A 55004-nucleotide genomic window follows, 5' to 3' on the forward strand; every position below is an offset into this window, starting at 1 on the left:
CGTGGGCGCCTGGGTGCCGCACGGCCGCTTTCTGCGCCCCGGCCAGGCCAGCGGCCCACTGTCGGGCCTGCGTTTCGCCGCCAAGGATGTGTTCGATGTGGCCGGCCACCCCACCGGCGCGGGCAACCCCGCGTGGCTGGCCAGCCACGCGGTGCCCACGGCCAGCAGCCCGCTGATCGACACCTTGCTGGAAGCCGGCGCCACACTGGCCGGCAAGGTGCTCACCGACGAACTGGCCTACAGCATCCATGGCGACAACATCCACTACGGCACGCCGATCAACAGCGCCGCCCCCGACCGCGTGACCGGTGGTTCGTCCAGCGGCTCGGCCGCCGCCGTGGCGGCCCGCCTGGTGGACTTCGCGCTCGGCACCGACACCGGTGGCTCCACCCGCGTGCCCGCCAGCTACTGCGGCCTGTGGGGCCTGCGCACCACCCACGGCCTGCTCTGTCGCGAAGGCCTGGTGCCCCTGAACCCGCTGTTCGACACGCCCACCTGGCTGGCCCACGACGCGGGCACGTTCGAGCGCGTGGCGCGCGTGCTGCTGCCCGCATCGGCCTTTGCACCCACACGGGTGATCGTGCCCACCGATGCATGGGCCGAAGCCGAAGCGGTGTTCCAGCCCGCGCTGCACCTGGCCCGCGACACGCTCACCGCTCTGCTCGGAGCGCCCGCCTCCACGATCCAGGCATCGCCGGAGGGGCTCGAAGCCTGGCGCCAGGACTACGTGACCGCTTCCGCCTTCAACGGCTGGGAAACGCATGGCGCCTGGATCAGCAGCCACACCCCCGCGTTCGCCCCCCCGATCGCCTCGCGCTGGGCCTTCGCCAGCACGGTGCAGGCAGACGACGCGGCCGCCGCGCGCGAACGCATCGCGCGCGTTCGCGACCACGTGCGTGGCTGGCTCGGTCAGGACGGCGTGGCCGTGCTGCCGTCCGCCGCCAGCCTCGCGCCGCTGCGCGAAGCCGACCCCGCCGCCGTGGATGCGGTACGCATGCGCACGCTGCGCATCACCAGCATCGCCGGCCTGGCCGGCCTGCCGCAGGTGAGCCTGCCGTTGCGCAGCCCGGAAGGTCTGCCCATCGGCATCTCCCTGCTCGGCCCCGCCGGCAGCGACCGCGCACTGATCGCCCTGGCGGTGCGGCTGTGGCAAGCTATGCCGCACTGATCTCCAGGCTCAGCCCATGCCGCGAACCCCGAAAAAGCCCGCCGCCCCTGTGAACCGCGCCCCGTCCCGGGGCAAAGCCGCCGCGAGTGCCGAAGCGCCGCTGCCGAGCGGTGCACTGACGCCAGGCGCGTCCGGCGACACACCCGAGGACCGCATCTACCTGGCGGTGTTCGAGAGCGTGATGGGCCAGCGCCTCGCGCCTGGCACCAAGCTGCCCGAAGCCGCGCTGTGCGAACTGTTCGATGCCAGCCGATCCACCGTGCGCCAGGCCTTGCAGCGGCTGGCGCACGACCACATCGTGCAGCTGCGCCCCAACCGGGGCGCCATCGTGGCCATGCCCACGCCCGAGGAAACGCGGCAGATCTTCGAGGCGCGGCGCGGGCTGGAAGCCGCACTGGTGCGCCTGGCCGTGGCCCACGCCACCGCCGCCGACCTCAAGGCCTTGCGCGCGCAATTGCGTGCCGAGCACGAGGCCATGCACCGCTTCGACCAGCCCGCGTGGGCGCGGCTGGCCAGCAGCTTCCACCTCAAGATCGGCGAGCTCGGGCGCAACCCCATCCTGCACCGCTATCTGGTGGAGATGGTCTCGCGCTGTTCGCTCATCGTCGCGCTGTACGAACCGCCGGGCAACGCCTGCTGCGAGCACGACGAACACGAGGCCATCGTGAAGTGCATCGAGCGCGGCGATGCCGATGGCGCGGCGCGCCTGATGGAGGAGCATCTGCAGGTGCTGGAGCGCAACGTGAGGTTGCAGACCGAGGCCCGCGCGCCCGGTCTGAGGGAGCTTCTCGGGCTGTAACAGGCGTGGGCCAGCGCACGGTACCACCTTCGTTTACACCGCTACAATTTTGGACTGTCCACAGCCGAACACCACGGTGCACATCCGCACCGACGGTGTTGAGTCCATATGAACACTGACCAACCGGGACCCGAGCGCCACACCTGTGACGTTCTCGTGATCGGAGGGGGCCCCGCCGGCTCCACCGTGTCGCCATTGCTGGCTCGCCACGGGCACCGCGTCGTGCTGCTGGAAAAAGACCACCACCCGCGCTTCCACATCGGCGAATCCCTTTTGCCGGCCAACCTGCCCCTGCTGGAGCGACTGGGCGTGGCGGAACAGGTGAAGGCCATTGGCATGCACAAGCCAGGCGCCGAATTCGTCTCGCCCCAGCACGAGCAGTCTCAGTCGTTCTGGTTCGCCGAGGCTTGGGACAAGTCCATGCCCTATGCCTACCAGGTCAAGCGCGCAGACTTCGACGAGATCCTCATCCGCAACGCCACGCGCGAGGGGGTCGACGTGCACGAGGGCTGCAAGGCCACGGCGGTCGAGTTCCTGGCCGACCGCTCCGTGCGCGTGCACGCGCAGCACGACGACGGCCGCGAATCGGTGTGGGACGCGAAATTCCTGGTCGACGCCTCGGGCCGCGACACGTTTCTTGCATCCCGTTTCAAGATCAAGGACCGCAACCCGGCGCACAACAGCGCCTCGGTGTACGGCCACTTCACCAACGCGCTGCGCAACGAGGGCGAGGCCGCGGGCAACATCACCATTTTCTGGTTCGACCACGGCTGGTTCTGGTTCATCCCCCTGTCCGACGGCGCCACCAGCGTTGGCATGGTGACCTGGCCGTACCACATGAAGACGCGCCAGCAGCGCAGCCTGCAGCAGTTCCTGCTGGACAACATCGCCACCTGCAAGGCACTGGCCGCACGACTGGGCGACGCCACGCTGGTGACCGAGGTCGAGGCCACCGGCAACTTCTCGTATTCGGCCCAGCGCAACCACGGCGAGAACTACCTGATGCTGGGCGATGCCTTTACCTTCATCGACCCGGTGTTCTCCTCGGGCGTGTGGCTGGCCATGAACGGCGGCGAAATGGGCGCACAGACCATTCACACCTGCCTGACCGAACCCGCACGCGCCAGGGCCGCGCTCCGGCGCTTCGACCGCCAGATGCGCCACGGACCGAAGGAGTTCTCTTGGTTCATCTACCGCGTGACCAACCCCGTCATGCGCGACTTCTTCATGGGCCCGAGCAACGTCTTCCGCGTCAAGGAGGCCCTGCTGTCCATGCTGGCCGGCGACATCTTCGGCCGCACGCCGATCTGGCGTTCGCTGCTGCTGTTCAAGGCGCTCTATTACGGCTTCAACCTGGCGCAGCCACGCCGCGCGCTGGCCGCTTGGCGCCGGCGGCGCGCCAACATCCGCCCGGGTGACGAATCGGCGCTGGTGCGTCCATCGTGAGTCTGCAGCACACCCTCGCCGTGCAGACGGGCGTGCCGCCCAAGGCGCGTGGCAACGAACTCGGTGGTGTGGCCCTGGGCGACACCAAAGATCTGGCGGCCGCGGCCTGGCCCCGACAGCACCTGCGCACACGCCTGCTGGACACGGCCGGCCCGCTGCTGCAGGAATGCTGGCTCGCCGAAGGCCCGCTGGCGCAGGGCCACAGCGAAGGCATTCACTGGAGGCGCGGCGATGGCATGCTGTACGGCGTGATCGAACTGCACGAGACCGACACACCGACCACGCGCGACGACTCGCCGCTGCGCGCCACCAGCCGCCTGGCCTACGAGCGGCTGTTCCGCCTGCTGCGCGAGCAGGGCACGCCGCACCTGTGGCGCGTGTGGAACTACATGGGCCGCATCAATGACGCGTCGCACGGGCTGGAGCGCTACCGGCAGTTCAACCTCGGCCGGTACGATGCCTTCGTGCAGGCGCAGCGCGACACGGGCGGTCAGGTGCCGGCGGCCTGCGCCCTCGGCCTGCAAGAGGGTCCACTGTCGATCGCCTTCCTGGCGGGCACCACGCCCCTGGTGCCGCTGGAGAACCCGCGCCAGGTGAGCGCATGGCGCTACCCGTCGCAATATGGCCCGCAGGCACCCACCTTCTCTCGCGCCGCACTGGCGCATCCGCGCGGGCAGGAAGCCCTGTTCATCTCGGGCACCGCCAGCATCGTGGGGCATGAAACCGTGCACCCTGGCGACGTGGCCGCGCAATGCCGCGAGACGGTGCGCAACCTGGAGTGCCTGGTGCAGGAAGCCAACCGCGTGGCGCGCTCGCGGCCGTTCTCGCTGGCGGGGCTGAGCCACCGCGCCTATGTGCGGCATGCGGACGACGCGGTCACCGTGCGGCACACGCTGGAGCCCCTGCTGGGTGGCGCGCCGCTGGTGTGTGTGCAGGCCGACGTGTGCCGCAGCGATCTGCTGGTGGAGATCGAATGCCACGCCATCCATTCCACGGAGCCGGCATGAGCACCGCACCCGGTCGTTCCCAGACCCGCCAACAGGGCGAAGAGGCTCCGGTGAGCGCGATGGCCAGCCAGCCGGCCTCGCTGTTGTGGAGCGTGTACGAGCACATCGCGATGGTGCTCGGGCTGAGTTCGCTGGCCGTGATCTGCCTCACCTGGACACCGCTGGCGCTCGCGCTGTACCCGGTGCTGCCCACGCCACTGGGCCGCTGGCTGGGCCGCCAGGCCATCATGCGCGGCTTCCGCCTCTATGTGACCATCCTGCGCACGCTGTGCGCCTGCCGGTTCGACCTCTCCGAGATTGACACCCTGCGCGACCAGGGGCCCATGGTCATCGCCGCCAACCATCCGTCACTGCTCGACGCGGTGCTGATCACCTCGCGCCTGCCCGACGCCGTCTGCTTCATGAAAGCCGAGCTGATGGACAACCCCCTGTTCGGTGCGGGCGCGCGCATGGCGCGCTATGTGCGCAACGACCACCTGCTCAGCGCCGTGCAGATCTGCCGGCGTGAACTGGAACAGGGCGCGCAACTCGTGATCTTTCCGGAAGGCACGCGCACCGTCGGTTACCCGGAGAACCCGCTCAACCCGCTGTCGCGTTCCACCGCCCTGATCGCCTCGCGCGCCGGCGTGCCGGTGCAGACGCTGATCATCGAGTTCTCCAGCCCGTACCTGGGCAAGGGCTGGCCGCTGTGGCGCCGGCCCAGCCTGCCGCTGACCTGCCGCGTGCGGCTGGGCAAGCGCTTCGACGTGCCGCGCGACGCGCGCGCGTTCACCGCCGAACTGGACGCCCACTTCCGCTCCGAACTCGACACCCCCTCCACCGCCCACGCCACGTCCGCCGCGGCCTGACCCATGCCCCTTCCCAGCAGCACGCACCTGGTCCTCATTCCCAGCTACAACCCGGGCCGCAAGGTGCTGGCCACCGTGCGCGCCGCGCGCGCGCAGTGGACCCCGGTGTGGGTGGTGATCGATGGCAGCACCGACGGTTCGGCCGGGTGGCTGGCCGAAGAGGCCGAGCGCGATCCGGGCCTGCGCGTGATCACCATGCCGCGGAACCAGGGCAAGGGTGCGGCCGTGCTGCACGGCATCACCCTGGCGGCACAGGCCGGCTTCACGCATGCGCTCACCATGGATTCCGATGGCCAGCACCCCGAGGGCCTGATCCCGTCGTTCATGGCCACCTCGCAGGCCCACCCGGACGCGATGGTGCTGGGCAAACCCGTGTTCGGACCCGAAGCGCCCGCGCTGCGCGTGAACGGGCGCAAGGTGTCCAACGCCTGGGCAAACCTTGAAACCCTGGGCATGGGCATCGGCGATTCGCTGTACGGTTTTCGCGTCTACCCCATCCCGCCACTGATGCGCGTGATGCAGGGCACGCGCTTCATGCGGCGTTTCGACTTCGACCCCGAGGCGGTGGTGCGACTGTGCTGGGCGGGCGTGCGCCCCATCAACATCGACGCGCCGGTCCGCTACTTCACACCCGAAGAAGGCGGCGTCTCGCACTTCAAGTACCTGCGCGACAACGCGCTGCTCAGCTGGATGCACACCCGCCTGTTCACCGGCTTCGTGCTGCGCCTGCCCCTGCTGCTGTGGCGCCGCCTGGGCAGCCGCTGAACACGCATGAACACCACCGAAGTTTTCCTGATCGCCATGGCGATCATCTTCACCGTGCCCTGGCTGATCTGGCGCCTGGGACGCACCGACTACTGGGCCCCGCTGGTGGTGGTGCAGATCATCACCGGCATCCTGCTTGGCCCGGGCGTGCTGGGCAAGGCCTTTCCGGAATTCCACCAGTTCGTGTTCAACCCCGCGGTGATCCAGTCGCTCAACGGCGTGGCCTGGTGGGCCGTCATGCTGTTCGTGATGGTCGCCGGCATCGAGCTCGACCTGGGCCAGGCCTGGAAGCACCGGCGTGAAAGCGGCATCACCGCCGGCCTCGCCCTGGGCATGCCCCTGCTGCTGGGCAGCCTGGCAGCGCTGGTGTTGCTGGGCCGCCCGGGCTGGGTCGGCAGCGCCGCACTGCCCTGGCAGTTCGTGGCCGGCGTGGGCATGGCCTGTGCGGTCACTGCACTGCCGATCCTGATCCTGCTGATGGAGAAGATGCACGTGCTGCGCCAGCCGCTGGGCCAGCGCATCCTGCGCTACGCCAGCCTGGACGACATCGCCATCTGGGGCGTGCTGGCGCTGATCCTCATGGACTGGCAGCGCGTGGGCAAGCAGGTCTTCTTCCTGTTCGCCTTCGCCCTGTTGGCCTGGGGTTTCCGGCACCTGATGCACCGCCTGCGCGAGGCCGACCGCTGGGCACTCGCCCTCATCTGGCTCGCGGTGTGTGCCTTCGGTGCCGACTGGTCGGGCCTGCACTACATGGTGGGCGCGTTCCTCGCCGGCGTGGTGATGGACGCCGGGTGGTTCGACCAGGACCGGCTCGACCAGCTGCGCCACCACGTGCTGCTGGTGATCATGCCGGTGTTCTTCCTCTCCACCGGCCTGCGCACCAACTGGGACGTCGGCGGGGCAGCCGTCGTCGGCGCCGCAGCTCTGCTGCTGGCGGTCTCGGTCAGCGGCAAGCTGCTGGGCGTTCACATCGCCGGTCGCGTGCTACGCTGGCCACCCGGTGAAGCCTCCATCATCGGCTGGCTGCTGCAGACCAAGGCGTTGATCATGATCATCTTCGCCAACGTGCTGCTGGACAAACACATCATCACCAGCGAGACCTTCACCGCGCTGCTGCTGATGGCCGTGGCCAGCACGATGATGACGGTGCCGATGGTGGAACCGAAGCTGCGCCGCGTGCGCGCCAGCGGAAAGGCCAGCGCCATCGCGGGCTAGCGTTTCGGCGGCTTCCCGCTGAGCATGCGGCAGAAGGCGTCGATGGTGTGGTCGCTGCAGCGGCGCTCGGGCACCGTGTGCGCGTACATGATGTAGCCGTCCGTGGTCATCACGATCATGTGGGCCATGTCCGTGCCGCGCACCAGGCTGTGGCGCTCGGGCGGCAGGGCATCGAGCAGCATGCGCTCGATCTGCGCCTCCATCCACGCGATCAGGTTCGGCCGGTACTCGCCATCGGGCGTGGCCGTCGAGATGGCCTGGATCACGTTGTTGGCGAAACCGTGCTCCAGCTCGGGCAGCTCCTGCCAGAGCATGGCGAGCAGGCGCTTGAGCCGCCGTTCGGGCGATTTCAGCGCCGCGAGCTGTTCATCGAGCGTGGCGAATTGCGCGCGGATCCAGGGGTCGAAGATCGCGTACAGGATGGAGAGCTTGGACGAGAAATACGAGTAGATGTTCGGCGTCGATATCTGCGCGGTCTTGCCGATCATCGGCAACGTGGTGCCGGCGTAACCGTGGGCGGTGAACAGCTGGAAGGCGGCGTCCAGGATGGCGGTGCGTACATGTTCTTTCTTGACCTGTGCCATGGTGTTCAGTCTGCTTGCAGGGGACGGTAAGCCACCGCCTCGACCTCGATTCTCCATGCCGGATCTAGCAATCCCTGGACCAGCACCAGCGTCGATGCGGGTCGGCTCTCGCCCAGGTGCCGCAGGCGGATGGCGCGCATGGGTGCGATGTCGGCGCGGTCCACCAGGTAGGTGGTGGTCTTCACCACATGCTCCATGCCCAGGCCGGCGGCGCGCAGGGCGCGCACGACATGGCCCCAGGTCAGCTCGGCCTGCTCCTCGATGCCCTCGGGTGTGTGGCCTTGCGCATCGATACCGACCTGGCCGGAGATGTGCAGCCACTCGCCCGGGCCCTGTACCCGGGTGATTTGTGAGTACGGGCCTGCAGGTGCGGGCAGATCGGCGGGGTTCAGGTATTGCATGGCGTGGCCTGTCGGGTTGGAAGGTGGGCGAGCGCCAGAGCGAGCACATCGTCGGTGCGCTCCAGCATCGGGTTGTGACCGCAGCGCGAGAGCAGCATGAGCCGCGCGTCCTGCAGATGGTCCAGCAGGTGCAGCGCACTTTCGCGGTAGGGAACCGGCCTGTCGTCGCGACCGTGGATGAGCAGCACGCGGGCACGCACCCGCTGGAGCACATCGGGAGACAGCCAGCAGCTCTGCAGGTGGGCCTGCTTGCCGCTCGCCATCATCGCGTCGAAGTATGGCCCGAGGCCTTCGGCGGAAAGCCGGCCGAAGCGGTCTTCGATCTGCGCATCGCTGAGCAGACCGGGGGCGTACACCGCGCCTTCCATCGCGCGGCGCATGGCCTCGGGCGTGGCGGGGGACGCCCAGAACCGGTCGAGTGTCTCGTTGAGTTCTTGCGCACCACCACCGGCACCGGTACCGATCACGGTCGTCACGCTCGGCTCTTCCGCCGCCACCGACAGCGCCACGGCCGCACCCAGCGACTGCCCCCACACCGCGAGCTCGGTCGCACCGATGCGCGACACCGCCGCGCGTGCCTGTTTCACCCACAAATCGAAGTCGAACAGCGGTGGCGCCTGTTTCCTGGGCGACGCACCAAAACCGATCAGGTCGATCCCATAAACCGTGCGCTGCGCCGCCAATGCGGGCAGCACCGCAGAAAAGTTGGCGCGGATCGAGGTGCCGGGGCCGATGCCGTGTACCAGGAGCAGGGGTGGGCCGCCCCCATATATGTGCACGGCGAATTCGCCGGCTTCGAAAGCCCAGGTTTCGGTTCGGGATGGGAGCGCGGATGTCATGGATGGCACGTGTGTTGCTTTATCGAATGGTAATCGGTTTTGAGTTGACAACGCAAAACGGATGCCATCCCGACGGTGTCGCCAGCGATGCGAAGGCCGTCCTTGCCCTTCACCTGATCACGAACATTTCTCACGATGACAGCAAGAACCTTCATCCACTGCGGCCATCTCTTCGATGGTCTGTCAGGACGTGCCGAGGCCCTGCAGACCCTGGTGGTGTACGGCGACACCATCGACTGGGTCGGCCCCACGGCGCAGGCGCCGGACATGACCGACGGCGACACGCTGCTCGACTACTCGGGTCTGTTCGTGATGCCCGGCATGGTCGATTGCCACGCGCACATCACCTACGGCAACGCACTCACGCAGGAAGACATCGACCTGTATGCCTCGATGGAGTTCAGGACCTTGCGCTCCATGGTGGCGGCGCAGGCCATCCTCAAATCGGGCTTCACCTCGATCATCGATCCCGCGTGTTCGGGTCTGATCTCGCCCGCCGTGCGCGATGCGGTGAACGTCGGCCTGTTCCAGGGTCCACGCATCACCGCATCGGGCCGCGCACTGACAACGCAGCAGGGCCTGTACGACTGGTACCCGGAGTGGATCGGTGTGCCCGAGGCCTCCACGGGCGTGATGACCACGTCGATGGACCAGGCCATCGCGCTGATCCGTCAGCAGGCCAAGTCGGGCGTCGACGCGATCAAGCTCACCATGGATGGCATTCACGCGCGCCGCAACGGGGGCGGCCTGATCTCGGCCTACACGCAGGCCGAGACGCACACCATGGTCGACGAGATCCACCGCCTCGGCAAACTCGCGGTGGTGCATGCGCGTGGCCGTGAAGGCGCGTTGTACTCGGCGCGTGCGGGCGTGGACATCATCTACCACGCATCCAGCATCTGCGACGAAGGCATCCAGGCCGCGCTGGACAACCAGGTTTATCTCTGCCCCTCGCTCGCGCTGCTGGTCAACAACATCGAGTTCCACGAGCCGACCGATCCTTCGGCCCCCTGGTGGCCCGACATCCAGCGCCGCGAACTGGCCACGGCCTCGAAAAACCTGACGCGGGCCCGCGAAGCCGGCGTGCGCTTCATGTCGGGCTCGGAAGCCGGCTTCGCGGTCACGCCATATGGCGAGTGGGGCGCGAAGGAGCTCGAGGCGCACGTGCGCTACGTGGGCATGACGCCCGCCGAGGCCATCATCTGCGCCACGGTCGACAGCACACGGCTGCTGCGCGAACGCGACCGCCTGGGCGGTCTGGTCCAGGGCAGGCTCGCCGACCTGGTGGCCGTGCATGGCGACCCACTGCAGGACATCACGCTGCTGCAGCGCCGCGAGGCCATCCAGGCGGTGCTGCTCGGCGGCAAACCCGTCGACCTCACGCCCGCACCGACGCACGCGCGCCACTTCTCCGAGTTCTCGCAAGGCATGTGGAACCGCGTCTACGACCGGCCCTATGTCGATGCCCACTTCCCCCGCTCACAAGCCCAGCCGGCCTGACCCCATGATCCAGTATCCCCTCACCCTCCACGGCACGCGCACGCGCGTGCTGGAAGCCGGTCTCACCGGCCCCGTCGTCGTGCTCATCCACGGCCTGTCCACGCGGGCCGACCGCTGGAAAGGCGCGATGGAACACCTGGCCGAACAGGGTTTCCGCGCCATCGCCTTCGACCTGCCGGGCCATGGTCTGGCCGACAAGCCGCCGGCGTTCGACTACACCTCGCAAGGCCTGGCCACGTACACGCTCGCCGTGATGGACGCGCTGGGCATCCCCGAGGCGCACCTCGTGGGCACCTCGCTGGGCGGCCATGTGGCGTCCCTCGTCGCCGAGCGCGCAGCCGACCGCTGCACCAGCCTGTACCTGGTCGCGCCCCTGGGCCTCGCACCGATCGCGCCCGAAGCGGGCGAAGGCATTCGCCGCAGCGTGCGCAACGTGTCCATCGAAGGTGTGCGCGCCAAGCTGCAGAGTGTGTTCATCGACCCGTCGCTGGCCACCGAGGAGCTGATCGTCGAGGAGTCGCGCATCAACAGCTCGCCGGGTGCCGTGACCGCGCTGAGCGCGCTGGGTGACTACATCGTCGAGCGGCTCAACGGCGAACTCGTGACCGACAGCCTGGTGCGGCTGGCCGGCGATATGCCGGTGGGCCTGCTGTGGGGCGAGCACGATCGCATGGTGCCGCTGACCGTGGGCGAGGCCGCCGCCGAAGCGCTTGGCCAGGGCGAGCTGCCGGTGATGCGCGGCGTGGGCCACGCGCCGTACGTGGAACAGCCCGAGGAATTCGTCCGCCGCTGGATCGACTTCGCCACGCAGGCCTGCGGGAGCCCCGCATGAAGATCAACGACATTCCCGTGCGCACCGCCACCGCGCCCGATCCGCTCGATCACTTCAAGTGGCCGAACGCCGACTACACGCGCACGCCCTACCGCGTGTTCACCGACGAGGCCATCCACGAACGCGAGATGCAGCGCATCTTCCAGGGACCGACCTGGAACTACCTCGCGCTGGAGGCGGAGATCCCCGAGCCCGGTTCGTACAAGACGGTGCAGGTCGGCAACATGCCGGTGGTGGTCTCGCGCAACCAGCAGGGCGAGGTGAAGGCGTTCGTGAACCGTTGCGCCCACCGCGGCGCGACCGTGGTGCGCCAGGAGTTCGGCAAGGCCGACAACCACCCCTGCATTTACCACCAGTGGAACTACGACAGTGCAGGCAGCCTGTGTGGCGTGCCCTACCGCCGGGGTCTCAACGGCAACGGCGGCTACCCGGCCGATTTCAAGCCGGGCCAGCACGGCCTGCAACGCCTGAACATCGCGCTTTACAAGGGCCTGATCTTCGGCAGCTTCAGCGACGACGCGCCCGACCTCATCGAGTACCTCGGGCCCAACGTGGTCATGCACCTGGACCGCATCTTCATCAAGCCGGTGAAGATACTGGGCTACCACCGCCAGCGCATCTCTGCGAACTGGAAGCTGTACTTCGAGAACATCAAGGACCCATATCACGCCGGCCTGCTGCACACCTTCATGGCCACCTTCGGTGTCTACCGCTCCACGCAGCGCGGCAACACGCTGCTGAGTCCGGGCGGTGGCCATGCGGTCGTGTACTCGGTGACCAACACCGACGACACGGCCAGCGTGGTGGAGGCCTACAAGGGCACGACCAACAAATACCAGGACGACTTTGCCCTGTCCGATCCCGCGCTGCTGCAATGGACGCCGGACTTCCACGATGGCATCGGCAACCTGATCATCTCGGTGTTCCCCAACATGGTGGTTCACCAGATCCTGAACACGCTCGCCACCCGCCAGGTGCGCCCCCTGGGCACTGGCGCCATGGAGCTGTACTGGACCTACTTCGGTTTCGAGGACGACGCTGCCGAACAGACCGCCGCGCGCCTGCGCCAGCTCAACCTGGTGGGGCCGGCGGGCTACATCTCGATGGAAGACGGTGAGGCCATCCGGCTGGTGCAGCAATCGGTGGCGGGCGAGCGCGACGCGACCTCCTTCATCGAGATGGGCGGTCGTGGCCCGATCGTCGACGCGGACCATGTGGTGACCGAGGTCTGCACACGCGGCTTCTGGCAGCAGTACGCCCGCACCATGGGCTTCGAGCCGGAGGCGTCATGATGCCGTCGATCCGCGAACAGGTGATGGACCTGCAACTGCGCTACGCGCACGCCATCGACGAAGACGCGCTGGAGCAATGGCCGGGCTTTTTCACCGAGGCCTGCCGTTACCGCGTGATCCCGCGCGAGAACCACGCACGCGGCCTGCCCGCCTGCCTCATCGACTGCACGGGTCAGGCGATGCTGAAGGACCGCGTGGCGTCGCTTCGCAGTGCCAACATCTACAACATCCACTTCGACCGGCACCTGATGTCACCACCGCTGGTGGAAGCGGGCAGCGAGCCGCACACGGCCACTGCCCGCACGCAATTCCTGGTGTTGCAGTCCGACCAGTCGGGCGTCAGCAAGCTGTTCGCCACCGGCGTCTACCTGGACGTCATCGAACTCGGCACCGGCTCACCCCGCTTCCGCGAACGCACCGTCGTCCTGGACACCTATGGCGTCCCGGAGCTGCTGGCGACCCCCCTCTGAGGAACCCCACATGACGCAATGGCACGACGTCGGCGAGCCCGACGATTTCCCCGATCAAGGCATCTGGCCCGTGCGGATCGCCGGGGTCGAGGTGGCGGTGTTCCGCCTCGGCGATGAACTCCACGCGCTGCACGATCAATGCACCCATGGCATGGCGCGCCTGTCCGACGGCTATGTGGAAGACGGCTGCGTGGAATGTCCGCTGCACCAGGGCCTGTTCGACATCCGGACCGGTGAACCCCGCTGCGCACCGGTGACGCAGGCCGTGCAGTGTTTTCCGGTCCGCGTGGTCGCGGGGCGGGTGGAGGTCGCCGCATGAACACGGTCGCCACCCCTCTTGCGCCGTCGAAGGCCGCCGCACATGGCGGTCCCTGGCGCCCGTCCACCGAGGCACTCTGGACAACCGCCTCGGTGCTGACGCTGCTCGGCATCTGGTCGGTCGCTTCGTGGTTCCTGCCCCCGGCCGTGCTGCCCTCGCCATGGCTCGTGGTGCAGGCCATGGCCGCGCTGGTGCAGACGCAGGAGCTCTGGACGGACACGGCCGTCACCCTGGGGCGCATTGCACTGGCGTTTGCCATCGGCATGGGTGCAGCGATCCTGCTGGGCTCCGCCATGGCCATGTCCCGGCGCGCGGGCGTGTTCTTCCGCGTCTGGATCGTCTGCGGTATCACGGTGCCGGCGATCGTGACTATCCTCACCGTCTACATGGTGGTGGGCATGAACGACCGGGGCGCGGTGCTGGGCGCGGCGCTCACCGTCATTCCTTTCCTTGCCATCAACATCCGCGAAGGGCTCAAGAACCTCGACACGCGACTGCTGCAGATGGGCAAGGTGTTCCGCGCCTCGCGCGGGCAGGTGGTGCGCTCCATCATCGCGCCGCAGGTCGCGCCCATGCTGCTCGCCTCCGCGCGTTTCGGCCTGGGCCTCGTCTGGAAGATGGTGCTGTTCGTTGAACTTCTGGGCCGTGGCGACGGCGTGGGCTTTCGCATCGAGTACTACTTCCAGCTCTTCGACATGACCAGCGTGCTGGCCTATGCGATGTGCTTCGTGCTGGTGATGCTGGCCATCGAAGTCGGCATCTTCGGCTGGCTGGAAAAGCGCGCCTTCCGGTGGCGCCAGGGCTGACCCCACAGGAGCACACACATGGCACAGATCCAGGTATCCACCGTTTCCAAGACCTTTTCGTCCGCCTCGAACGCGCCACGCCGCGTGCTCGACGGCGTGAGCTTCTCCATCGGCGAGGGCGAGGTGGTTGGCTTGCTGGGCCCGTCGGGCTGCGGCAAGTCCACCTTGCTCAACATCGTGGCCGGGCTCGATGAAGCGCACACGGGCAGCGTCACTGTGCAGGGGCGTCCGATGCGCGAACAGCTCGGCGCGGGCTTCCGCGTTTCGTACGTGTTCCAGGAGTCGCGCCTGCTGCCCTGGTACACGCTGCAGCAGAACCTCGAGTTCGTGCTGCAGGCCGGCGAGTTCCCGCGCAGCGAATGGGCCGGCCGCATCGAGCGCGTGCTCTCGGCGGTCGATCTCACCGGGTTCCGGGACTTCTACCCCGCCCAGCTCTCTGGCGGCATGCAGCAGCGTGCGTCCATCGCGCGCGCCTTCTGCATCGACCCGGACATCCTGCTGATGGACGAACCCTTCAGCGCACTGGACGAACTCACCGCGCGCAAGCTGCGGCAGAGCCTGCTCGATCTCTGGGAGAAGTTCCGCACCACCATCGTCTTCGTCAGCCACAACGCGTTCGAGTCCACCTTCCTGGCCGACCGCATCCTGGTGATGGGACACGGAAAGATCACCCACGAGATCGACCTGAGCGGCTCGCCCCGCCCGCGTTGCTACGACGACACCGCGCTTTTCGAGACCAGCAAGCGCGTCATCCGCACGCTCGAACAGCATTCCGTTTCCCCACCCTCCCTCCAGCCCCACCCCTGAAACCTGAAAACACCATGCAAAGACTCCACGCTCTCAAGCTCATCGCCGGCGGCCTTGTCGCCGCAGCCACCGCCCTGGGCACCGGCGCTTCGCTCGCCCAGACCCGCGCCACGGGTGACGGTGGCACCGTGCGCATCATGATCAGCCCGGCGGGCACCATGGGCATCGCGCCCGCGGTCATCAAGAAGTACGAACTCGACAAGAAGCACGGCTTCAATCTGGAGGTCGTCTCCTACTCCGACCAGAAATCGGCCACCGCCGCGATCCAGAGCCGCAGCGCCGAGATGGTCGTGTTCGACTGGCTGGCCACCGCCCGGCTGCGCGCCAGCGGCACCCCGGTGGTGGGCATCGCGCCGTTCCTCACCTACGTCAACAGCGTGATCGTGCCCAGGGATTCGAAGCTGAACACCCTGGCCGACCTGAAAGGCAAACGCGTGGGCGTGGCCCACAAGACCGGCTTCGACTGGGTCATCATGCAGGCCGCCGCCGAGAAGCTCAACAAGATGGACCTCGGTCGCGACGTCGAGGTGCGCGAAGGTGCGGTGCCCTTGCTGCGCGGCCTGATGGAGAAGGGCGACCTGGACGCCACCCAGATGTGGAACTCCCTCGCACCCGAGATGCTGGCCAGTGGCAAGTACCGCACGATGGTGACGATCCGCGAGCTGACCCAGCAGATGGGCCTGCCCACGGTGCCGTTCCTCATGTTCAGCATGCGCGAGGACTACGCGAAACAGAACCCCGGCAACGCCAGGGCCTTCGTGGCGGCCTACCGCGAAGCGGCCGACATCCTCATGAAGAACGAGGAAGTGTGGCTTGAACACGGTGCGCGCCTCAAGCTCTCGCCTGAGTCGCTCGCGTTCTTCAAGGAACAGGTGCGCCGCGACCTGCTGAAGTCCTTCACGCCCGACATGAGCAAGGGCCTGACCGAAACGCTCGGCGCCATCAACGCGGTGGCGGCCGATGTGGTGGGCCTCGGGCAGATGCCTGCGGGTCTGCTGACGCTGGAGTACCAGTGATCCGTGGTGCGTGAGCGGGTCAGGCCATCGCGCCGTTGATCGAGATCACCTGCCCACTGACGTAGGCCGCCTTGTCGGATGCCAGGAAGGCCACCAGTTCGGCCACCTCGTCGGCGCGACCGGCCCGCTGCATGGGCACCAGGCGCTTGATGGCATCGGCATCGAAGGCACCGGCGCTCATGTCGGTCTCGATGATGCCGGGCGCGACGGCGTTGACCGTGATGCCGCGCGTGGCCAGTTCCAGTGCGAGCGACTTGCTGGCCGCGTGCAACGCCCCCTTGGCCGCCGCGTAGTTCACCTGGCCCTTGTTGCCCATCACCCCCGCGATGGAGGTGATGGTGACGATGCGGCCCCAGCGCGTGCGCAGCATGGGCAGCGTGAGCGGCTGCGTGACGTTGTAGAAGCCGTTGAGGGACACGTCCATCACGCGATCCCACTGCTCGCCCGACATGCCGGGGAACACCGCGTCGTCGTGGATGCCTGCGTTGTTCACCACGATCTGCACCGGCCCGGCCTCGAGCAGCGCGGCCAGCGCGGCGGCACAACGTTCACGGTCGGTCACATCGAACGCCACCGCCTGGGCACTGCCACCCCCTTCGCGGATCTCGCGCGCGATCAGGCTGGCCTTGTCCAGCGCCTTGTGCGCGTGCACGATGACGTGATGACCGTCCGCCGCCAGGCGCCGGCAGATCGCTGCGCCGATGCCGCCGCTGCCACCGGTGACCAGGGCTCGTTTCATGGCATGTCCTTGTGGGTTCAGAGTGAATCGGCGTCGAGCACCACGGCGGCACGGCCTTCGAGCAGGCAACGCCCGGCATGGTGCACGGAAAAACCATAGAGCACGTTGCGGGCATCGCCCGAGAGACGCTCGGCGCGCACATCGAGCGGCCCTTCCAGGTCATCCAGCCGCCCGACGTGCAGGGTGGCACCCCGCACGCTGGTGAGGTAGCCCTGGCGCGGCGCGGCGTCGATGCCAGCCACCAGGGCGCCGTGCACCGCCATGGCCTGCGCAGCGTATTCAATGCCGCTGGACACGCCCAGACGACCGGCGGCCCGCAACGGATGCGCCGGATCGGTGTGACCGACAGCGCGGCAGACGATGTGCGAAGGCGACCACTCGGTGACCGCGTCGAGCAGGCACATGCTGCCCTGGTGCGGAATGCGGGCCGCGATCCCTTCGCGGTCGAGCGTCGACGTGGTCATGCGGGTTCGATCCGCACGGCCAGCTGCAAGCCGGGCAGGAATTCGATGCAGACCTCGTCGCCACGGCCTTGCGCAAGGCGCTCCAGCAGCGGCAGCGAACGCATCGCGGGAATGGCCGCGCGCAGGGGTTCGAGCGATGCCAGGTCCGTGGGCCGCGCGGGCGCGTCGGTGGTCTGCACCGTGATGCGCGCCAGCGCCTGCGGCGTGCGCCCGGTCTCCAGCAGCAGCGCGACGCCGGCGCAATCGGGCACCGGTCGCGTGGCGTGCAGCGGCTCGGGGTATTCGCTGTCGTAGGCCAGCAGCAGCGTGGCCTGCCGGTCCAGCACGACCTGGCCCAGCGCGTCGATCAGGCCCGCGCCGAAGCTACCGTCGAAGGCACACAGCACCTGGCAGGGTGCCATCGATTTCGTGGCGATGCCCCAGTAGCCGGCGGGCGCGTTGTGCACCGAGTTGTGAAAACGCGTGGGCGAGATGTGGCGGTCGTCCGTGGCCAGTTGCTCGCACAGCGCATGGCAGTTGTGGCCGTCCGCGCCGGAGGCGCTGAACACCGTGGCCAGCGTCGACACGTCGGTGCCCGCCGCCGCTTCGAGGCCGATGCCCAGCGCGAGCTTGATCACACGGCTGGCGCGGCGACGTTCGGCCGGTGGCAGCATGGCGGGCGCAGGCAGCACCGAGGGCGCAGAGACCCAGGGGGCCTTGCCGCGCAACACGGCGCGCGCGCCCGGCCAGTCGGGCATGCCCGGGGCGATCAGGCCCACACCGGTGATCCAGGCGCTGAGCGGTGCGTTCACGGGAACACTTTCGTCGTGCAGGCTTGCTGGGGAATGGCCCGGTGCTGTGCTCATGCGTCCCTCCGTCCGAGCACAAGGCTGCAGTTGCTGCCGCCGAAGCCGAAGGAATTCGTGAGCGCGCGGCGCAGCGGGGCCGCCGCGCCCTGCAGCTGGAGCCGGAGCGGGATGGCGGGATCGGGCGCGCGGGTGCCGGGGCTGCCGGGCACGAAACCATCGGTCAACGCAAGCGCGCACAGCACCGCCTCGAGCGCGCCGGCCGCGCCCAGGGTGTGGCCGGTGGCGCCCTTGGTCGACGAGCACGGCACGCGATCGCCGAACACGGCGGCCACGGCCTTGCCTTCGGCAGCGTCGTTGGCCGGTGTGGCGGTGCCGTGCAGGTTGATGTAATCGATGTCGCTCGCTTCCAGCGCAGCCGAACGCAGCGCGGCCTGCATGGCCATCTGCGCACCCAGCCCTTCGGGGTGTGGCGCGGACATGTGGTACGCGTCGCTGGACTCGCCCGTGCCGAGCAGCAGCACCGCGCCGGCAGGCACATCGCTGCCAGCGCGCTCGAGCAACGCATAGGCTGCGCCCTCGCCGATCGAGATGCCGTCGCGGTCCACGTCGCCAGGCCGGCAGGGTTCCCTGGAGGTGAGTTCCAGCGAGGCGAAGCCGTAGAGCGTGGTCAGGCAGAGCGAGTCCACGCCGCCGACCACGGCCGCGTCGATGGTGCCGAGCGCGATCTGGCGCGCGGCGGCGGCGAACACCTTGGCGCTGGACGAACAGGCGGTGGAGATGGTGGCGGCCATGGCGGTGATGCCCAGGTGCTCGCGCAGCAGACCGGCCAGCGCATAGGAGTTGTGCGTGGCCCCATAGTGGAAGGTGGCAGGCAGCGCGCCTGTGGCGGGGTCGCGCTGGCGGTAGGCCAGCTCGGTCTCCAGAATGCCGGAGGTGCTGGTGCCCACGAACACGCCCACCCGGCCTGCACCGTAACGCGCGACCGCGGCACGGGCCTGCGCTTCGAAGCCGTCGGCCTGCAGTGCGAGCAAGGCCAGGCGGTGGTTGCGGCAGTCGTAGGCGGCCACGGCGGGCGGCACGACAAAGGCGTCCACGCCATCGACCTCGCCCACCCAGGTCGGCAGCTCCACCGTCTCGAACGCGCAGGGCCGCAGGCCGCTGCGACCCTCGCGCACGGCGGCGCGGTGGGCATCGATGCCCACACCCAGGCAGGTGGTGGCGGTGTAGGCGGACAGCAGCAGGGGCTTCACGGTGGGGTGCTCAGGCGAGGTCGGGCATTGTCTCAGATGGTGGCATTCGGGCCCGCGGGCCTCAGTGCGGTACCCGGCACACGAGCATGACGTTGGCAAAGGGTTTGCGGCCGCTCATGTCTTCCGTTTCCACAGCGAAGTCCAGGCGCTCCAGCTCGCCCACCCAGTCCTTGAGCGTGCGGCAGTACAGGCGGGGCAACCGGTGGCCGCGCGAGTAGGTGACCAGGCGGTCCACGCCGTTGCAGATGCGGTAGCGCAGACCGGCGCTGGCGTCGCCCACGCGGGTGAGGAACACGCCACCGGGCGGCAGCGCCCGGCGGATGCGCGCCAGCACCTCGCGCTGCTGTTCGTGGCTGAAGTAGTGCAAGGCGTCGAGAATCAGGATGGCATCGGGCTGACCGAAGTCGACCGCGTTCATGTCGCCCTGCTCCACCCGCACCACCGGGTGCTGTGCACCAAAGGCCTGCTCGGCACGGTCCACGTCCTTCTGCATCAGCTCGACGCCGCGCAGTGTCGTCGGGCGTGGCGGCGGTGCCCAGCCTTCGGGCCACTGACCCCGGTCGTACAGCCGGCCCGCCGCCAGCAGCCACGCGAACAGGCTGCCCTGGCCGCAGCCGAGGTCGAGGTACTGCCCCCGCTGGGGCAGCAGGCCACGGCGCAGCATCTCGTGGAAGATGGTGTCGTAGCCGAGCTTGCCGCGTGCATAGTGGTAGGCGAACGGCCCGCCGGGCTTGAAGGTCTGGCTGGCTTCGTCGACCAGCATCTGGACAGGGGAACGGCTCATGGTGTCAGGGCGTGCGTCAGGGTGACGGGTTGGAGTTGGCGTTCGGCGATGGTCTTGAGCAGGCGCGGCAGCACCGCCAGCACCACGGGTTCGCCGGTGGGTGTGCGCGCGCAGTGGCCGTCGTGCATCAGCACGATGTCGCCCGCACCCAGCCGTGTGGCGAGGCGCTGGTACACCCGCTCGGGATCGCCGGTGCGGGTGTCGTAGGCACGGCGGGTCCAGGTGGCCAGGCGCAGGCCGAGGTCGTGCAGCACCGGATCGAGGAAGGGGTTGCGCAGGCCGGCGGTGGCACGGAAGAACTCCGGCGCCTGGCCGGTGATGTCGCTCAACGTGGCCTGCGCACGAACGATGTCGCGGCGCATCGCACCGGGGCCGAACAGCGAGAACGCGTTGCTGTGCGCATACCCGTGGTTTTCCACCTGGTGTCCGCGCTGCACGATCGCGCGGCACAGCACCCGGTGCTGCTCTGCGATGCGGCCGATGCAGAAGAAGCTGGCCTTGACGTTCGCGGCATCGAGCAGGTCGAGCACGCGTGGCGTCACAGCGGGGTCGGGCCCGTCGTCGATGGTCAGCGCGATCTCGCGCCGCCGCGTGGCGGCCTCGGGCAGGTGGGTGAGGTTGGGACCCAGCAGGTGCGAACTCGGCCACAGACCGGCACCCGCGAGCAGCGCGTGATTGGCCGCGAGCGCCCCCAGCGCCCAGGGCCAGGCGGCGGGCACGGCCAATGTGCCCAGCACGGCCGCGCCGTGCACGGCAGCGCTCGCGCTCAGGAATGGGGATGGTGTCCAGCGCGTGCCCATGTCAGTTCTTGAGAGGCGCTGTGTCCAGGAAACGTTCCCACAGCGGCAACCAGGCGGACCAGTCATGCCCGCCCGGCACGGTGTGGCGGGATGCGGCGGGAAAGCGGTCCGAGACTTGCTGGATGCGCGCGGCGAAACGGTCTTCGGTGCCATGGCCGACGAACACCGGCAGATCGGCCGGCGGCCGCCTGAGCCATTGCCACACGCGCAGCTCGGGGTCCTGCAGGTCCTGGGCGGTGGGCTGCCAGCGGTCCACGCCGCCGGCACGTTCGATCACATTCAGGCTGGGTCGGCTGCCGGCGTAGGGTGCGAGCAGACACAGGCCATCCACCACACCAGGCCGGGCCGCGAGGTGCGCCATGGCGACCATGCCACCGAGCGAGATCCCCCCCAGCCACACGCGTGCGCCCCGCTCACGGGCTGGCGTGAGCACCCCGGTCTGCAGGGTGTCCCAGGTGCCCAGGGCGTCGAGCCCGAGCTCGCCGATGTCCACCGCCAGCAGGTCCATCGGCAGGCCACGCCGCGCGACGGCGTCGGCCATGCCGGCCTCGAATATCTCTTCCGGGCGCATCGCGGCACCGGGCAGCATCGCGATCAGATGCGACGCCCCCTTCAAGGTGCCCACGGTGCGCAGCGGCTTCATGGCGCCGGCCTTCTCACGGCGAAGGCGGCCGACAGCAGCAGCGCGAGCACCGCACCCGGCCCCACGGTCACGCCAATCGCGTGCAGCACCGGCACGGACGACCAGGCCAGCACGCCGAAGCCGATCACGGTGGTGGTGCTGGCCACGCCGATGGACAGCAGCGTCTCGTCATCCAGCTCTTCACCCAGTGCCAGGCGGTCGAAGAACAGCGCGTAGTTGGAGCCCACCGCCACCGTGAGCAACATGCCCACCAGGTGCAGCAGGTGCAGACGCACACCGAAGAAGTGCAGCCCGGCGATCACGACCATCACCGCCATCACCAGGGGCAGCATGACACTGGCCAGGCGCAGCGCGCTGCGCTGCACGAAGGCCATCACCACCACGATGGCGAGAAAGCCGGCGATCGACAGCATGATGGCTTCGTCGATGTACTCGCCGTAGAGCGTATCGAACTCGCCCTTGAGGTCGATGAACAGGGCGCCACTGCCCGCCAGAGCGGTGCGCACGGCGTCCACCGGAATATCGGCACTGGACGCCTCCGACGATGGCCGCAGCGGCAGCAGCACGCTCCAGCCATTGGCGCGTTGCATGAGCAAGGCGTCGACGGCCAGGCCCAGGCCGGTCCCTTCAAGGGTCTCGCGCGTGACGGGCGGAGCATTGCGCGCGGCGGCCACATCGTCGAGAAAGGGTTGCAGCCGGCTGGCGGACAGCGGCGCATCCACCAGCGCCGCTTCGAGCCGTGCGCGCAGCTCGTCGGTGGCGGGGAGGCTCGCGCGCCGTGCGGCCTGCATGGCCTCACTGGGCAGGAATCGCGCCGGCGTGTCGAACCCACCGATGAGCCCCTGCTCCACCAGCGGCTTCAACTGTGCACCCGCGCGCTCGGCGGCCTGCAGGGCGCTCTCGCGGTCGGGCGCGGTGATCACCGCCATGTAGCGCGCATCGGGCGCGCCAAGATCGCTGCGCATGCGCGCGTCGAGTTCGCCTTCGCTCTGGCTCACGGTGGACAGCGCGGAGAGATCGGAATACCAGAGGTCGTCACGCTCCTGCACGAGGTACGCGGCGGACACCAGCACCAGCACCAGCAAGGGCCAGCGCAGCAGGGTCGAGCGATCGATCAGCGGGCGCAGCAGGCGGCCATGGCGCGCGCCGTCGTTCAGGTGCACACCGGGGCCCGCGAGCTGTGGCAACAGGTAGCGCGTGACCAGCGCGGCCGTGAGCACGCCGGTGATGGCGTACAGACCGAGCTGCGCCAGCCCGGGAAAGCCCGAGAACAGCAGCGCGCCGAAGCCCAGCAGCGAGGTGATCACACCCAGCCGGATGGTCGGCCAGTACTGCTCACGCCATGAGCCCACGCCTTGCCGGCCCGACTGCACGAAGTAATAGATGGCGTAGTCCACCGCCTCGCCGATGAGCGCGGCCCCGAAGCCCACCGTGATGCCGAACACCGTGCCGTGCACCAGCCCCACCATGACGATGGCCGCGAGCGTGCCGCTGAGCACCGGCACCAGCGTGAGCAGCATCAGGCGCGCACGGCGGTAGACGAAACCCAGCAGCACGGCGAGGATGGCCGTGCTGATGAGCGAAAGGCGGCTGACCTCCTCCTGGATCGTGGCGCGCGCGCGCACCGCGAAGACGCCAGGGCCCGAGATTTCCAGTGTCAGCCCGGTGGCGCCCAGTTCGCGTTGCACGTCGCTGAACCGGGTGCGGATGAGATCGATGGCGGCGTTCTGGCCATCGGTGTCCGAACCCAGCGCGTGGGTCTGGACGATGAGCATCGCACGCTCGCCGTCGCGCGAGGCCCACACGCCTTCGAGCTCGTTGGGCTGCACGCCTGCGTTGAGACCAGAGACGAGTTCGATCAATTCGCCCGTCGGGTCCTGGGCGAGAAAGGGCTTGAACAGCAGACCAGCGGACGAGCTGAGCATGTCCACACTCTGGTTCACTGCACTGCGCAGGCCATCCACGCTGAAGCGCTCGGGGGTGACAGCGGGGCTGAGCTGGTAGCGGTGGTTCAACAGGAAATCGCGCGCGGCGTCCAGCGCCTCGGCTTCGCCGTTCTGCACGGTGTCGAGCGTGTCATCGCGCAGCAGCGCTGCGCGCAGCGCGCGCGAGGCATCGGCGCGCTGTTCGGGCGTGCCTCCCGAGATCGCGAGCATCAGCAGGCGCGACACCGCGCCCTCGCGCAGCTGGTCCACCATCACCGCCTGTTCGGGCGTGGGCTTGGAGGGCAGGAAGAAGGAAACGTCGGCCGAGAAACGGGTGTTCCACAGCAGGCCGAGGCCGACCGCCATCGCCGCCAGCCAGATCAGCAGTGCCCGCCAGAACGATCGCGTCATTTGCCCGGCACCGGCTCGATGGTCATCTCGGTGCGGTCACCGTCGGCCTGCAGGTAGTCGATGCCCAGCACCTGATGGCGCGCACCTTTCAGGGTGATGCGCTGCAGCAGTTCAGTGATGCGGGGGTCGATCGGGACGAGGGTGAGCACCCAGGCATCCACGGTGCCCGCAAGCTGCAGCTTGTAGTTGCGCTCCAGCGACGACCGGTTGCCCTGCAGCGTGCTGCGGATGCTGTCGACGAAAGCCGCCACCTCGGGCCGCTGGCCGAGCTGGATCTGCATCTTCCGGCGATCACGCTCCAGGCTCAGCGTGTCCTTGTAGAGCACCATGGTCTCGGCCTTGGGTTTGTCGGTGCGCTTCTCCAGGCGGTCCGGCGCGTTGTAGATCAGCTCGCCGGTGGCCACCACCGGCTTGTCCAGCAGCGCGAGGTAGCGTTTCTCGACGAACGTCGCCTGGCCACCGGGGTTGCGGGCCAGCTCGGCCATGAGCTGGTCGATGTTGAAGGCCGCGTGCGCCAGGGCGGTGAACCCCAGAAGCGCGAAGCCGGTGAGAAGTCGTCGGATCATGTGCGGTGCCAGAAATCGAAAAAGTTGAACCAGTTGTACGGTGCCCGGCGGCAGAGTTCGCTCAGGCGATCGGCATAGGCCTGCATGGCCTGCGCGATGGCCGCGTCGCGCCCGCTGCGTTCGACCGTGGAGAAATCGGCCAGCTGCTCGAATCGCAGTTCGTAGCGGTTGCCGCCCAGGTACAGGCCGGCCATGAAGAAGACCGGCCGGCGCAACATGGCGGCCATGCGCCAGGGCCCGAGCGCGAAACGCGCTGGCGCGCCGAGAAACATGCATTCTGCCGTGCTGTCGTTGGCGAGGGAACGGTCGGCCAGAAGCCCCACCAGATAGCCGGCATCGAGTTTGTCGCGCGCCTTGAGCATCGAGTCCGGATGCCCCAGGCCCACCACGTCCTGCTGGGCCCCCGGGTTGATGGCGTGCAGGATGGCGTTGATCTTGCGCGCGTTCTCCTCGTACATCATCATCGCCAGGGGCACCCGGGCACGGACGTGGGCCATGGCACGCAGCACCTCGAAACTGCCCAGGTGGGCACCGAGCAGCAGCGCACCGGGATGGCGCTTGAGCGCATCGTGCAGTGCCTGGTCCCCCACGAACGTGATGTCGAACAGGTCGAAGCGGTCGTTGAGCAGGTAGACGCGATCGTGGACGGTGCTCGCAAAGCTGAACACATGCCGGTAACCATCGCTCCAGGTGGGTGCACGACCCAGTGCGCGGCGCAGGTAGTCGCGACCGGCGCGGCGCGCCTGCGGTGAGAAGAGCACGAAGTACAGCGCCACGAAACGCAGCACCAGCCGCCCGATCGGCCGCCCCAGCGTGAGCGAGATCCACACCATGAAGCGCAGGGCACCGGGGTGGCTGCGCTCGCGTTGGCGCATCCATTGGGGAGGCTGCGCAGGTTTCATGTCGCCGGTGGCACGAGGGTGCCTGCGGCCACCTCGCGGCCCTCGCAGGTCACGCTGAAGGCGATGGCGCCGCGCGGCGTGGTCTGGAGCGCGAACTGCAGCGCCTGGGACGGGCCGACCGGCACAAAGAACTTGGCCTGTGACACCTGCCAGCCACCGCTGGCGGACAGGCCCTGCTTCCGGGCAGCGAGCAACAAGGCGTGGTCGAGCAGCACCACACCCGGCACGATGGGGCGTCCGGGGAAGTGGCCGGCGAAGGCCGGGTGATCGGGCGGCACGACCCAGATGAACTCAGCCGCGTCCATGCGGCCCCACCTTCTCGGCGTAGAGCGCCTCCAGTGCCTGGCGCGTCAGTTTGCCGGTGGTGTTGCGGGGCAACGCCTCCATGAACACGAGCGGGCGCGGCAGGAAGATCGCGTCCAGCCGCTGGCGCAGGTCGGCCATGAGGGTGCGTGCATCCCGCGTGGGCGCGACGACGAACGCGGTCAACCGCGTCACGCCATCGTCGCCGGCCTCATCGGGCAGGAAGAAGGCGGCATCCACCACGCCGGGCACAGCCCCGATCTGGTGGTTGAGATAGGCCAGCGAGGTGCGCTTGCCGGCGATGTTGACCAGATCGGCGTGGCGGCCGTGCAGCAGGAAGTGACCGCCTTCGACGGACTCGATGATGTCGGCCAGCGGCACGCGGCCTTCGACGTGCCCGCCGCTGGCGTAGGTCGTGTCGTCCTCGTGTTCGAGCTGCACCGCCTGCATGAGATGCCAGGCCGCGCCATCGAGCGTGCGCCGGGTGGCCAGCGCAGACGACTCGGTGGAACCGTAGATCTCGTGCACGGGCGCACCGCAGCGCTCCTCGGCGCGGCGCGCAAGATCGGGGCTGAGCGGTGCAGTGGCCGAAAGCACAAGGTCCATCGGGGGCAACGGCAGCCCGGAGGCCAGCAGCGCAGAAAGGTGGAATGGTGTGGTCACCAGCATGCGCGGGCGCGGCACGGCCTCGAGTGCGGCCACAATGTCCTGCGGGTAGAAGGGCTTGCCGGACGTGAACTGGCAAGCCCCGTGCAGCGCGAGCAGAAAGGTCGATTCAAAGCCGTAGCTGTGCTGCACGGGCACGGTGCCGACGATGGAATGCGGCCGCCGCATCAGACCCAGCGCGGTGGACTCGGCGCGGCCATTGAGCACCAGCCGGCCCCAGGTCTTGCGGTGCGGCTGCGGCAGGCCGGTGGAGCCCGAGGTGAACAGGATCGCGACCACGCGCTCGGCGTCCACGCAAGGCATGTCGCTCACCACAGGGCGCGGCAACGTGCCCGGGTCGGGGAACACGGTGCCGGGCAGGCCGGGCACCGTGTCGGGCCGATCGCCCAGCCAGGACACGCCGGGATAGTCGGCCGCCAGGCGATGCAGCGTCTCGGGCGATTGCGAGGAAGGTTGCAGGCTGACCTTGCCCGCCAGCAGCCCGGCAGCGAAGCCGACGGCGAAGTGGTAACGGTCCTCGCACATGTTGAGCAGCCAGTCGCCCGCCGGCAGGCAGGCGGCCAGTGCATGGGCGTCGGCCAGGAACTCGCGCACGCGCACCGGCCCCTGGGCACGCCAGGCGAACACGTCGTCAAGCCCGTGGGCACTGATCAGTGGCTGCGCGTTCATGGTGGCGAGGATCCGTTGCCGTTGTGCGATGCCGACTCCCGACGGTAAGCCTGCATGATGTCCGCCAGCCCCGGCCTTTCGTGCGGCGGCAGCACGCGCATGCGCACGAGGTGCTCGCCGAGGAACATGAGCCCGATGAGCGGGCCCGTGAGCAGGTTGGCATGCACGGACCAGATGGCCGGCGGCGCCCAGATGAACAGCACGGTCGACACCAGCGCGTTGAGAAAGAAGAACAGCGTCCAGGCCAGCGTGGCGCCGCGCGTGTAGCGCAGCTTGCGTTCGGACAGCGGCTGCGCGAAGATGCGCCGCGCCATGCGGGTGATGAGGGGATCGCCCGGCCCGATGAGCGACCGGCCGAACAGCACCCCCAGCGCAACATGAATGCCAAGGTGCTGGACGTAGTAGAGCAAGGCCACGTTGTGGCGCAGCCGCGGCCACAGCCACGCCAGCAGCGCGGCCAGCGCCAGGGCGCCGGCCACGCGCAAGGCCGTTTGCGGCAGCCGCCACAAGGCCATGAGTGCGGCGACCACGATCGGCAGCACGGCCACCCCGGCATTGAAATCGGCGTTGCCCCAGCCGGTGCTGCCGACATGCGCCGCGACCACCCAGGCCAGCATCAGCAGCACCACGCCGAGGTCGCGCAGCAGCGTGGATGCCGCCATGTCACTGAGTTCGCTGGCTGGCGATGTGGGCCGCCAGCGCACGCGGCGACGCGAAGATCTTGTCGTTGTCCTCGTTGTCCGAGCGCATCTGGAACCCGTAGCGCTTGGAGATGACAAGCGAGATCTCCAGCATGTCGATGGAATCCAGCCCCATGCCATCGCCATACAGAGGGCCGTCGGGATCGACCTCGCCGGGTGCGACCTCCATGTTGAGGGCTTCGATGATCAGCGCGACCACCTCGGGCCAGAGCGCGTCGACGGTTTCGGGGGAGACGGATTGGGTCATGGCAGTCACTTGAAAAAGAGGCTCAACGGGGCGGCGCGCGGAACGCCAGCACCGCGTTGCTGCCGCCGAAGGCAAAGGAATTGGAAAGCGCGGCGTGCAGCGGCACGTCGCGCCGGCCTTGCAGCACGTGGTCCACGCCCTCGCAGGCGGGGTCGATGCGGCCAGCCAGATGGGCGGTGGGCGGCACGGCCTGTTCGCGCAGCGCCAGCACGGTGGCCACCGCCTCGATCGCGCCGGCGGCACCGAGCAGGTGCCCGTGCATGGACTTGGTGGCGCTCACGGGCAGGCTCGCCGCACCGTCACCGAACACCTCACACAGGGCGGCGATTTCCACGGGGTCGCCTTCGGCGGTGGCGGTGCCATGGGCGTTGACGTAGCCGATGTCCTGCGGGGCAAGGCCTGCGTCGGCGAGCGCGGCGCGCAGGGCGCGCACCTGGCCCTGCCGGTGCGGGCGGACCAGGTGGCTGTGATCGCAACTGGTGCCATAGCCGACGATTTCACCATGGATGGTGGCGCCACGGGCCATGGCGTGGTCCCAGGCTTCGAGCACCAGCGCCGCGCCACCTTCGCCCAGCACGAGGCCGGCGCGATCGGCCGCGAAAGGCCGGCAGGCCGCCGGCGCGGTGCCGGCATCGCCAGGGGCCATCACCCGCATGGCCTCCCAGGCGCGCAACACGCTGTAGGACTGGCAGACGTCGGAGCCCCCGGTGACCATGACGGCGGCCTCGCCGCTGCGCACGCGCCGGAAGGCCTCGCCGATGGCGATGCCGGACGAGGCGCAGGCGGCCGTCTGGCTCGTGCTCACGCCGCCCAGGCCCAGCTGGATGGAAACGTGCGCGTTCACCGCGTTGTTCATGCCCTGCACCACGGACAGCGGCGAGACCCGGTCCCGGCCCTTGACCCACATCTCTCGCCCACCGCGCTCATGCGCTTCCAGCCCGCCCAGGGCGGTGCCCCAGATGCAGCCCCAGGCTTCCCGCGCGTCGGCATCGGCCTCGGCTGCATTGCGCGGCAGACCGGCCTGGTCCCAGGCCTGGAAGGCCGCTGCCACACCCAGCTGGGCGAAGCGTTCCATCATCAGGGCCAGCGGCTTGCCAAGCACGGCCTCGGGGTCGAAGCCGGTGCAACTCACGAAGGGGGTGGACATCGGGCGCGGCGGCGCCTCGGTCTGCAGCAGGCCCACGGCGGATTCGCCAGCGAGCAGGCGTTCGAAAAAGTCCCGGGCGTCACCGCCATAAGGGCTGACCACCCCGATGCCGGTGATCGCAACGCGGTGCGCAACCATGGGTCAGCTGGTCTTCAGCGCAGACAGTGTGTCGATCACCGACTGCATTTCAGCCACGGTCTTGGGCGGCTGCACGTCGGATGGAATCTCGATGCCCAGGCGGTCTTCGGCCTCGAACATCAGCTCGGCCAGCATCAGCGAGTCCACCCCGAGTTCCGCCAGCAGGGCCTCGGGCGTCACCTGCTCGGGCTGCACGCCCAGGCGGTCGGTGAGAAAGGTGCGAATCAGATCGGTGGAACTCATGAGAAACGCCCAAGGAAGACACTGACACGGTGGGGCCTGCGCGCAAGCCGTGACACAAGAAAGAACAAGGGGAACCCCCGAAGCGAAAAAAGGGCCGTATGACGTGACCGTTCCGGCCTGGGGCGACAAGCGCCACCCTCTCTTCGCAGGGTGTGGAATTATACAAAGCAGCTATTTTTTGGAACAAAGCAACGCAACATCGAAACCAATTGCAAAGCGGTAGCCGATCAGGCGTGGCGTACATTAGCCCGGCCACCCAACACCGACGGGCCCGATCCTCATGCCTCCCCCATCCGAACGCAGCTGGGCGCGACAGCTTTTCTCGCGCTTCGTCGCGCTCTGGTACCTCAAGGCATTGGGCACCATGGCCTTCATGGTGCTGTTCTTCCAGGGCTACTTCTGGGTGCTGCAGCACCCCATGGCCGAGCCGGTGATGATGCCCACGCTACGGATGGACGACTGGGTGCCCTTCGTTCCAGAGGCCTTTTTCGCCTATGTCTCCCTGTGGGTCTATGTGTCGCTGCCCCCGGCGCTCATGCCCAATCTGCGGGAGTTGATCCGGTACGGGCTGTGGGTCGCCGCGCTGTGCGTGTTCTGTCTGGCGCTGTTCTGGCTGGCCCCCACCCAGACACCGTTGACCGACATCGACTGGTCGCAACACCCGAACCTGGCCTTCCTCAAAGGCATCGATGCCTCAGGCAACGCCTGCCCGTCGCTGCACGTGGCCTCGTCGGTGTACTCGGCCTTCTGGCTGGCCCGCATCTTCAGGGAAACGCAGGCACCCGCCACCCTGCGCTGGCTTAGCGTGTTGCACTGCATCGTGATCGTGTGGTCGACGATGGCGATCCGCCAGCATGTGTTCCTGGACGTGGTGGCCGGCGTGGCCGTGGGCTGGGCCTTCGCCTGGGTGGCCCTGCGGTGGACGAAGGAACACCCCCCTGCGCCGCTGCGCGGCCTTCCCACTCCCTAGCGCGCCTTCGACGCTTCGAGGGGGGCGGCATCCCGGACCGGCGGAGCCGGACCCCGGATACCGCTGTCAGGCTTGTTTCACCCGTTGCGGGTCGCGCTACGGCGTTGAAGAAGCGATCAACCCGACGCGAGCTTGAAGACCGCCACCGCCTGCACCATCTGCTCGGCCCTGGCCTTGAGGCTGGACGCCGCTGCCGCGCTTTCCTCCACCAGCGCGGCGTTCTGCTGCGTGGCCTGGTCCATCTGTGTCACGGCCTCGCCGACCTGCGCGACGCCCGAGCTCTGCTCGTTGCTGGCCGCACTGATCTCGCCCATGATGTCCGTGACGCGGCGGATCGAGTTCACCACTTCGGTCATGGTCACGCCGGCCTGATCGACCAGCGACGTGCCCTGCTCCACACGCTCCACGCTGGCGGTGATCAGCCCGCGGATTTCCTTGGCCGCCTCGCCGCTGCGCTGCGCCAGGTTGCGCACCTCACCCGCGACCACGGCGAAACCCCGCCCCTGCTCGCCCGCGCGCGCGGCTTCCACCGCGGCGTTGAGCGCCAGGATGTTGGTCTGGAAGGCGATGCCGTCAATGACACCGATGATGTCGGCAATCCTGCGGCTGCTGTCGTTGATGTCGCGCATGGTGTCCACCACCTGCGCCACCACGTCGCCGCCCTGCACGGCCACGGCGGACGCGCTCATGGCGAGCTGGTTGGCCTGCTGGGCGTTGTCGGCGTTCTGGCGCACGGTGGAGCTCAGCTGCTCCATGGACGCGGCGGTTTCTTCCAGTGCACTGGCCTGCTGTTCGGTGCGCGCCGACAGGTCGTTGTTGCCCTGCGCAATCTCGGCACTGGCCATGGCCACGCCCTCGGCATTGCCACGCACGTTGGACACCACCCGCGCCAGGCCTTCCTGCATGCCCTTGAGCGCGTGCAGCAGCTGGGCAGCCTCATCGCGCCCCTCGGCCCGAATCGCGCGTGTCAGGTCACCGTCGGCGATCAGGCGGGCGCCTTCGGCGGCCTGTTGCAGCGGCACGGTGATCGAGCGACTCAGCACGAAAGCGGCCGCAGCGCCGAGCAACGTCGCCAGCACACCACCCAGGATGAGGATGGTGCGGCCGTTCGCGGCTCTCTCTTCCGCCTCTTTCAAAGCAGCGTCGTAGAGCGCCTGCTGCCGTTGCTCCAGTTTCTGGATGGAGGCGATATAGGCCTCGGCCAGGGGTTTGAGATCGCGGTCGAGCGCGGCGCTCATGTCCTCACCGGCCATGCGCGCCTTGAGCACGTTGGCGCGCGGCGTGCGGTAGGCCTCGCGCGCGGCGTCAATGCCGGCGATCAGCTCTTTGCCCATGTCGGTCTGCTCGAGCTCGATCATCCGCTTGCGGGAAGCGGTGGTGATCTCCGAGGTCTTGTCCATGTCGGCCTGCCACATCGGAATGCGGCTGGTGTCGGCGTCCAGGACCGCGGCGCGGGTGCGCACCCAGTTCAAATCGATGGTCTGCCGCCACCGCACGGCCAGTTGCAGTTTTTCGTTGTCTTCCAGCGCCAGCACGCGCGTGGTCTGCACCAGCTCCTGGAGTCGCCAGACTCCGATACCGGCCATCAGGGCCGTGATGAGCAGAACCAGCCCGAAGGCGATCGCAAGGCGGCTGCCCACCTTGATGTCATTGAGTTTCATTCGGGAGAACTTTCTGGACGGGAACGGGAATAGGGAGAAACGATTTGCCATGCGACTGTCCCGCAAGGGGTGACAGAGCGCACCGATCCACGACATCGGCGGATCGGATCGCATCTTGAATGAGGGCGCGCCGGCGCGGTGCGTGGAAAAGCGCCACCGGCCAGCCGCTTATCCCCCGGCTGACCCGACAGGCGGCAAGCCGGCGCAGCGACCAACGACGCCGCACAATGCGCTCTCGCCCCACCACTTTTCACGCCCGGCCCCGCCCCCCCGACATGTCCACCCCGCCGAAACCCGCAGCCCTGCTGGCCTGCGAAGCGCCACCCCGTACCCGCCCCTCCAACTACCCAGAGCCATTCGCCTCGCGCATGGCGGGGCGGATCAAACAGCCGCTGGGCGACCTGTTCGGCCTGCGCAACTTCGGCGTCAACCTCACGACGCTGGCCCCGGGCGCGGTGTCCGCTTTGCGACACGCGCACAGCCGGCAGGACGAATTCATCTACATCCTCACCGGTCACCCGACCCTGCTCACCGACGAGGGCGCCACGCCCATGGCGCCCGGGATGTGCGCGGGATTCCCGGCTGGCACCGGCAACGGCCACCAGCTGCTGAACGAGACGGGCGAAGAGGTGCGGTACATCGAGGTGGGCGACCGGTCCGAGGGCGATGCCGCCAGCTACCCGGACGATGACCTGATGGCCGTGCTGCGTGAAGGCCACTGGATCTTTGCGCACAAGGATGGGCGCGCGTACGAGTGAAACGGGGGCTGTGAGCCCCCCGCGCTGAGACCACCACCACCGCGGTGGTCACATCGACATCGCGCGCTTCTCGTCGGCCTCCAGCACCGGCCCGTCCAGCGTGACGCGACGGTCCTGCACGTCCGACTGGCGGAACCGGGCGATCACCGGCTTGAGCTCTTCCTTGATGTGCCGCTCGCTGGTGCCATTGAACAGGTGCCCCAGCAGGCCGCGCCGCAGGTCGCTGGTGTTCATGAGCCAGTCCGCGATGGGGTACGTCAGGTTCATGTTGTATTTCATCATGATCCCCATGTTGTGATGGGCCGTGTGATGACGGCGGATCGTGTTGATGAGGGGCACATTGCGCACGAACCAGTTGTCGTGGACGTGGCAGCAGTAGTGGAAGGTCTCGTAGTTCAGGTACATCGCCACCATGGTGATGAAGACCACATAGCCCGCGTTCGGGTTGATCACGAGGCTGGTGATGTAGCCCAGCGTCGTGCCCATCACGCCCAGCACCGCCAGCACGCGCCACGGGAAGAACACGATGCGGAACTCGCGGGTCGTGTCGATGGTGACGTCGTTGTCGGTGAAGTACTGGTGGTGTTCCCGCGTATGCCGTTCGTAGATGGCACGCAGCGCGAAGAAGTCGATGCGGCGGTGCATCACATAGGTGTGCATCGCCCACTCGGCCAGGTTGCCCGCCAGGAATACCGGAATGGCCACCAACCATTCCCAGCCCAGCCCTGATATCTGGTTCACGCAGTACCAGATGGCGGCAATGCCCACCCCGTACATCACACCAATGTGAAGCAACCCGTTGTACAGCGGGCTGATGTTCGACTTGTACTGCTCCCTGAACTTGCGCTGGCGTTCGGTCATCATGGCGGCGGCTCCTTTTGAAAAATCCTTCTGATATGTTAGTTGTATTCTTTTTTTCAGTCAACGAAGCTTCAAGGCAGCTTTAATCCGTTGAACAAACTAAAAATTGCCAATGAAAACAATCGACTTCACAGGCATGGTAAACCCTGATTACCTATAAGTGCACAACTGACATACTAGAAATATCCATAAACAAGACAGCAGCTTTTCACCCGGCCCGTTCATCTGCCCACCCAACGAGGAGTCCCCCATGCTGAACAACGTCCCCACGCACGTTTCCACCCGCCGCCATGCACTCAGGACGCTCGGCGCCGTTGCCGTGACCGCCATGGGCGCTCCCGTGCTGGCACAGACCCCACCCATCCGCATCGGCGTGATCGCGCCGCGGGGCGGCGTCATGGGCACGGTGGGTGAATGTGGCCTGCGCGGCATGCAATGGGCCACGAACAAGCTGAACGCGGCCAACGGCATTGGTGGCCGCAAGATCGAACTGATCGTGGAAGAGGAGACCACGCCCAAGGACACGATCGAACGCTTCCGCAAGCTCGTGCTGAGCGACAAGGTCGACACCGTGCACGGCATCGTGTCCACCGGCGTGAGCCTGGCGCTCGCCCCCGCCGCCGAGGACTCGCGCGTGCCCACGATCTTCTGGGACGGCACCACGCAGGATGGCGTGAAGGAGACGATGCCCAAACCGCGCTTCGTGTTCCGCAGCAACGACAACGAGTGCGAAGCGGTGATGTCCTCCCTGCTGGCCATCAAGCACTTCAAGGGCCAGTTCGTCACGATCGCCGGCATCAACCCCGACTACTCCTACGGCCGCAACAACTGGGCCGCCTTCCAGGCGCTGCTGAAGAAGTTCGGCATCGAGCACCGCGTGGTCTCGGAGCAGTGGTCCAAGGTCGGCAACCTGAACCTGACCTCCAACGTGGCGGCGCTCAAGGCGGCCAAGCCCGACCTGATCTTCTCCTCGCTGCTGTTCGCCGACCTGCCGGTGTTCATGAAGCAGGCACACGAAGCCGGCCTGAGCCAGGGCACCAAGTTCGTGCTGCCCGCCGCTGGCTGGCAGCACACCGGGCTGAAAAAGGAATTCATGCCCGAAGGCGTGATCCTGGGCCACAACACCCTGTACTTCAACGACCCGAAGGCCAGCCCGTTGCAGAAGGAGTTCGTGCAGTGGTATGCCGACCAGTTCAAGGACTATCCGCACTGGGAGGCCGACCGCGCCTACTTCTCGCTGCAGGTCTACAAGGCGGGCGTGGAGAAGGCCATGGCGGCCAAGGGCGGTGCCTGGCCGAACAACCAGGAAATCGCGGCAGCCATGGCCGGCGTGGAGGTGATGTCCCTGGGTGGCAAGGGCGGCATGCGCGCGGACCACATCGCTGACCAGACCTTCCACCAGGGGCTGTCGACCAACAAGAACAACTACGACTTCCCGACGCTGGCCAGTGTGGACACGATGTACTCGACGCAGATCCAGAAGCCGGCTGGCACCGACTTCTGGGAGTGGCTGAAAACGGCCGACATCAAGCTCTGAGCAGCACACCCGGGACCTGGCCATGAGTGCTTACATGAACCTGCTGCTGGCAGGGGTCTTTCACGCGTCGGTGCTGTTCCTCGTGGCCGCCGGCCTGCAGCTGATCTTCGGCGTGCAGCGCATCGTCAACCTGGCGTGCGGCTCGATCTACGCCCTGGGCGCCTACTGCGGCATCAGCGTTACGCAATGGGCGCTGAACGCGGGCATGCCAGCACCCATGTTCCCGCTGGTGTTGCTGGCCACGGGCGTGGTGGTCGGGCTGGTCGGCATCCCGCTGGAACGGCTGCTGCGCACCATCTATGGCAAGCCGGAGTCGCTGCAGCTGTTGCTGACTTTCGCGCTGCTGCTGATGGTGCAGGACGTGCTGCGCTTCGGCTGGGGTGCCAATCCCCAGCAGCTGGGCAGCCTGTCCTCCACCTATGGCTCGCTGGTGATCGGCGACATCATGATGCCGGTCTACAACGCCATGGTCATCGTCACCGCGATCGCGATGTCGGTGGCGCTGGCGCTGTTCCTTGGCCGCACCTCGGCCGGCAAGATCCTGCGCGCCACGGCGGAGAACCGCGACACCGCGGCCGCGATGGGTGTGAACATCAAGCGCGTGTACCTGTTCGTGTTCGTGCTGGGCACCATGCTGGGCACGGTGGGTGGTGCGCTGGTCGCGCCCACCGCCGCCGCGTCGCTGGAGATGGGCGTCGAACTGGTGGTGGAGGCCTTCGCCGTGGTCGTGATCGGTGGGCTCGGCAGCATGAAGGGCGCGGCCGTGGGCGCGGCCATCGTGGGCATCGTGCGTGCGCTGGCGATTGCCATCTACCCCGAGGCCGACATCCTCTCCATTTACATCATCGTGCTCGGCGTGCTGATCTGGCGTCCGTCCGGGCTGTTCGGAAAGGTGGCTGACTGATGGCCAAGACCCTCGACTCCGGCGCCGAAGCGCTGGCCATTCCCATGCCGGCCACTTCGCGGCGCAAACCCACGGTGCCCATCCTGTTCGGGGCGATCCTGGTGGCCCTGTTCGCCGCGCCGATGGTGCTCAGCCCGTACCACATGACACTGCTGATCCCGTTCCTGGGGTACTCGGTGGTGCTGCTGGGCTTCAACCTGCTGTTCGGCTACGGCGGCCAGCTGTCGTTCGGGCACGCGATGTTCGTGGCGCTGGGCGCCTATGGTGCGGCCGCATCGGCCTCCATCTGGGGCGTGACCTCGCTCGAGCTCATGCTGCTCGCCGGGCTGACCGCGGGCGTGGTGATGGCGATCCCGATCGCCTGGATCGCCAGCCGCTTCACCGGCATCTTCTTCGGCATGCTCACCCTGTCGTTCGGCATGTTGTTCCACTCGTTCCTCAACAAGTTCTACAACATCACCGGCGGCGACAGCGGCATGCGCGTGCCCCGCCCCACCCTGTTCGGCAACGCCTGGGACGATCTGAGCACCGCCGAATTCCTCACCGGTCCGTTCTACCTGTACTGCCTCGTGCTGCTGGCGCTGCTGTGTCTCGTCATGTGGCGCATCGTGCGTTCGCCGTTCGGCCTGCACCTCACCGCGCAGCGCGACAACGAACGCAAGGCGGCCTACCTGGGCGTGCAGGTGCGCCGTGTGCGCTTCGCGGCCTTCGTGATTTCGGCCGCCTACGGCGCCATCGGTGGCGTGATCCTGGGTGTGAACATCAGCCTCGCCGATCCCGAGCTGGCCTACTGGACGCACTCGGGCCACCTCGTCTTCATGGCCGTGCTGGGCGGCTACCGCGAATTCCTCGGCCCGGTGGTGGGCGCCATGGCGTTCATCCTGCTGCACGACAACCTGATGTCGCTCACACAGTACTGGCGCTTCTTCCTCGGCCTGATGCTGGCCATCCTGGTGATCGCGCTGCCCGACGGCATTCTCGGCACGTTGCGCAAGCTGCCCTTTCTGCGGAGGCACTGATGTCGACCCCACAAGCCCTCCTGCACGCCACGCAGGTCACCAAGCGCTATGGCGATTTCGTCGCACTTTCCAACGTCGACCTGAGCCTGCACGGCGGTGAATTCGTCTCCGTGGTCGGGCCCAACGGCGCGGGCAAGTCCACCCTGGTCAACGTGCTGACCGGCCTGCACAAACCCAGCACCGGCTCCGTGCGCTTCTGCGGCGAAGACATCGCCGGGGTCGGCCCGGTCGAACTCGCCACACGCGGCCTGGCGCGCGCGTTCCAGCTGGTCAACGTGTTTCCCGAACTCACCGTGCGCGAAACCCTGTCGGTGGCCGCGTGTTCGCACCTGCGCACGCGCTGGAGCCTCTTCAGCAACGTGCACCGGGACGACAAGGTCCGCGCCATCGTCGACCGCACCATGCGCGCCTTCGGCCTGGACCGCGACGCAGACACCCCCGCCAACTCGCTGCCCCACGGTCGGCGCAAGCTGCTGGACGTGGCCAGTGCGTTCGCGCTGCACCCGCGCGTGATGCTGCTCGACGAACCCACGGCCGGCGTGTCCACGGCCGACAAGGACGGCGTGATGACCACATTGCTGGACGCCGCGAAACACCTGGGCGTGGAGGCGATCCTGCTGGTCGAACACGACATGGACCTGGTGGCACGCTACTCCTCGCGCATCGTCGCGATGATGGCCGGCCAGAAAATCGCCGACGAACCGACCGACGCATTCTTTCGCAACGAGGAGGCCCTCGCCATCGTCGTGGGCAAGGGGCACGCATGAACACGCTGCTGGATGTGAAGAACCTGCACGTGCAGCTCGCCGGCAACGAGGTGCTGCGCGAAGTCTCGATCGCCGTGCAGCCCGGCAAGCTGGTCTGCCTGGTCGGGCGCAACGGCGCGGGCAAGACCACCACGCTGCGCACGATCATGGGCTACCAGGCGGCCCAGCGCGGCGAGATCCACTGGAAGGGGCAGTCGATCATGGGCATGCCCACCCACAGCGTGGCCGCGCTGGGCCTGGGCTACACGCCCGAGGGCAGCGACGTGTTCGGCGACCTCACGGTCGAGGACAACATCGCGTTGCCGACCTGGACGCGCAAGACCGACAAACCGGCCGCCGAACGCATCGAGGCCGCCTACGCCGTGTTCCCGAAGCTGCTGACTTACCTGCACCGTGGTGGTCACCAACTCTCGGGCGGGGAACGCAAGATGGTGTCGATCGCGCGGGCACTGGCGCTCGACCCCGAGCTGCTGCTGCTCGACGAGGCCTTCGAAGGGCTGTCGCCGGCCATCCTGCCGGTGATCAGCGACGGCCTCAAGCGCATCCTGGCGCAGAATCGGGGCGTGTTGCTGGCCGAATCCAACTTCTACCACCTGCCGCGCTTCGCAGACCGCATCTACGTCATCGAACGCGGAGAGATCGTGTTCGCGGGCACGCTGGACGAGGTGGAGCGCGACGCCGCGGTGATGAAGATCATCAAGGGTGTGGACGAGGTGGCGGCGTGATCGCCGTGATCTTCGAAGTGTGGCCCGCCGCCGGCGGTGGCCGCGACGCCTATCTCGCGATCGCCGCCGAGCTGCGCAAGGACCTGGAACAGATCGACGGGTTCATTTCGGTCGAGCGTTTCCAGAGCCTGGTCGATCCCGACAAGATGCTCTCCCTCTCCTTCTTCCGCGACGAAGCCGCCGTGCTGGCCTGGCGCAACCTGGAGAAGCACCGCGCCGCGCAGACGCAGGGTCGTGGTGGCGTGTTCGCCAACTATCGCCTGCGCGTGGCCAGCGTCATGCGCGACTACGGGCTGAACGAGCGGGAGGAGGCACCCGGCGACAGCCGGGGACGGCACGGCTGACCACCCCCTGCGCCGCTTCGCGGCGCCCTCATCAACCGCCCGACAGCACGCCGTGGAAGGCGTTGCGCACGATGCGATCGTAGGCCGCTTCCACATCTGGCACCGGAAAGGCCTTGGCCAGTCTCGTGACGGCCAGCGCGTCGCGTGTGAGTGCGGGCAGGTCGGACTCGGCGATGCCGAAGTCGCGCAGGTTGGTCGGGATGCCGAGGCGGCCCACCATGTCACGCACACGTTGCGGCACCGCATCGAGCACCGCCTCCGCGCTTCCGTCACCGAGCCCCAGCATGCGACCCATCTCCAGCAGTTCGTCGCGGCGCGTGTCGCGCAGCGCGTCCAGCACGTAGGGCAGCATCACCGCGTTGGTGCTGCCGTGGCTTTTGTGCGTGATGCCTGCCACGGCGTAGGCCGCGCCATGCACGGCGTTCAGGCCTGCGCTGCCATAGGACAGCCCCGCGTAGATGCTGGCGTAGGCCATGCCGATGCGCGCGTCCTGGTCCTGCCCGTTCTGGTACGCACGCTCCATCCAAGCGATGCACAGACGGGTCGACTCGCGCGCGAACAGCATGGTCAATGAGGAGCGACCGCTGTAGCCCGGGTCGGGATGGCCCGCACGGTCGAACGCCCACGAGTCCATCGTCAGCCACGACTCCACCGCGTGGGTGAACGCGTCGATGCCGGCATCGGCCGTCACACGCGGTGGGCAGGTGTAGCTGAGTTCGGGGTCGATCAGTGCGATCTGTGGTCGCAGGCGGTTGTCCATCACCGCCACCTTGGTGGCGTTCTCGGGATCGACCAGGATCGCGCCCGGCGTGGCCTCCGAGCCGGTGCCCGAGGTGGTGGGAATCGCCACCATCGGCAGCGGCACGAGGCTGCCAATGTCGCCCACGAAGTCCCGCACCGGGCGGCCGGTGGGCAGCGTCAGGCACAGTGCCTTCGCCAGGTCGATGTTGCTGCCCCCGCCCAGCGCCACCACGTGATCGGGCAACCGGCCAGCGAAACGCAGACGCATCGCCTGCGTCGCCTCGTCGCACAGCGTGGTGCTGGGGTCGGCCATGCCGCCGTCGTACACCTCAGTGTGGATGCCAAGCGCGCTGGCGGCACTCACATAGTCGCGCACCCAGGGGGTGTGCTCGGCGAAGAAGCGGTCGGTCACCAGCAAGCCGGTGCGCCAGCCCATGCGCTGCACCAGCGCGGGCAGTTGGTGGCGGGTACCGCAGCCCAGGATCAGGCGGCCCGGCGGGCAGAAGTGGATCAGGTCGTTGGAGCGCATCAGGGATGAACGGTTGAGGGGAGATCGCGCAGCAGCAGCTGCAGTTGTTGCGCCACGGCTTCGGGCGCCAGCGCCGGGACGCTGTGGCCCACGCCATCCAGCGCCAGCAGCGGCGCGCGCAGGCCCTGCGCCAGCAGGGCACCGTGCTCGAGCGGGCAGTCGTCGTCGTCGCGGCCATGCACCACGCGCACGGGCAGATTGATGCCGGGCAGCAACGCGCGCTGGTCGCTGTCACGGATGGCCTGCCAGGTGGCGACCACCGCTTCGTCGTCCGCGTGCTCGCGCAGGCCGAGGCGCTGGCGGCGTTCGGCCACCGAGGCCATCAAGGCGTTGTCATCGCGTGTGAACCATTGTGTCCGGGCCAGGCACGGCGAGCCCGACACCAGCAGCACGCCGCCCGGCCTGGCCACGCCGGGCAACCCCAGGTAGTGCAATGCCACCGACACCCCGAGGCTCCAGCCGCCGAGCACGAAAGGCGCGTCACCGACATGCCGTTCGATCACGGCGCGCAGGTCGTCGGCGTAGTCGGCCAGCCGGTAGGCAGCGCCCCCCTGTCCGCGTGCCGCGCTGCCCCGCCCGCGCAGGTTCGGCAGCAGCACCCGGCACGTGGGGGCCAGGATGTCGGCCACGCCGCTCCATGTGCTGCGGGTGCCCTGGATGCCATGCACGAGCACCACGGCCGGCCCTTCACCTCGCTGTTCAAAGTCCAATGCCTACCTCGGTCAGTGATTGAGTACAGCTGATATATTACTAGCATACAATTACCTGACGCAAGCTCGACCGCCACACCGGGACCGCGGTCGGCGGCGTTACAGTCACATCTTCTGTTCACTTGAGAGAACGCATCCCGATGGCCACCCGACGCGCACCGCTTCGCACCACAGTCCCCCGCACACGGGGCGCGACCAAGGTGATACGGCCCGCCGAACAATTGGCGGAAGTCCCCACCAAACTCACCGATCTCGCCTACCAGCAGATCGAGGACGCCATCGTCACACTGCGGCTGCCTCCCGGCACCGCCGTGTCGGAACAGAGTCTGAGCGACATGACCGGCATCGGCCGCACGCCCATCCGCGAAGCCGTGCAGCGGCTGGCACGCGAGCACCTGATCGTGGTGCTGCCGCAGCGCGGACTGCTGGTGTCCGAGATGGACCTGAGCAAGCAGCTCAAGCTGCTCGAAACCCGACGTGAAGTGGAGCGGCTGGTGTGCCGCAGCGCAGCCAAGCGCGCCACCGATGAAGAGAAGCGCCATTTCGTGCGCCTGGCCGACGACTTCCTGGCCGCCGCGCGCAACCACGACGACCGAGCCTTCATGAACTCGGACCGGGAATTCAATGCCCTGTGTCTGGCCGCCGCGCGCAACGAATTTGCCGAAGGGGCGATGAGCCTGGTGCACGGCCTCTCGAGGCGCTTCTGGTACCTGCACTACAAGCAGTCGGCCGATCTGCCGGAGACCGCGCGCCTGCACGCGGCGGTGGCGTCGGCCATCGGCGCGGGCGACGTGGCTGGCGCAGGCAAGGCGCTGGACGCGCTGCTCGACAACATCGAGACGTTCGCGCGGTCCACGGTGTTGTGACACGCGGCGCGCTGATCGCGCCACACCGCAGTCATGGCTCCGCCTCGCGGGCCAGTGCGACCTGCAGTTCGGCCGCCAGCGCCATCAGCGAGCCAGACAGCTCGCGCACCACATCGTCCAGGGCTTCCTCGGTGGAGACGCTGATATTGAGTGTGTAGATGCCCTCGGCGGTGACCAGCGGCATCGCCATCGCCACCACCTCCGGCTGCCAGGACGCCGCGCAGAAACCCTGCTCGTGCACCTGGCGGATGGCGGCCAGGATGTCGGACTGCACCTCGGGCCAGTGGTGGCCGCAGCGCCGCTGGAACACGTCGAACAAGGCCTTGCGCCGGCGCGGTGGCACGGTTGAGAGGTACGCCCTGCCGAGCGAGGTGAGCTCCATGGGCACACGCTGCCCGGAGACCACGTTGCGCAGCGCCACACGCCGGTTGTAGCGGATGGACTCCAGGTAGACCATCTCGTCGTTGTCGGCCGCCGCCAGGCCGACGTTGACGCGCTCACGCTCCGCCAGCGCCCGCATGCGCGGTGCCGCCACCGACAGCACCTGGGACCCCGCCCGCATGGCGTGCGCGAAGCTGAGCACGGGTGGCGCGAGCCGGTAGGCGCGGCGGCGGCGGTCGTGCTGCAGCATGCCCGCCGTCACCAGTGTCTGCGTGAGGCGGCTGATGGTGGATGGTGAGAGCCCCGTCCGCTCCGCCAGGTCGCCGTTGCCCAGCCAGTCGGAACCGGGGCGGAACGCCCGCAGGATCTGGATGCCGCGCACCAGGGAACGGTTCGTGGGCGAGGCGCCGAACGTGTCGTCGGGCACCTCGGGAATCGGGCTCTTCTTCATGCGCTGGATTCTCGATGGGTTGGTCGTCAGATGGCATTCGCATCATCTCAAAACCACCGCTCCAATTCCATTCAATGGAATTGAACAGGTGCGGCAACCAGGGGGAAAACGTAGCATTCGCCTCTCAGAAGAACACCGTGTGCCCAAGGCCCCACTGGAGACAACCATGCCCATTTCCCGTCGAACCCTCGCTGTGCGGACCAGCCTCTTTCTCCTGTCGGCGGCGTTCGCCACCGCCGCTCTCGCACAGTTCCCCGACAAGCCCATCCGCCTCATCGTGCCGTTCGCACCCGGTGGCGGCACCGACCTGATCGCGCGCACGCTGGGCCTGGGCATGTCCAGGGAGCTGGGCCAGACGGTGGTGATCGAGAACAAGCCTGGCGCCGGCACGATCATCGGCACCGACATCGTGGCCAAGAGCCCGGCGGACGGCTACACGCTGGTGATCTCCACCTTCGCCCACGCGGTGAATCCCAGCCTGATGCCCAGGCTGCCCTACGACAACGACAAGGCCTTCGCGCCGGTGATCCTGATCGGCAAGGGCCCCAACGTGCTGGTCGTGCGCGCGGAGAGCCCGTACAAATCCGTGAAGGACATCCTCGACGCGGCGAAAGCCAACCCGGGCAAGCTCAACTACGCCTCGCAGGGCAACGGCACCTCGGCGCACCTGGCTGGCGAGATGTTCGACAACCTCGCCAAGGTGCAGATGAAGCACATCCCCTACCGGGGCGCAGGACCGGCGCTCACCGACCTCATGGGCGGGCAGGTCGACATGATCTTCGGCACCGCCACCGCCGTCTCCTCCGGACTGGAAAGCGGCAAGCTGCGCGCGCTGGGCGTGACCGGCGCCGAGCGCTCGGCCGTGCTCAAGAACGTGCCGGCGATCGCAGAGACCATCCCGGGTTACGTGATGGAGAGCTGGTATGGCCTGTACGCACCCGCCGGCACCCCGCAGGACGTGATCGCGAAACTCAATGCCGCCGCGAAGAAGGCCGTGGCGACCGAGGAGTTCCGCAAGAAGGTCGAGCAGGAAGGCCTGGTGATCAGCGCCGGTGCCCCTGCCGAGCTGGAGACCTACGTGCGGGCCGAAGAAGCTCGCTGGCGCAGGATCGTCAAGGAAAACAACATCACATCGAACTGACACACACCCGGAAACCCGACATGTCCTATTCCCTGATCGATCTGCAGGTTGACGCCGGCATCGCCACGCTCACGCTGAACCGCCCCGACAAACGCAATGCGATGAGCGATGCCATGCGCACCGAGTTCATCGACGCACTGGAGCATGTGACGGCCGACAAGGCGATCCGCGCCCTGGTGCTCACCGGCGCGGGCAAGGGCTTCTGCGCGGGGGGCGACATCGCCGGCATGGAAAAGCGCATGAACGCCCCGGCGGGCGAGGTGGGCTTCAATGGCTGGCACCGGCAGCAGCGTGTGCACCACACCCAGATGCTGCTGCACACCATGCCCAAGCCGGTGATCGCCGCGGTGAACGGCGCGGCATCGGGCCTGGGTGCCGACACCGCGCTCGCCTGCGACTTCATCATCGCCAGCGAGTGGGCCAGCTTCACCTGGTCGTACATCCACCGGGGCATCATCCCGGACGGTGGCGGCATGTACTTCCTGCCGCGTCGCGTCGGCCTGTCGACCGCGAAGGAACTGATCTTCACCGGCCGCAAGGTGGACGCCGACGAGGCACTCTCGCTGGGCATCGTGGACCGCAAGACCTCCGCGGATCAGTTGCTCGCCAGCGCGCAGGCCTGGGCACGCGAGCTGAGCAAGGGATCTGCCACCGCGCTCGCGCTGAGCAAGACCATCCTGAACCAGACCTTCGAACTGCCCGCACAGCAAGTCTTCGCACAGGGCAGCCAGGCCCAGGGCATCTGCTACACCAGCACCGAGCACCGCGACTCGGTCATGGCCTTCCTGAGCAAGGCCGCTTCCAGGGAATGACTTCCGTGACCTCCATCTCAAGGCTGCTGCAGCCGCGCAGCGTGGCCGTCATCGGCGCATCGGCCGACGCCGGCAAGACCGCCGGCCGACCGGTCGCCTACCTGCGCAAGCACGGCTTCACCGGCGACATCTACCCCGTCAACCCGCGCACCGACCACATCGACGGCCTGCGCTGCTACCCCGACGTGGCCTCGCTGCCCACCGTGCCGGACGTCGGCATCGTGCTGCTCGGCGCCGAACGCGCCCACCGGGCCGTGCAGGACCTCTCCGCACGCGGCACGGCCGCCGCCATCGTGCTCGCCAGTGGCTACACCGAGACCGGCGAGGAAGGCGCGCGCCGGCAGGCGCAGCTGATGGAGGCCGCGGGCGCCATGCGCATCCTCGGGCCGAACACCATCGGGCTGGTCAACCTCACCGACCACATCGTGCTATCGGCCAGTGGTGCGCTGGAAATGGACCACTTCCCCGTGGGATCGGTGGGCGTGGTCTCGCAGAGCGGCGGCATCCTGGGGGCCCTGCTCTCCCGCGCGGCCGCGCGCGGCATCGGCCTGTCCAAGCTGATCTCCACCAGCAACGAAGTGGACCTCGATCTCGCCGACTTCATCGATCACCTGGCCGACGACGAGGCCACGCGCGTGATCGCGCTGTACGTGGAAAGCGTGCGCCACCCGGAGCGGTTCCGCCAGGCCGCGCTGAAGGCCGCGCGCGCCGGCAAGCCGGTGGTGGCGTTCAAGATCGGCCGCTCCGAAGCCGGCGCGCAGGCGGCGGTCTCGCACACCGGCGCGCTCGCCGGTGCCGACCGCATGTACGACGCGCTGTTCAAGGAAGTGGGCGTGATCCGCGCCCAGACCTTCGGTGACCTGCTGGACATTCCGGCGGCCCTGTCCACCGGCCGTGTGCTGCGTGGCAACCGCGTCGCCATCCTCACCTCCACCGGTGGTGCGGGCACGCTGGTGTCGGACAGCTATGGCGTGTCCGGCTTCGAGACCCCGCCCCCCGACGAAGCCACCGCCGCACGCCTGCGCGCGCTGCAGACCGGGGACCAGGCCGCGCTCGACCGCAACCCCATCGACGTGACCCTGGCCGGCCTGCAGCCCGACCTGCTGCGCGGCGCGATCCGCGCCCTGCTGGAGAGCCCGAGCTACGACGCGCTGACGATCATCGTGGGCTCGTCCAGTCTGGCCATGCCGGAACTGATGGCCGGCGCGATCCAGGACTGCCTGCCGCTGAGCGACAAGCCGGTGATCGCCTATGTAAGCCCGCACGCGCCACAGGTGACGGCACTGCTGACCCAGCGTGGCGTGCCCGCCTTCGTCGACGCGGAGAGCTGCACTGCGGCGCTGGCCGGCATGCTGCAGGCCCGCCGCTGGACAGAGCCGACGGCGACGCCACCCGTGGCACCCGCGGCCCTGAACGGTATCGGCAAGGGTTCGCTCAACGAAGCCGAATGCAAGCAGCTGTTCGCCCGCTTCGGCATTCCCTGCACCGCCGAAACCGTGGTGGCCACGCCCGCCGAAGCCGAACAGGCCGCTCACCACCTCGGTGAACGCGTGGTGCTGAAGATTCTCACCGGCGAGATCACGCACAAGAGCGACGTGGGTGGCGTGGCGGTGAACCTGCCACCGGAACAGATCGGCGAGCGCCTGCGCCAGATGGCCGACGACGTGCAGGCCAAGGCCGGCACGCGGCCCTCCCGCTTCCTGGTGCAGGAAATGGTGTCGGGTGGCACCGAGCTCATCCTCGGCATGCACCGCGACGCGCTGGGCACGGCCATCCTGCTGGGCATGGGCGGCGTCACCGCCGAGCTGTTCAAGGACACCACGCTGCGCATGCTGCCCACATCGGGCGGCCTGAGCCGGGAGGTGGCGGCTGCCATGGTGCGCGAGCTCAAGACCTGGCCTCTGCTTGATGGCTACCGCGGCCGGCCCCCGGCCGATGTCGATGCACTGGTCTCGGCCATCGTGGCGTTCTCGCAGATGACGGCGCAACTGGGCGACCGGCTGGTCGAGGCCGAGATCAACCCGGTGTTCGTGCTGGCCAGGGGCCAGGGCGTGAAGGCGGCGGACGGCGTGGTGGTGCTGGCCGATGCCGGTTGAAATGGACCTGGCCGACACGCTGTCCGCACGGGCCCGCGTCGAGCAGGTGGCGTGGCCGGGGGGCCACGTGTGCTGGCGCGGCTTTGGCAGCGGCAGCCCCGTGGTGCTGGTGCACGGCGGCCATGGCAGCTGGCTGCACTGGGTGCGCAACATCGACGCACTCGCCGCGCAGCACACCGTGTGGGCGGTCGACCTGCCGGGCTTCGGCGATTCGGACGCCCCCGCGGGCGAAGGCCTGGCGCCATTGCTGGGCCCGACCCTGTCCACGCTGGACGCACTCGTCGGCCCCGACACACCGATCCAGCTGGTGGGTTTTTCCTTCGGCGGCCTGGTGGCGGCCCACATGGCGGCGCAACGGCCCCACGTGCAACGCCTCGCCTTGCTCGGCACCGGTGGCCACCAGGGGCGCCGGCGGCCCAAGGGCGAACTGGTCAACTGGAAGCCCGCGTGGCGCGCGGGCAATACGGCGGCCATCGAACAGGCCATGCGCCACAACCTCGCCATGCACATGCTCAGCGTGAGGGCGGAAGACATCGACCCGCTGGCGCTGCGCATCCACACCGAGGCCTGCGTGCGCACGCGGTTCCGCAGCAAGGAAATCTCGCGCTCGGGCGGTCTCGTCGAGACATTGGGTTCCTACGCGGGCCCCATCCTGCTGGCCTGGGGAGAACACGATGTCACCGCCGAGCCCGCCGCCATCGCGAGCACACTGTCGGTCGCGCTGCCCGGTGCGCAGACCCGCGTCGTGGACGGCGCAGGCCATTGGGTGCAGTACGAGCGGGCCGACGAGGTCAACCCGATGCTGCTGGCCTGGCTGGGCGCCCTCAGCCCGCGCTGACCGGGGTTTTCAGGGCCGCCGGGTTGGCCACCTCGGTGAGCCGGCCTTGCGCGAACGCCACGATGTTGTCGAAAGCGATGCCGAAGTAGCGCTCGTAGTTGTCCTTCTCCACGTAGCCGATGTGCGGGGTGCACAGCGCGTTCGGCAGGCGCAGCAGCGGGTGGCCGGCCCCCAGCACCGGCTCTTCCTCGTACACGTCGACCGCCGCGAAGCCGGGCCGGCCCTGCACCAGGGCCTGCTCCAGCGCACCACGCTCGATCAGCTCGGCACGGCTGGTGTTCACCAGCAGCGCGGTGGGCTTCATGAGCGCGAGATCGCCGGCGCCGACGATGCCCAGCGTGTCGGCGTTGAGCCGCACGTGGAGGCTGATCACATCGCTCTGCGCGAAGAAGTCCTCTCGGCTGGGCGCCACCTCGAAGCCATCGGCCCGCGCGGCGGCGGTCGATGTCTCCCGGCCCCACACCCAGACCTTCATGCCGAACGCACGGCCATAACCCGCCACCTGGCGACCGATGCGGCCATAGCTCCACACCCCCAGCCGTTGCCCGCTGAGCTGCTGGCCCAGGTGGCCTTGCCATTGCCCGCCTTTGAGGCGGTTCGCTTCACCCACGAGATGCCGACGGCTGGCGAGCGCCAGCGCCCAGGCGATCTCGGCGGTGGCCGACCCCGCGCCGCTGCCCTCGGTCACCAGCACACCGCGCGCGGTGCAGGCAGCCAGGTCCACGTGGCCGGCCAGCTTGCCGGTCTGGCTGATGAGGCGCAGCCTGGGCAGGCGCTCAAGCAGTGCGGCGTCGATGCGGGTGCGCTCGCGCGTCAGCACGATGGCCTCGGCATCGGCGAAGCGCTCGGCCAGGGCATCGGTGCCTTTCACCGAATCGTTGAACACCCGGACCTCATGGCCCGCGAGCTTGCCGAAGCAGTCCAGGTGCCGGACGCAGTCCTGGTAGTCGTCGGGAATGACAATCTTCATCGGGTTTATTGCAGGGTGATCTGAAGCTGCTCGACGGTGCGTTTCCACATGGCCAGGTCCTTGCGCACGATCTCCGTGTACTGCTCGGACGACATGCCGCCGGCCTCGATGCCGTAGTTCTGGAACACGTCGCGGATCTCGGCCGAGTCCAGGGCCTTCTTCACCTCGCTGTGCAAGGTCTGCATGATCGGCGCCGGGGTGCCACTGCGCGCGAACAGACCATACCAGCCGTGCACGCTGAAACCGGGGTACCCCTGCTCGGCCACCGTCGGCAGATCGGGCAGTCCGGCAAAGCGCGTGGCCGGTGCCACGGCGAGGGCGCGCAGCTTGCCGGTCTTGATCTGCGCCAGCGCCGAGCTCATGTCGAGGAACATGAACTGGATCTGGCCACCGAGCAGGTCCTGCACCGCCGGGGCGGCGCCCCGGTAGGGAACGTGCGTGACCTTGATGTCGGCGCGCTGCGCGAACAGCGCAGCGGCGAGATGCGCCGAGGTGCCGTTGCCCGACGAGCCGTAGTTGATGTTGCCGGGGCTGGCCTTGGCCATCGCCACCAGGGCCTGCAGGTCCTTCGCGGGGAAATCGGGCTTCACCACCAGCGCGTGCGGGATGAAACCCACCACCGTCAACGGCGCGAAGTCGCGCAGGGTGTCGAACGGGTAGTTGGGCATGAGCGCCGGATTGGTCACGGCCAGGATGGACGGGAACGCCAGCGTGTACCCGTCTGCCGGCCCGCGCGCCACCTCGCCCATGGCGATCACGCCACCGCCACCCGGCTTGTTCTCGATGATCACGGGCTGCCCCATCGACGCGGACATGGACTTGCCCACGGCGCGGGCCATCAGGTCGGTGGGACCGCCTGCCGCAAACGGCACGAGGATGCGGATCGGCCTGGAGGGAAAGGCCTGCGCCCGCGCGGCCAGGGGCAGCGCGAGGCTGGCACCGATCACGGCATTGAAACGCCTGCGCGACAAGGAATGCTGGGTGGTCATGAATATGTCTCCGGGTCTCGTTATGGAAGGGCGCACGGTTTGCACGTGATCACCTGCGCGCAGCTTAGGTCGACCGGCCGGCTCGCGCACCACCCCAATTCCAAGGAATGGAATTCCATGGGAGGCGCGCTGGTCCGCCGGCCAGGTCTTGTCCCCATATGGAGGGACAGACAAGCGCAGGCGCCCTGTCTACATTGGCTTTCGCCTCACGAAGGAGACAGAAGCCGATGTTCATACGCAATTGCTGGTACGTGGCCGCCTGGGCCCACGAGATCCCCGAGAGCGGGCTCTTCCACCGCACCGTCCTGGGAGAGCCGCTGCTGCTGTACCGGCTCTCCAGCGGCGAGACGGTCGCGCTGGAAGACCGCTGCTGCCATCGGCTGGCGCCGCTGTCCGCCGGCCGGCGCGAGGGCGACTGCGTGCGCTGCGGCTACCACGGCCTGAAGTTCGCCCCCGACGGCGCCTGCGTGGAAGCGCCCGGCGTCGACCGCATCCCGATCAAGGCCCGCGTGCGCACCTACCCCGTCGAGGTGCGCAACCGGTGGGTGTTCGTGTGGATGGGCGACCCCGCACTCGCGGACGCATCGCAACTGCCGGACAACTTCTCCTGCAGCCATCCGGAGTGGCACTACAAGCCCGGGTACCTGCACTACGACACCCCTTACATGCTCATCTGCGACAACCTGCTCGACTTCTCGCACCTGTCCTATGTGCACGAGAACACGCTGGGCGGGTCGACGCGCATCGCCCAGTCCAGGCCCGAGGTCGAGCGGGTGCCACGGGGCATCCGCGTGACCCGCCACGTGCCGGATGTGCCGCCCTCGGCGTACTGGCGCTCCTTCCACACCTTCGAAGGCCATGTCGACCGCTGGTTCATCTACGACTTCCTGCTGCCCGGCACGCTGCTGATGGATTCGGGCGGACGGCCGGCCGGACAGCCCGAAGGCGACATGACCGGCGCGGTGCGGCTGCACAGCTGCCAGACGCTCACACCCGAGACCGAGAACACCACCCATTACTTCTTCCAGCAGGCCTACCACGCGCCGCAGGCGATGGCCGAGACCACCGAGACCATCTTCAAGGGCCTCATCGCCGCCTTCGAGGAAGACCGCTCGATCATCACCGCGCAGTACCGGAACATGCTGCTGAACCCCGACGCGCCCATGCTGCCGATGGCGATGGACGCGGCGCTGGTCCAGTTCCGCCGGCTCGTCGACAGCGAGCTGGCACGGGAACAGGCCGCACGGGCCACGTACCCGGTTGCCGCGACCGCCTGAATGCCCGCCCCACCGAAAAACACAAGGAGACAACCCATGCACCGTCCGCTCACCGGCCTTCTGGCCATCGCCTGCGTGGCCCTGATCCCGCTGGCCTCGCTCGCACAGGGCAGCACCCCCTTTCCGAACAAGCCCATCCGCATCGTGGCATCTGCAGCGGCGGGCGGCGCGAACGATTTCGTGGCGCGCACCGTGGGCGAGCGCCTGTCGAAGCAACTGGGCCAGCCGGTGGTGGTGGACAACAAGGCGGGGGCGAACGGCGCGCTCGGTGCCACCGAAGTCGCGCGGGCGGCGCCCGATGGGTACACGCTGCTCGTGACCCTGGGTGACACGCTCATCAACAACGTGGCGATGTACAAGAGCCTGAGCTACGACCCCTTCAAGGACTTCAGCTACATCACCCAGGCCGTGCGCAGCCCGGCGGTCATCTCCGCCAATGCGGACCTGCCCGTGAAGACCATGGCCGATTTCCGGCGCCTGGCCGCCGAACAGCGCGGCAAGCTGACGTACGGCTCCTGGGGGCCCGGTGGCCTGGGCCACCTGGCGGGCGAGCAGCTCAACCGCACGCTCGACGCCGGCATGGTGCACGTGCCCCAGCGCGGCGAAGCCCCCGTGATGGCGGACCTGCTGTCGAAGACCGTCAGCCTGGGTCTCACGTCCGCGGGGCTGGCGAAGCAGCATGTGCTGGCGGGCAAGGTGACGGCGCTGGCCATCATGGGCCGCGAGCGTTCGCCGGCCTTGCCCCAGGTGCCCACCATGCGCGAACAGGGCTTCGACGACCCGCTGTTCGACGCGGCGGTCTACATCGCCTTCGTGGCGCCGGCGAAAACACCCGAGCCCGTGCTGCGCCGGCTGACCGAGGAAATCCGGAAGATCCTCGCCGACCCCGAGGTGGGCCGCCTGATGAACGAGCGCGGGCTCGAGATCCTGAACAGCACACCGAAGGAGTTCGAGGCGAGCCACCGCGCGGAGGCCGAGGTGATTCTCAAGCGGATCAAGGATTTCGGGCTGCTGCCGCAGTAGATCTGCGCCGCACCTGGAGCCCCCGGACAGCGCTCGGGTTTGCCCTCTGTGTGCGTGCAAGTCGCGTTTCTAAACTCGAAGCGCCATGCCTTCCACCTGGACTGTCCGTACGCCGCCCCCTGGCCACCAGGTGGACGCGGGTGCGCTCGACGCGCTGCTCGACGTGCCCACCAGCCAGGCGCCGGGCCGGGGCCTGCTGAGCTTCATCAACGCCCACGTCCAGGTCGACTACCTCTCCCTGGTGGAGTACACCGACGCGGTGCCTTCGCAGGTGGACGGCTGCACCCACCGGCCGGACCTGCCCAACATCACCGCGCAGTGCTTCGCCCGATACAAGCGGCAGTACAGCCAGTTCGACGAGGTGACCCGGCTGGCAGGTCATGTGCAGCGCGAGGTGGCGGGCAATGGCAGCGTCACCGTGGTGCACTACGCGGTGGACGACATCCCCGACATCCGCTGGCGCCAGGAGATCTTCGAGAGCTCCCGGCTCACCGGGCGCGTCACCCTGCTGTACGCGCCGGTGGCCCGCACCGCGTACGCACTCAACCTCTACCGGGACGAATCGTTCGGCCCCTTCGGGTCGGATGAGGTCGTGCTGCTGGCGGGCATCGCCCCCCTTCTGCGCAAGGTGCACAGCAACGCCTTGCTGGCCCAGCGGGAACGCCTGCATGCGGACGTGCGATCGTCGCTGCTCGACCGGCAATTCGCGCAACGCGCGCCCAGGCTGTCGCAGCGGGAGCGTGAAGTCTGCGTGGGCATGGTCAACGGAGAACCGCTGCACGCCATCGCAGACCGCATGGGCGTGGCACCGTCGACGGTGCAGACGCTGCGCAAGCGCGCCTACCTGAAGCTGGGCATCCACTCACGGCAACAGCTGGTGCAACTGGCTGGCTGAACGAGGTTGCGGAGGTACCCGTCCACATGGCACGGGACGCATGCGCCGACATCGGGCGGACTCATGTCCCGGGGCCGACGACCTCTCGCAGCGCGGCCAGCATGGCTTCGGCCGCCGGCGAAAACGACCTGTCGCGCTTGTACACCACGCTGATCACCCGCTCGACCACGGGCCGCGTCAACCGCCGGGTCACCAGCCGGCGTTCGTTCACCAGGATCGAAGGCGGCGCCACCACGACGCCCAGCCCCTGCGCGGCCATCGCCACCGCGGTACCGAGCAGGGACACCTCGTGTTCGATGCGCAGCGCGACGCCGGCCTCTTTGGCCACCGCCTCCATGCGCGCCCGGATGCCGTAACCCGAGCGCACGGTGATGACGGGCCACTGGCCGAGTTGCCGCCAGGTCATCGCGGCACCGCCGCGAAACTGCTCCGACGGCAGCGCGGCGGCCACCAGGGCTTCGCGCGCCAGCACGTGTTCTGCCAGACCGGGCGTGGGTGCTTCGAGGGTTCCCACGCCGAAATCGGTGCGTTCTGCATGGATCGCTTCGACGAAATCGCCCGGCCCCACTTCGTCGATCTCCACCTTGATGCCGGGATGCACGGCCTTGAGCTGGCCGATCGCGCGCGGCAGCAGCGCCTGTGCGACGGCCGCGGTGGCCGTGATGCGCACGCGGCCGCGGTGCGCACCCGACAGCTCGGCCATCGACACCGCCATGGCCTCCATTTCGGCCAGTGCACGTTCTGCGTAACCCACCGCGTGCACGGCCGCCTCGGTGCGCCGCAGTCGGCGGGCGCTGCGGTCGAACAGCGTCACGCCCAGCCGGTCTTCCAGCTCACGCAGCAACAGCGTGACCGCCGGCTGGGTGACCGACAGTTCCTGCGCGGCCATGGACACATTGCCCGCGTGGTACACCGCGACGAGGGCGCGCAGTTGCCGCACCGAGGGAAGCGCAGATAAGGTTTTTTTATGAATCGGCATGCAAGTTTCATTTTCCTTCCGCCTCGCATTGGACTCCAATCTGGGTCTCCCCTGTCGAACGAAGAAACGCCGGATGAACACCTCCCTTGCCGATACCCGCAAGCCCTTGCAGACCCAGGTGCTGATCGTAGGCGCCGGACCGGTCGGGCTGACCCTGGCCATCGACCTCGCACAACGTGGCATCCAGGTGCTGGTCGCGGAGACGCGCCACCGCGGTGAGCCGCCCAGTGTGAAGTGCAACCACGTGGCGGCGCGGTCCATGGAGGTGTTCCGACGCCTGGGCGTGGCGTCGGCGCTGCGCGACGCGGGCTTGCCCGCGGACCACGCGAACGATGTGTCTTACCGCACCACCTTCACCGGCGAGGAGCTCTCTCGCATCCACATCCCCGCGAGACAGCACCGCTACACCGACAAGAGCGGCCCGGACGGCTGGTGGCCCACGCCCGAGCCGCCGCACCGAATCAACCAGATCTACCTCGAGCCCATCCTCTTCGCGTTCGCAGAGGCCACGCCGGGTGTGTGCATCCTCAACCGCACTCGCATCGAAGGCTTCGAGCAGCACGCCGACGGCGTGCGGGCGCGTGGCGTGAACCTGGACTCGGGCGAGTCCATCGAGGTGCACGCCGACCACCTGATCGGCTGCGACGGCGGTCGCTCGGCCGTGCGCAAGGCCATCGGTGCCACGCTGTCGGGCACCGAGGTCGTGGGCCGTGTGCAGTCCACGTACTTCCGCGCGCCCGATCTGCTGGCCCGCGCCGCCCGGCACCGCCCGGCCTGGGCCACGTTCTCGCTGAACCCCTGGCGCAGCGGCAACGTGTACGCCATCGATGGTCGCGAGACCTTCCTACTGCACAACTACCTGCGTGCGGACGAGACCGACTTCGAGTCGGTGGACCGCGACTGGGCGATCCGCACCATTCTTGGGGTGGGCGAGGACTTTCGCTACGAGGTGATCTCGAAGGAGGACTGGATCGGGCGGCGCCTGGTGGCCGACAAGCTGCGCGACCGAAGGGTGTTCATCTGCGGCGACGCGGCGCACCTGTGGATTCCGATGGCGGGCTACGGGATGAACGCCGGCATTGCCGACGCGATGAACCTGTCGTGGCAGCTTGCGGCGCATGTACAGGGCTGGGGTGGCGAGGCCATGTTGAACGCGCACGAAGCCGAGCGCCTGCCCATCACGGCACAGGTCTCGCACTACGCGATGAACCACGCGCTGGCCCTGCAGAAGGCCCGTGAAGGCGTGCCGCCCTTCATCAC

Annotated in this window: 56 protein-coding genes and 2 pseudogenes (2 of these 58 only partly in view); 32 read left to right on the plus strand and 26 right to left on the minus strand. The window is 68.1% G+C overall.

The annotated features are described in order from the left end of the window. From J2X09_RS06250 to J2X09_RS06280, 7 genes are all read left to right on the plus strand, one after another. Positions 1–1168, plus strand: partial view of an amidase gene (locus J2X09_RS06250; protein WP_204732623.1) — the 3' portion only. 41 nt of this gene lie to the left of the window's left edge; 1168 of the gene's 1209 nt are visible here — the last part of the coding sequence; its start codon lies beyond the left edge, outside the window; it ends in the stop codon at positions 1166–1168. A 16-nt stretch (positions 1169–1184) separates the two neighbouring features. After that, entirely contained in the window at positions 1185–1967 is a 783-nt protein-coding gene (locus J2X09_RS06255; RefSeq protein ID WP_204732622.1) for a GntR family transcriptional regulator, read from the plus strand. 108 nt (positions 1968–2075) lie between these two features. Continuing rightward, the gene (locus J2X09_RS06260) at positions 2076–3413 is read left to right on the plus strand and encodes an NAD(P)/FAD-dependent oxidoreductase (RefSeq protein WP_204732621.1); all 1338 of its coding nucleotides are present in this window, start codon (positions 2076–2078) and stop codon (positions 3411–3413) included. After that, a complete protein-coding gene (locus tag J2X09_RS06265) occupies positions 3410–4420 on the plus strand; it encodes a chorismate transformation FkbO/Hyg5 family protein (RefSeq protein ID WP_204732620.1) in 1011 nt (336 codons plus the stop codon). Before J2X09_RS06260 ends, J2X09_RS06265 begins: the two co-directional genes overlap by 4 nt. After that, on the plus strand, positions 4417–5268 hold the full coding sequence (locus J2X09_RS06270; RefSeq protein WP_310307766.1) for a lysophospholipid acyltransferase family protein: 852 nt from the start codon (positions 4417–4419) through the stop codon (positions 5266–5268). The genes J2X09_RS06265 and J2X09_RS06270 overlap by 4 nt, the downstream gene beginning before the upstream one ends. 3 nt (positions 5269–5271) lie before the next feature. After that, positions 5272–6033, plus strand: coding sequence for a glycosyltransferase family 2 protein (locus J2X09_RS06275; RefSeq protein WP_204732619.1), 762 nt, complete (start codon positions 5272–5274; stop codon positions 6031–6033). Between the two features lie 6 nt (positions 6034–6039). Next, positions 6040–7248: a cation:proton antiporter gene (locus J2X09_RS06280; RefSeq protein WP_204732618.1), complete on the plus strand. Its 1209-nt coding sequence runs from the start codon at positions 6040–6042 to the stop codon at positions 7246–7248. Here J2X09_RS06280 and J2X09_RS06285 read toward each other — a convergent pair. The 3 genes from J2X09_RS06285 to J2X09_RS06295 are packed head-to-tail and all read right to left on the minus strand — an operon-like array spanning position 7245 to position 9072. Next, positions 7245–7832 carry a TetR/AcrR family transcriptional regulator gene (locus J2X09_RS06285; protein WP_204732617.1) on the minus strand — a complete coding sequence of 196 codons (588 nt, stop codon included), beginning with the start codon at positions 7830–7832 and terminating at the stop codon, positions 7245–7247. The two genes, J2X09_RS06280 and J2X09_RS06285, sit on opposite strands and share 4 nt — an antisense overlap. A gap of 5 nt (positions 7833–7837) precedes the next feature. Further along, the gene (locus J2X09_RS06290) at positions 7838–8233 is read right to left on the minus strand and encodes a RidA family protein (RefSeq protein WP_204732616.1); all 396 of its coding nucleotides are present in this window, start codon (positions 8231–8233) and stop codon (positions 7838–7840) included. Next, positions 8221–9072, minus strand: a complete 852-nt coding sequence (locus tag J2X09_RS06295) for an alpha/beta fold hydrolase (RefSeq protein WP_204732615.1) — start codon at positions 9070–9072, stop codon at positions 8221–8223. Before J2X09_RS06295 ends, J2X09_RS06290 begins: the two co-directional genes overlap by 13 nt. 135 nt (positions 9073–9207) lie before the next feature. On the opposite strand from J2X09_RS06295, the gene J2X09_RS06300 reads away from it, so the two are divergent. From J2X09_RS06300 to J2X09_RS06335, 8 genes are read left to right on the plus strand one after another with little or no spacing between them, the layout of a single operon-like run. Then, entirely contained in the window at positions 9208–10572 is a 1365-nt protein-coding gene (locus tag J2X09_RS06300; RefSeq protein WP_204732614.1) for a metal-dependent hydrolase family protein, read from the plus strand. A 4-nt stretch (positions 10573–10576) separates the two neighbouring features. After that, on the plus strand, positions 10577–11404 hold the full coding sequence (locus J2X09_RS06305) for an alpha/beta fold hydrolase (protein WP_204732613.1): 828 nt from the start codon (positions 10577–10579) through the stop codon (positions 11402–11404). After that, positions 11401–12696: an aromatic ring-hydroxylating oxygenase subunit alpha gene (locus J2X09_RS06310; protein WP_204732612.1), complete on the plus strand. Its 1296-nt coding sequence runs from the start codon at positions 11401–11403 to the stop codon at positions 12694–12696. The genes J2X09_RS06305 and J2X09_RS06310 overlap by 4 nt, the downstream gene beginning before the upstream one ends. After that, positions 12693–13166, plus strand: coding sequence for an aromatic-ring-hydroxylating dioxygenase subunit beta (locus J2X09_RS06315; RefSeq protein WP_204732611.1), 474 nt, complete (start codon positions 12693–12695; stop codon positions 13164–13166). Before J2X09_RS06310 ends, J2X09_RS06315 begins: the two co-directional genes overlap by 4 nt. A 10-nt stretch (positions 13167–13176) precedes the next feature. Further along, positions 13177–13485: an anthranilate 1,2-dioxygenase ferredoxin subunit AndAb gene (gene andAb / locus J2X09_RS06320; RefSeq protein WP_204732610.1), complete on the plus strand. Its 309-nt coding sequence runs from the start codon at positions 13177–13179 to the stop codon at positions 13483–13485. Then, positions 13482–14291, plus strand: a complete 810-nt coding sequence (locus J2X09_RS06325; protein ID WP_204732609.1) for an ABC transporter permease — start codon at positions 13482–13484, stop codon at positions 14289–14291. Before andAb ends, J2X09_RS06325 begins: the two co-directional genes overlap by 4 nt. 18 nt (positions 14292–14309) lie before the next feature. Next, on the plus strand, positions 14310–15098 hold the full coding sequence (locus J2X09_RS06330) for an ABC transporter ATP-binding protein (protein WP_204732608.1): 789 nt from the start codon (positions 14310–14312) through the stop codon (positions 15096–15098). 14 nt (positions 15099–15112) lie between these two features. Continuing rightward, on the plus strand, positions 15113–16114 hold the full coding sequence (locus tag J2X09_RS06335; protein ID WP_204732607.1) for an ABC transporter substrate-binding protein: 1002 nt from the start codon (positions 15113–15115) through the stop codon (positions 16112–16114). A gap of 19 nt (positions 16115–16133) precedes the next feature. Here the strand turns inward: J2X09_RS06335 and fabG are convergent, their stop codons facing one another. The 15 genes and pseudogenes from fabG to J2X09_RS06410 form a co-directional block, all read right to left on the minus strand. Continuing rightward, complete coding sequence (fabG, locus tag J2X09_RS06340) at positions 16134–16853, minus strand: 3-oxoacyl-ACP reductase FabG (RefSeq protein ID WP_204732606.1); 720 nt, start codon at positions 16851–16853, stop codon at positions 16134–16136. Positions 16854–16870: 17 nt separating this feature from the next. After that, positions 16871–17317 (minus strand): hotdog family protein, encoded by a 447-nt coding sequence (locus J2X09_RS06345; RefSeq protein ID WP_204732605.1) that lies wholly within the window; start codon positions 17315–17317, stop codon positions 16871–16873. Next, the gene (locus J2X09_RS06350) at positions 17314–18054 is read right to left on the minus strand and encodes a beta-ketoacyl synthase chain length factor (protein ID WP_310307822.1); all 741 of its coding nucleotides are present in this window, start codon (positions 18052–18054) and stop codon (positions 17314–17316) included. The genes J2X09_RS06345 and J2X09_RS06350 overlap by 4 nt, the downstream gene beginning before the upstream one ends. A 104-nt stretch (positions 18055–18158) precedes the next feature. Beyond that, complete coding sequence (locus J2X09_RS06355; RefSeq protein ID WP_204732603.1) at positions 18159–19355, minus strand: beta-ketoacyl-[acyl-carrier-protein] synthase family protein; 1197 nt, start codon at positions 19353–19355, stop codon at positions 18159–18161. Positions 19356–19416: 61 nt separating this feature from the next. Then, entirely contained in the window at positions 19417–20139 is a 723-nt protein-coding gene (locus J2X09_RS06360) for a class I SAM-dependent methyltransferase (protein ID WP_204732602.1), read from the minus strand. Then, complete coding sequence (locus tag J2X09_RS06365; RefSeq protein WP_204732601.1) at positions 20136–20939, minus strand: polysaccharide deacetylase family protein; 804 nt, start codon at positions 20937–20939, stop codon at positions 20136–20138. The genes J2X09_RS06360 and J2X09_RS06365 overlap by 4 nt, the downstream gene beginning before the upstream one ends. A 1-nt stretch (position 20940) precedes the next feature. Beyond that, positions 20941–21582 carry an alpha/beta hydrolase gene (locus J2X09_RS06370; RefSeq protein ID WP_204732600.1) on the minus strand — a complete coding sequence of 214 codons (642 nt, stop codon included), beginning with the start codon at positions 21580–21582 and terminating at the stop codon, positions 20941–20943. Further along, positions 21579–23918, minus strand: coding sequence for an MMPL family transporter (locus J2X09_RS06375; protein WP_204732599.1), 2340 nt, complete (start codon positions 23916–23918; stop codon positions 21579–21581). The genes J2X09_RS06370 and J2X09_RS06375 overlap by 4 nt, the downstream gene beginning before the upstream one ends. Further along, entirely contained in the window at positions 23915–24484 is a 570-nt protein-coding gene (locus tag J2X09_RS06380) for a LolA family protein (RefSeq protein ID WP_204732598.1), read from the minus strand. The genes J2X09_RS06375 and J2X09_RS06380 overlap by 4 nt, the downstream gene beginning before the upstream one ends. After that, positions 24481–25386: a lysophospholipid acyltransferase family protein gene (locus tag J2X09_RS06385; protein WP_204732597.1), complete on the minus strand. Its 906-nt coding sequence runs from the start codon at positions 25384–25386 to the stop codon at positions 24481–24483. The genes J2X09_RS06380 and J2X09_RS06385 overlap by 4 nt, the downstream gene beginning before the upstream one ends. Further along, positions 25383–27024, minus strand: a pseudogene (locus J2X09_RS06390) (AMP-binding protein). The gene J2X09_RS06385 and the pseudogene J2X09_RS06390 overlap by 4 nt, the downstream one beginning before the upstream one ends. Continuing rightward, positions 27021–27686: a COG4648 family protein gene (locus tag J2X09_RS06395; RefSeq protein WP_204732596.1), complete on the minus strand. Its 666-nt coding sequence runs from the start codon at positions 27684–27686 to the stop codon at positions 27021–27023. Before J2X09_RS06395 ends, J2X09_RS06390 begins: the two are co-directional and overlap by 4 nt. Before the next feature lies 1 nt (position 27687). After that, positions 27688–27972, minus strand: coding sequence for a phosphopantetheine-binding protein (locus J2X09_RS06400; protein ID WP_204732595.1), 285 nt, complete (start codon positions 27970–27972; stop codon positions 27688–27690). 22 nt (positions 27973–27994) lie between these two features. After that, positions 27995–29257 (minus strand): beta-ketoacyl-[acyl-carrier-protein] synthase family protein, encoded by a 1263-nt coding sequence (locus J2X09_RS06405; protein WP_204732594.1) that lies wholly within the window; start codon positions 29255–29257, stop codon positions 27995–27997. Between the two features lie 3 nt (positions 29258–29260). Continuing rightward, a complete protein-coding gene (locus J2X09_RS06410; protein ID WP_204732593.1) occupies positions 29261–29500 on the minus strand; it encodes an acyl carrier protein in 240 nt (79 codons plus the stop codon). A 280-nt stretch (positions 29501–29780) separates the two neighbouring features. Here J2X09_RS06410 and J2X09_RS06415 point away from each other — a divergent pair, with 280 nt between their 5' ends. Then, a complete protein-coding gene (locus J2X09_RS06415) occupies positions 29781–30470 on the plus strand; it encodes a phosphatase PAP2 family protein (RefSeq protein ID WP_204732592.1) in 690 nt (229 codons plus the stop codon). A 116-nt stretch (positions 30471–30586) separates the two neighbouring features. On the opposite strand, the gene J2X09_RS06420 is transcribed toward J2X09_RS06415, so the two are convergent. Then, a complete protein-coding gene (locus J2X09_RS06420) occupies positions 30587–32131 on the minus strand; it encodes a methyl-accepting chemotaxis protein (protein WP_204732591.1) in 1545 nt (514 codons plus the stop codon). A 275-nt stretch (positions 32132–32406) separates the two neighbouring features. Here J2X09_RS06420 and J2X09_RS06425 point away from each other — a divergent pair, with 275 nt between their 5' ends. Next, positions 32407–32889, plus strand: a complete 483-nt coding sequence (locus tag J2X09_RS06425) for a cupin domain-containing protein (protein WP_204732590.1) — start codon at positions 32407–32409, stop codon at positions 32887–32889. 48 nt (positions 32890–32937) lie between these two features. On the opposite strand, the gene J2X09_RS06430 is transcribed toward J2X09_RS06425, so the two are convergent. Beyond that, positions 32938–33753: a sterol desaturase family protein gene (locus J2X09_RS06430; RefSeq protein ID WP_204732589.1), complete on the minus strand. Its 816-nt coding sequence runs from the start codon at positions 33751–33753 to the stop codon at positions 32938–32940. A 247-nt stretch (positions 33754–34000) separates the two neighbouring features. Here J2X09_RS06430 and J2X09_RS06435 point away from each other — a divergent pair, with 247 nt between their 5' ends. The 6 genes and pseudogenes from J2X09_RS06435 (at position 34001) to J2X09_RS06460 (ending at position 39046) form a co-directional block, all read left to right on the plus strand. Further along, positions 34001–35287, plus strand: a complete 1287-nt coding sequence (locus J2X09_RS06435) for an ABC transporter substrate-binding protein (RefSeq protein ID WP_204732588.1) — start codon at positions 34001–34003, stop codon at positions 35285–35287. Between the two features lie 22 nt (positions 35288–35309). Next, entirely contained in the window at positions 35310–36191 is an 882-nt protein-coding gene (locus J2X09_RS06440; RefSeq protein ID WP_204732587.1) for a branched-chain amino acid ABC transporter permease, read from the plus strand. Further along, positions 36191–37210 carry a branched-chain amino acid ABC transporter permease gene (locus J2X09_RS06445; RefSeq protein ID WP_204732586.1) on the plus strand — a complete coding sequence of 340 codons (1020 nt, stop codon included), beginning with the start codon at positions 36191–36193 and terminating at the stop codon, positions 37208–37210. Before J2X09_RS06440 ends, J2X09_RS06445 begins: the two co-directional genes overlap by 1 nt. Further along, a complete protein-coding gene (locus tag J2X09_RS06450; protein ID WP_204732585.1) occupies positions 37210–37977 on the plus strand; it encodes an ABC transporter ATP-binding protein in 768 nt (255 codons plus the stop codon). Before J2X09_RS06445 ends, J2X09_RS06450 begins: the two co-directional genes overlap by 1 nt. Before the next feature lie 23 nt (positions 37978–38000). Beyond that, positions 38001–38702: pseudogene (locus tag J2X09_RS06455) on the plus strand (ABC transporter ATP-binding protein); the annotation flags it as partial. After that, positions 38699–39046, plus strand: a complete 348-nt coding sequence (locus tag J2X09_RS06460) for an antibiotic biosynthesis monooxygenase family protein (RefSeq protein WP_204732583.1) — start codon at positions 38699–38701, stop codon at positions 39044–39046. The pseudogene J2X09_RS06455 and the gene J2X09_RS06460, both read left to right, overlap by 4 nt. 31 nt (positions 39047–39077) lie before the next feature. Here the strand turns inward: J2X09_RS06460 and J2X09_RS06465 are convergent, their stop codons facing one another. After that, positions 39078–40316, minus strand: coding sequence for an iron-containing alcohol dehydrogenase (locus J2X09_RS06465; protein WP_204732582.1), 1239 nt, complete (start codon positions 40314–40316; stop codon positions 39078–39080). After that, the gene (locus J2X09_RS06470) at positions 40316–41026 is read right to left on the minus strand and encodes an alpha/beta fold hydrolase (RefSeq protein ID WP_204732581.1); all 711 of its coding nucleotides are present in this window, start codon (positions 41024–41026) and stop codon (positions 40316–40318) included. The genes J2X09_RS06465 and J2X09_RS06470 overlap by 1 nt, the downstream gene beginning before the upstream one ends. A gap of 140 nt (positions 41027–41166) precedes the next feature. Here J2X09_RS06470 and J2X09_RS06475 point away from each other — a divergent pair, with 140 nt between their 5' ends. After that, positions 41167–41892 carry a GntR family transcriptional regulator gene (locus J2X09_RS06475; protein ID WP_204732580.1) on the plus strand — a complete coding sequence of 242 codons (726 nt, stop codon included), beginning with the start codon at positions 41167–41169 and terminating at the stop codon, positions 41890–41892. 31 nt (positions 41893–41923) lie between these two features. On the opposite strand, the gene J2X09_RS06480 is transcribed toward J2X09_RS06475, so the two are convergent. Then, on the minus strand, positions 41924–42724 hold the full coding sequence (locus J2X09_RS06480) for an IclR family transcriptional regulator (protein WP_204732579.1): 801 nt from the start codon (positions 42722–42724) through the stop codon (positions 41924–41926). Between the two features lie 166 nt (positions 42725–42890). Here J2X09_RS06480 and J2X09_RS06485 point away from each other — a divergent pair, with 166 nt between their 5' ends. The 4 genes from J2X09_RS06485 to J2X09_RS06500 are packed head-to-tail and all read left to right on the plus strand — an operon-like array spanning position 42891 to position 47611. After that, complete coding sequence (locus tag J2X09_RS06485) at positions 42891–43865, plus strand: tripartite tricarboxylate transporter substrate binding protein (protein WP_204732578.1); 975 nt, start codon at positions 42891–42893, stop codon at positions 43863–43865. Between the two features lie 20 nt (positions 43866–43885). After that, positions 43886–44677 (plus strand): enoyl-CoA hydratase/isomerase family protein, encoded by a 792-nt coding sequence (locus J2X09_RS06490; protein ID WP_204732577.1) that lies wholly within the window; start codon positions 43886–43888, stop codon positions 44675–44677. Next, complete coding sequence (locus tag J2X09_RS06495; RefSeq protein WP_204732576.1) at positions 44674–46773, plus strand: acetate--CoA ligase family protein; 2100 nt, start codon at positions 44674–44676, stop codon at positions 46771–46773. The genes J2X09_RS06490 and J2X09_RS06495 overlap by 4 nt, the downstream gene beginning before the upstream one ends. Continuing rightward, on the plus strand, positions 46763–47611 hold the full coding sequence (locus tag J2X09_RS06500) for an alpha/beta fold hydrolase (protein WP_204732575.1): 849 nt from the start codon (positions 46763–46765) through the stop codon (positions 47609–47611). Before J2X09_RS06495 ends, J2X09_RS06500 begins: the two co-directional genes overlap by 11 nt. Here J2X09_RS06500 and J2X09_RS06505 read toward each other — a convergent pair. Both J2X09_RS06505 and J2X09_RS06510 read right to left on the minus strand, forming a co-directional pair. Beyond that, positions 47598–48581: a D-2-hydroxyacid dehydrogenase family protein gene (locus J2X09_RS06505; protein WP_204732574.1), complete on the minus strand. Its 984-nt coding sequence runs from the start codon at positions 48579–48581 to the stop codon at positions 47598–47600. The two genes, J2X09_RS06500 and J2X09_RS06505, sit on opposite strands and share 14 nt — an antisense overlap. 5 nt (positions 48582–48586) lie before the next feature. Continuing rightward, positions 48587–49570, minus strand: coding sequence for a Bug family tripartite tricarboxylate transporter substrate binding protein (locus J2X09_RS06510; protein ID WP_204732573.1), 984 nt, complete (start codon positions 49568–49570; stop codon positions 48587–48589). Positions 49571–49797: 227 nt separating this feature from the next. Here J2X09_RS06510 and J2X09_RS06515 point away from each other — a divergent pair, with 227 nt between their 5' ends. The 3 genes from J2X09_RS06515 (at position 49798) to J2X09_RS06525 (ending at position 52765) form a co-directional block, all read left to right on the plus strand. Beyond that, positions 49798–50847, plus strand: a complete 1050-nt coding sequence (locus J2X09_RS06515; protein ID WP_204732572.1) for an aromatic ring-hydroxylating dioxygenase subunit alpha — start codon at positions 49798–49800, stop codon at positions 50845–50847. Between the two features lie 36 nt (positions 50848–50883). Continuing rightward, complete coding sequence (locus tag J2X09_RS06520) at positions 50884–51870, plus strand: Bug family tripartite tricarboxylate transporter substrate binding protein (protein ID WP_204732571.1); 987 nt, start codon at positions 50884–50886, stop codon at positions 51868–51870. Between the two features lie 85 nt (positions 51871–51955). Then, entirely contained in the window at positions 51956–52765 is an 810-nt protein-coding gene (locus J2X09_RS06525; RefSeq protein ID WP_204732570.1) for a helix-turn-helix transcriptional regulator, read from the plus strand. Positions 52766–52826: 61 nt separating this feature from the next. Here the strand turns inward: J2X09_RS06525 and J2X09_RS06530 are convergent, their stop codons facing one another. After that, positions 52827–53744, minus strand: coding sequence for a LysR substrate-binding domain-containing protein (locus J2X09_RS06530; protein WP_204732569.1), 918 nt, complete (start codon positions 53742–53744; stop codon positions 52827–52829). Positions 53745–53817: 73 nt separating this feature from the next. On the opposite strand from J2X09_RS06530, the gene J2X09_RS06535 reads away from it, so the two are divergent. After that, a protein-coding gene (locus tag J2X09_RS06535; RefSeq protein ID WP_204732568.1) for an FAD-dependent oxidoreductase crosses the window boundary here: on the plus strand, positions 53818–55004 show its 5' portion. The gene runs 502 nt beyond the window's last position; the window shows 1187 of its 1689 coding nt (coding positions 1–1187); the start codon lies at positions 53818–53820; the stop codon falls past the right edge of the window.

Source organism: Hydrogenophaga laconesensis (genome assembly GCF_031457235.1).
In the GTDB taxonomy this organism is placed as follows: Bacteria; Pseudomonadota; Gammaproteobacteria; order Burkholderiales; family Burkholderiaceae_C; genus Hydrogenophaga; species Hydrogenophaga laconesensis.

Excerpts from the sequence above, each read along its gene's own strand:
- J2X09_RS06255 (WP_204732622.1), top strand. The coding sequence starts at position 1,185 with ATGCCGCGAACCCCGAAAAAGCCCGCCGCCCCTGTGAACCGCGCCCCG.
- J2X09_RS06260 (WP_204732621.1), top strand. The coding sequence starts at position 2,076 with ATGAACACTGACCAACCGGGACCCGAGCGCCACACCTGTGACGTTCTC.
- J2X09_RS06270 (WP_310307766.1), top strand. The coding sequence starts at position 4,417 with ATGAGCACCGCACCCGGTCGTTCCCAGACCCGCCAACAGGGCGAAGAG.
- J2X09_RS06275 (WP_204732619.1), top strand. The coding sequence starts at position 5,272 with ATGCCCCTTCCCAGCAGCACGCACCTGGTCCTCATTCCCAGCTACAAC.
- J2X09_RS06280 (WP_204732618.1), top strand. The coding sequence starts at position 6,040 with ATGAACACCACCGAAGTTTTCCTGATCGCCATGGCGATCATCTTCACC.
- J2X09_RS06285 (WP_204732617.1), bottom strand. The coding sequence starts at position 7,832 with ATGGCACAGGTCAAGAAAGAACATGTACGCACCGCCATCCTGGACGCC.
- J2X09_RS06290 (WP_204732616.1), bottom strand. The coding sequence starts at position 8,233 with ATGCAATACCTGAACCCCGCCGATCTGCCCGCACCTGCAGGCCCGTAC.
- J2X09_RS06295 (WP_204732615.1), bottom strand. The coding sequence starts at position 9,072 with ATGACATCCGCGCTCCCATCCCGAACCGAAACCTGGGCTTTCGAAGCC.
- J2X09_RS06300 (WP_204732614.1), top strand. The coding sequence starts at position 9,208 with ATGACAGCAAGAACCTTCATCCACTGCGGCCATCTCTTCGATGGTCTG.
- J2X09_RS06305 (WP_204732613.1), top strand. The coding sequence starts at position 10,577 with ATGATCCAGTATCCCCTCACCCTCCACGGCACGCGCACGCGCGTGCTG.
- J2X09_RS06310 (WP_204732612.1), top strand. The coding sequence starts at position 11,401 with ATGAAGATCAACGACATTCCCGTGCGCACCGCCACCGCGCCCGATCCG.
- J2X09_RS06315 (WP_204732611.1), top strand. The coding sequence starts at position 12,693 with ATGATGCCGTCGATCCGCGAACAGGTGATGGACCTGCAACTGCGCTAC.
- andAb (WP_204732610.1), top strand. The coding sequence starts at position 13,177 with ATGACGCAATGGCACGACGTCGGCGAGCCCGACGATTTCCCCGATCAA.
- J2X09_RS06325 (WP_204732609.1), top strand. The coding sequence starts at position 13,482 with ATGAACACGGTCGCCACCCCTCTTGCGCCGTCGAAGGCCGCCGCACAT.
- J2X09_RS06330 (WP_204732608.1), top strand. The coding sequence starts at position 14,310 with ATGGCACAGATCCAGGTATCCACCGTTTCCAAGACCTTTTCGTCCGCC.
- J2X09_RS06335 (WP_204732607.1), top strand. The coding sequence starts at position 15,113 with ATGCAAAGACTCCACGCTCTCAAGCTCATCGCCGGCGGCCTTGTCGCC.
- fabG (WP_204732606.1), bottom strand. The coding sequence starts at position 16,853 with ATGAAACGAGCCCTGGTCACCGGTGGCAGCGGCGGCATCGGCGCAGCG.
- J2X09_RS06345 (WP_204732605.1), bottom strand. The coding sequence starts at position 17,317 with ATGACCACGTCGACGCTCGACCGCGAAGGGATCGCGGCCCGCATTCCG.
- J2X09_RS06350 (WP_310307822.1), bottom strand. The coding sequence starts at position 18,054 with ATGCCCGACTGGCCGGGCGCGCGCGCCGTGTTGCGCGGCAAGGCCCCC.
- J2X09_RS06360 (WP_204732602.1), bottom strand. The coding sequence starts at position 20,139 with ATGAGCCGTTCCCCTGTCCAGATGCTGGTCGACGAAGCCAGCCAGACC.
- J2X09_RS06365 (WP_204732601.1), bottom strand. The coding sequence starts at position 20,939 with ATGGGCACGCGCTGGACACCATCCCCATTCCTGAGCGCGAGCGCTGCC.
- J2X09_RS06370 (WP_204732600.1), bottom strand. The coding sequence starts at position 21,582 with ATGAAGCCGCTGCGCACCGTGGGCACCTTGAAGGGGGCGTCGCATCTG.
- J2X09_RS06375 (WP_204732599.1), bottom strand. The coding sequence starts at position 23,918 with ATGACGCGATCGTTCTGGCGGGCACTGCTGATCTGGCTGGCGGCGATG.
- J2X09_RS06380 (WP_204732598.1), bottom strand. The coding sequence starts at position 24,484 with ATGATCCGACGACTTCTCACCGGCTTCGCGCTTCTGGGGTTCACCGCC.
- J2X09_RS06385 (WP_204732597.1), bottom strand. The coding sequence starts at position 25,386 with ATGAAACCTGCGCAGCCTCCCCAATGGATGCGCCAACGCGAGCGCAGC.
- J2X09_RS06395 (WP_204732596.1), bottom strand. The coding sequence starts at position 27,686 with ATGGCGGCATCCACGCTGCTGCGCGACCTCGGCGTGGTGCTGCTGATG.
- J2X09_RS06400 (WP_204732595.1), bottom strand. The coding sequence starts at position 27,972 with ATGACCCAATCCGTCTCCCCCGAAACCGTCGACGCGCTCTGGCCCGAG.
- J2X09_RS06405 (WP_204732594.1), bottom strand. The coding sequence starts at position 29,257 with ATGGTTGCGCACCGCGTTGCGATCACCGGCATCGGGGTGGTCAGCCCT.
- J2X09_RS06410 (WP_204732593.1), bottom strand. The coding sequence starts at position 29,500 with ATGAGTTCCACCGATCTGATTCGCACCTTTCTCACCGACCGCCTGGGC.
- J2X09_RS06415 (WP_204732592.1), top strand. The coding sequence starts at position 29,781 with ATGCCTCCCCCATCCGAACGCAGCTGGGCGCGACAGCTTTTCTCGCGC.
- J2X09_RS06420 (WP_204732591.1), bottom strand. The coding sequence starts at position 32,131 with ATGAAACTCAATGACATCAAGGTGGGCAGCCGCCTTGCGATCGCCTTC.
- J2X09_RS06425 (WP_204732590.1), top strand. The coding sequence starts at position 32,407 with ATGTCCACCCCGCCGAAACCCGCAGCCCTGCTGGCCTGCGAAGCGCCA.
- J2X09_RS06430 (WP_204732589.1), bottom strand. The coding sequence starts at position 33,753 with ATGATGACCGAACGCCAGCGCAAGTTCAGGGAGCAGTACAAGTCGAAC.
- J2X09_RS06435 (WP_204732588.1), top strand. The coding sequence starts at position 34,001 with ATGCTGAACAACGTCCCCACGCACGTTTCCACCCGCCGCCATGCACTC.
- J2X09_RS06440 (WP_204732587.1), top strand. The coding sequence starts at position 35,310 with ATGAGTGCTTACATGAACCTGCTGCTGGCAGGGGTCTTTCACGCGTCG.
- J2X09_RS06445 (WP_204732586.1), top strand. The coding sequence starts at position 36,191 with ATGGCCAAGACCCTCGACTCCGGCGCCGAAGCGCTGGCCATTCCCATG.
- J2X09_RS06450 (WP_204732585.1), top strand. The coding sequence starts at position 37,210 with ATGTCGACCCCACAAGCCCTCCTGCACGCCACGCAGGTCACCAAGCGC.
- J2X09_RS06465 (WP_204732582.1), bottom strand. The coding sequence starts at position 40,316 with ATGCGCTCCAACGACCTGATCCACTTCTGCCCGCCGGGCCGCCTGATC.
- J2X09_RS06475 (WP_204732580.1), top strand. The coding sequence starts at position 41,167 with ATGGCCACCCGACGCGCACCGCTTCGCACCACAGTCCCCCGCACACGG.
- J2X09_RS06480 (WP_204732579.1), bottom strand. The coding sequence starts at position 42,724 with ATGAAGAAGAGCCCGATTCCCGAGGTGCCCGACGACACGTTCGGCGCC.
- J2X09_RS06485 (WP_204732578.1), top strand. The coding sequence starts at position 42,891 with ATGCCCATTTCCCGTCGAACCCTCGCTGTGCGGACCAGCCTCTTTCTC.
- J2X09_RS06490 (WP_204732577.1), top strand. The coding sequence starts at position 43,886 with ATGTCCTATTCCCTGATCGATCTGCAGGTTGACGCCGGCATCGCCACG.
- J2X09_RS06495 (WP_204732576.1), top strand. The coding sequence starts at position 44,674 with ATGACTTCCGTGACCTCCATCTCAAGGCTGCTGCAGCCGCGCAGCGTG.
- J2X09_RS06500 (WP_204732575.1), top strand. The coding sequence starts at position 46,763 with ATGCCGGTTGAAATGGACCTGGCCGACACGCTGTCCGCACGGGCCCGC.
- J2X09_RS06505 (WP_204732574.1), bottom strand. The coding sequence starts at position 48,581 with ATGAAGATTGTCATTCCCGACGACTACCAGGACTGCGTCCGGCACCTG.
- J2X09_RS06510 (WP_204732573.1), bottom strand. The coding sequence starts at position 49,570 with ATGACCACCCAGCATTCCTTGTCGCGCAGGCGTTTCAATGCCGTGATC.
- J2X09_RS06515 (WP_204732572.1), top strand. The coding sequence starts at position 49,798 with ATGTTCATACGCAATTGCTGGTACGTGGCCGCCTGGGCCCACGAGATC.
- J2X09_RS06520 (WP_204732571.1), top strand. The coding sequence starts at position 50,884 with ATGCACCGTCCGCTCACCGGCCTTCTGGCCATCGCCTGCGTGGCCCTG.
- J2X09_RS06525 (WP_204732570.1), top strand. The coding sequence starts at position 51,956 with ATGCCTTCCACCTGGACTGTCCGTACGCCGCCCCCTGGCCACCAGGTG.
- J2X09_RS06530 (WP_204732569.1), bottom strand. The coding sequence starts at position 53,744 with ATGCCGATTCATAAAAAAACCTTATCTGCGCTTCCCTCGGTGCGGCAA.